Annotated in this window: 50 protein-coding genes and 1 tRNA gene (1 of these 51 running past the window's edge); 25 read left to right on the forward strand and 26 right to left on the reverse strand. The window is 66.9% G+C overall.

The annotated features are described in order from the left end of the window. Positions 1 to 187: 187 nt before the first annotated feature. A complete protein-coding gene (locus tag AB0O89_RS13450) occupies positions 188 to 1036 on the reverse strand; it encodes a LuxR C-terminal-related transcriptional regulator (RefSeq protein ID WP_341579324.1) in 849 nt (282 codons plus the stop codon). Positions 1037 to 1182: 146 nt separating this feature from the next. Beyond that, positions 1183 to 1731: a methylated-DNA--[protein]-cysteine S-methyltransferase gene (locus AB0O89_RS13455; RefSeq protein WP_331792165.1), complete on the reverse strand. Its 549-nt coding sequence runs from the start codon at positions 1729 to 1731 to the stop codon at positions 1183 to 1185. 177 nt (positions 1732 to 1908) lie between these two features. Between AB0O89_RS13455 and AB0O89_RS13460 the strand changes: the two genes are divergently transcribed. Genes AB0O89_RS13460 through AB0O89_RS13470 form a run of 3 tightly spaced genes read left to right on the forward strand, consistent with a single transcriptional unit; the run spans position 1909 to position 5816 of the window. Continuing rightward, complete coding sequence (locus AB0O89_RS13460) at positions 1909 to 2760, forward strand: hypothetical protein (RefSeq protein ID WP_363498525.1); 852 nt, start codon at positions 1909 to 1911, stop codon at positions 2758 to 2760. Next, on the forward strand, positions 2726 to 5635 hold the full coding sequence (locus AB0O89_RS13465; protein WP_363498528.1) for an AAA family ATPase: 2910 nt from the start codon (positions 2726 to 2728) through the stop codon (positions 5633 to 5635). The genes AB0O89_RS13460 and AB0O89_RS13465 overlap by 35 nt, the downstream gene beginning before the upstream one ends. Beyond that, complete coding sequence (locus AB0O89_RS13470) at positions 5622 to 5816, forward strand: hypothetical protein (protein ID WP_300594597.1); 195 nt, start codon at positions 5622 to 5624, stop codon at positions 5814 to 5816. The genes AB0O89_RS13465 and AB0O89_RS13470 overlap by 14 nt, the downstream gene beginning before the upstream one ends. Before the next feature lie 7 nt (positions 5817 to 5823). Here the strand turns inward: AB0O89_RS13470 and mscL are convergent, their stop codons facing one another. From mscL to AB0O89_RS13485, 3 genes are read right to left on the reverse strand one after another with little or no spacing between them, the layout of a single operon-like run. Next, positions 5824 to 6249 (reverse strand): large conductance mechanosensitive channel protein MscL, encoded by a 426-nt coding sequence (gene mscL, locus AB0O89_RS13475; RefSeq protein ID WP_292709039.1) that lies wholly within the window; start codon positions 6247 to 6249, stop codon positions 5824 to 5826. A gap of 25 nt (positions 6250 to 6274) precedes the next feature. After that, the gene (locus AB0O89_RS13480; protein ID WP_292709037.1) at positions 6275 to 6604 is read right to left on the reverse strand and encodes an FmdB family zinc ribbon protein; all 330 of its coding nucleotides are present in this window, start codon (positions 6602 to 6604) and stop codon (positions 6275 to 6277) included. Between the two features lie 27 nt (positions 6605 to 6631). After that, positions 6632 to 7225, reverse strand: a complete 594-nt coding sequence (locus AB0O89_RS13485; protein ID WP_363498533.1) for a 5-formyltetrahydrofolate cyclo-ligase — start codon at positions 7223 to 7225, stop codon at positions 6632 to 6634. A 117-nt stretch (positions 7226 to 7342) separates the two neighbouring features. Here AB0O89_RS13485 and galU point away from each other — a divergent pair, with 117 nt between their 5' ends. From galU to AB0O89_RS13510, 5 genes are all read left to right on the forward strand, one after another. After that, entirely contained in the window at positions 7343 to 8230 is an 888-nt protein-coding gene (gene galU / locus AB0O89_RS13490; RefSeq protein ID WP_292709034.1) for a UTP--glucose-1-phosphate uridylyltransferase GalU, read from the forward strand. A 24-nt stretch (positions 8231 to 8254) separates the two neighbouring features. Further along, on the forward strand, positions 8255 to 8884 hold the full coding sequence (locus AB0O89_RS13495; RefSeq protein ID WP_300590330.1) for a GNAT family protein: 630 nt from the start codon (positions 8255 to 8257) through the stop codon (positions 8882 to 8884). A gap of 84 nt (positions 8885 to 8968) precedes the next feature. Continuing rightward, a complete protein-coding gene (locus AB0O89_RS13500; protein WP_363498537.1) occupies positions 8969 to 9919 on the forward strand; it encodes a large exoprotein in 951 nt (316 codons plus the stop codon). Between the two features lie 54 nt (positions 9920 to 9973). Then, positions 9974 to 10046 (forward strand) — tRNA-Ala (locus tag AB0O89_RS13505). Positions 10047 to 10145: 99 nt separating this feature from the next. Continuing rightward, complete coding sequence (locus AB0O89_RS13510) at positions 10146 to 10622, forward strand: cupin domain-containing protein (RefSeq protein ID WP_363498540.1); 477 nt, start codon at positions 10146 to 10148, stop codon at positions 10620 to 10622. 478 nt (positions 10623 to 11100) lie between these two features. Here the strand turns inward: AB0O89_RS13510 and AB0O89_RS13515 are convergent, their stop codons facing one another. Continuing rightward, positions 11101 to 13176 (reverse strand): MDR family MFS transporter, encoded by a 2076-nt coding sequence (locus AB0O89_RS13515; RefSeq protein WP_363498543.1) that lies wholly within the window; start codon positions 13174 to 13176, stop codon positions 11101 to 11103. Between the two features lie 114 nt (positions 13177 to 13290). Between AB0O89_RS13515 and AB0O89_RS13520 the strand changes: the two genes are divergently transcribed. After that, entirely contained in the window at positions 13291 to 13758 is a 468-nt protein-coding gene (locus AB0O89_RS13520; RefSeq protein ID WP_363498546.1) for a DUF3817 domain-containing protein, read from the forward strand. 14 nt (positions 13759 to 13772) lie between these two features. Here the strand turns inward: AB0O89_RS13520 and AB0O89_RS13525 are convergent, their stop codons facing one another. Together AB0O89_RS13525 and AB0O89_RS13530 are read right to left on the reverse strand one after the other, a co-directional pair. After that, entirely contained in the window at positions 13773 to 14531 is a 759-nt protein-coding gene (locus tag AB0O89_RS13525; protein ID WP_363498549.1) for a ZIP family zinc transporter, read from the reverse strand. A 51-nt stretch (positions 14532 to 14582) separates the two neighbouring features. Continuing rightward, complete coding sequence (locus AB0O89_RS13530; protein WP_292709015.1) at positions 14583 to 14723, reverse strand: hypothetical protein; 141 nt, start codon at positions 14721 to 14723, stop codon at positions 14583 to 14585. Positions 14724 to 14770: 47 nt separating this feature from the next. On the opposite strand from AB0O89_RS13530, the gene AB0O89_RS13535 reads away from it, so the two are divergent. Next, positions 14771 to 15247 carry a YbaK/EbsC family protein gene (locus AB0O89_RS13535; RefSeq protein WP_363498552.1) on the forward strand — a complete coding sequence of 159 codons (477 nt, stop codon included), beginning with the start codon at positions 14771 to 14773 and terminating at the stop codon, positions 15245 to 15247. Between the two features lie 21 nt (positions 15248 to 15268). Here AB0O89_RS13535 and AB0O89_RS13540 read toward each other — a convergent pair whose 3' ends face one another. The 5 genes from AB0O89_RS13540 to AB0O89_RS13560 are packed head-to-tail and all read right to left on the reverse strand — an operon-like array spanning position 15269 to position 20185. Then, positions 15269 to 16540 (reverse strand): DUF445 domain-containing protein, encoded by a 1272-nt coding sequence (locus AB0O89_RS13540; protein WP_363498555.1) that lies wholly within the window; start codon positions 16538 to 16540, stop codon positions 15269 to 15271. Between the two features lie 50 nt (positions 16541 to 16590). Next, positions 16591 to 17769: an acyl-CoA dehydrogenase family protein gene (locus AB0O89_RS13545; RefSeq protein WP_363498558.1), complete on the reverse strand. Its 1179-nt coding sequence runs from the start codon at positions 17767 to 17769 to the stop codon at positions 16591 to 16593. Next, the gene (locus AB0O89_RS13550) at positions 17766 to 18521 is read right to left on the reverse strand and encodes an alpha/beta hydrolase (RefSeq protein WP_300591353.1); all 756 of its coding nucleotides are present in this window, start codon (positions 18519 to 18521) and stop codon (positions 17766 to 17768) included. Before AB0O89_RS13550 ends, AB0O89_RS13545 begins: the two co-directional genes overlap by 4 nt. Before the next feature lie 15 nt (positions 18522 to 18536). Continuing rightward, entirely contained in the window at positions 18537 to 18944 is a 408-nt protein-coding gene (locus tag AB0O89_RS13555; protein ID WP_300591352.1) for a DUF4260 family protein, read from the reverse strand. A 35-nt stretch (positions 18945 to 18979) separates the two neighbouring features. Beyond that, positions 18980 to 20185, reverse strand: coding sequence for an MFS transporter (locus tag AB0O89_RS13560; RefSeq protein ID WP_363498562.1), 1206 nt, complete (start codon positions 20183 to 20185; stop codon positions 18980 to 18982). A 401-nt stretch (positions 20186 to 20586) separates the two neighbouring features. On the opposite strand from AB0O89_RS13560, the gene nrdH reads away from it, so the two are divergent. The 6 genes from nrdH to AB0O89_RS13590 all read left to right on the forward strand — a co-directional run bounded on the left by nrdH (position 20587) and on the right by AB0O89_RS13590 (position 27523). Continuing rightward, positions 20587 to 20820 carry a glutaredoxin-like protein NrdH gene (gene nrdH, locus AB0O89_RS13565; RefSeq protein WP_292709002.1) on the forward strand — a complete coding sequence of 78 codons (234 nt, stop codon included), beginning with the start codon at positions 20587 to 20589 and terminating at the stop codon, positions 20818 to 20820. A gap of 3 nt (positions 20821 to 20823) precedes the next feature. Then, on the forward strand, positions 20824 to 21261 hold the full coding sequence (gene nrdI / locus AB0O89_RS13570) for a class Ib ribonucleoside-diphosphate reductase assembly flavoprotein NrdI (protein ID WP_292709000.1): 438 nt from the start codon (positions 20824 to 20826) through the stop codon (positions 21259 to 21261). Between the two features lie 5 nt (positions 21262 to 21266). Beyond that, the gene (gene nrdE / locus AB0O89_RS13575; RefSeq protein WP_300591351.1) at positions 21267 to 23399 is read left to right on the forward strand and encodes a class 1b ribonucleoside-diphosphate reductase subunit alpha; all 2133 of its coding nucleotides are present in this window, start codon (positions 21267 to 21269) and stop codon (positions 23397 to 23399) included. A 31-nt stretch (positions 23400 to 23430) separates the two neighbouring features. Next, complete coding sequence (gene nrdF / locus AB0O89_RS13580; protein ID WP_363498567.1) at positions 23431 to 24405, forward strand: class 1b ribonucleoside-diphosphate reductase subunit beta; 975 nt, start codon at positions 23431 to 23433, stop codon at positions 24403 to 24405. A 106-nt stretch (positions 24406 to 24511) separates the two neighbouring features. Next, on the forward strand, positions 24512 to 24772 hold the full coding sequence (locus AB0O89_RS13585) for a hypothetical protein (RefSeq protein WP_363498570.1): 261 nt from the start codon (positions 24512 to 24514) through the stop codon (positions 24770 to 24772). Between the two features lie 3 nt (positions 24773 to 24775). After that, the gene (locus tag AB0O89_RS13590) at positions 24776 to 27523 is read left to right on the forward strand and encodes a DNA methyltransferase (protein ID WP_363498573.1); all 2748 of its coding nucleotides are present in this window, start codon (positions 24776 to 24778) and stop codon (positions 27521 to 27523) included. 26 nt (positions 27524 to 27549) lie between these two features. Here the strand turns inward: AB0O89_RS13590 and AB0O89_RS13595 are convergent, their stop codons facing one another. Beyond that, positions 27550 to 28680, reverse strand: a complete 1131-nt coding sequence (locus AB0O89_RS13595; protein WP_363498576.1) for a methyltransferase — start codon at positions 28678 to 28680, stop codon at positions 27550 to 27552. A gap of 32 nt (positions 28681 to 28712) precedes the next feature. After that, the gene (locus AB0O89_RS13600; protein ID WP_363498579.1) at positions 28713 to 28964 is read right to left on the reverse strand and encodes a DUF4287 domain-containing protein; all 252 of its coding nucleotides are present in this window, start codon (positions 28962 to 28964) and stop codon (positions 28713 to 28715) included. A gap of 86 nt (positions 28965 to 29050) precedes the next feature. On the opposite strand from AB0O89_RS13600, the gene AB0O89_RS13605 reads away from it, so the two are divergent. Continuing rightward, positions 29051 to 30367, forward strand: a complete 1317-nt coding sequence (locus AB0O89_RS13605) for an acetyl-CoA hydrolase/transferase C-terminal domain-containing protein (protein WP_363498582.1) — start codon at positions 29051 to 29053, stop codon at positions 30365 to 30367. 22 nt (positions 30368 to 30389) lie between these two features. Here AB0O89_RS13605 and AB0O89_RS13610 read toward each other — a convergent pair whose 3' ends face one another. Beyond that, a complete protein-coding gene (locus AB0O89_RS13610; RefSeq protein WP_363498585.1) occupies positions 30390 to 30629 on the reverse strand; it encodes a hypothetical protein in 240 nt (79 codons plus the stop codon). A 153-nt stretch (positions 30630 to 30782) separates the two neighbouring features. On the opposite strand from AB0O89_RS13610, the gene AB0O89_RS13615 reads away from it, so the two are divergent. The 4 genes from AB0O89_RS13615 to AB0O89_RS13630 all read left to right on the forward strand — a co-directional run bounded on the left by AB0O89_RS13615 (position 30783) and on the right by AB0O89_RS13630 (position 33519). Then, positions 30783 to 31226 carry a MarR family transcriptional regulator gene (locus tag AB0O89_RS13615; RefSeq protein ID WP_363498588.1) on the forward strand — a complete coding sequence of 148 codons (444 nt, stop codon included), beginning with the start codon at positions 30783 to 30785 and terminating at the stop codon, positions 31224 to 31226. Beyond that, positions 31223 to 31609, forward strand: coding sequence for a hypothetical protein (locus AB0O89_RS13620; protein ID WP_228176956.1), 387 nt, complete (start codon positions 31223 to 31225; stop codon positions 31607 to 31609). Before AB0O89_RS13615 ends, AB0O89_RS13620 begins: the two co-directional genes overlap by 4 nt. Before the next feature lie 74 nt (positions 31610 to 31683). Beyond that, positions 31684 to 32064: a hypothetical protein gene (locus tag AB0O89_RS13625; RefSeq protein ID WP_292729937.1), complete on the forward strand. Its 381-nt coding sequence runs from the start codon at positions 31684 to 31686 to the stop codon at positions 32062 to 32064. Positions 32065 to 32130: 66 nt separating this feature from the next. Then, entirely contained in the window at positions 32131 to 33519 is a 1389-nt protein-coding gene (locus AB0O89_RS13630) for a DUF222 domain-containing protein (RefSeq protein ID WP_363498593.1), read from the forward strand. Positions 33520 to 33565: 46 nt separating this feature from the next. On the opposite strand, the gene AB0O89_RS13635 is transcribed toward AB0O89_RS13630, so the two are convergent. Then, positions 33566 to 34546 (reverse strand): Gfo/Idh/MocA family oxidoreductase, encoded by a 981-nt coding sequence (locus tag AB0O89_RS13635; protein WP_363498596.1) that lies wholly within the window; start codon positions 34544 to 34546, stop codon positions 33566 to 33568. Positions 34547 to 34593: 47 nt separating this feature from the next. On the opposite strand from AB0O89_RS13635, the gene AB0O89_RS13640 reads away from it, so the two are divergent. Beyond that, complete coding sequence (locus tag AB0O89_RS13640; protein WP_363498599.1) at positions 34594 to 35922, forward strand: M20/M25/M40 family metallo-hydrolase; 1329 nt, start codon at positions 34594 to 34596, stop codon at positions 35920 to 35922. A gap of 10 nt (positions 35923 to 35932) precedes the next feature. On the opposite strand, the gene AB0O89_RS13645 is transcribed toward AB0O89_RS13640, so the two are convergent. From AB0O89_RS13645 to AB0O89_RS13675, 7 genes are all read right to left on the reverse strand, one after another. Then, positions 35933 to 37249: an aminotransferase class I/II-fold pyridoxal phosphate-dependent enzyme gene (locus AB0O89_RS13645; RefSeq protein WP_363498602.1), complete on the reverse strand. Its 1317-nt coding sequence runs from the start codon at positions 37247 to 37249 to the stop codon at positions 35933 to 35935. Positions 37250 to 37326: 77 nt separating this feature from the next. Further along, positions 37327 to 41205, reverse strand: coding sequence for an ATP-dependent RNA helicase HrpA (gene hrpA / locus AB0O89_RS13650; protein WP_363498605.1), 3879 nt, complete (start codon positions 41203 to 41205; stop codon positions 37327 to 37329). A gap of 18 nt (positions 41206 to 41223) precedes the next feature. Continuing rightward, the gene (locus tag AB0O89_RS13655) at positions 41224 to 43629 is read right to left on the reverse strand and encodes a transglutaminase domain-containing protein (RefSeq protein WP_363498608.1); all 2406 of its coding nucleotides are present in this window, start codon (positions 43627 to 43629) and stop codon (positions 41224 to 41226) included. Continuing rightward, positions 43626 to 44909: a DUF58 domain-containing protein gene (locus AB0O89_RS13660; RefSeq protein WP_363498611.1), complete on the reverse strand. Its 1284-nt coding sequence runs from the start codon at positions 44907 to 44909 to the stop codon at positions 43626 to 43628. The genes AB0O89_RS13655 and AB0O89_RS13660 overlap by 4 nt, the downstream gene beginning before the upstream one ends. A gap of 62 nt (positions 44910 to 44971) precedes the next feature. After that, positions 44972 to 45937: a MoxR family ATPase gene (locus tag AB0O89_RS13665; RefSeq protein WP_228176965.1), complete on the reverse strand. Its 966-nt coding sequence runs from the start codon at positions 45935 to 45937 to the stop codon at positions 44972 to 44974. Then, on the reverse strand, positions 45934 to 51768 hold the full coding sequence (locus AB0O89_RS13670) for an Ig-like domain-containing protein (RefSeq protein ID WP_363498614.1): 5835 nt from the start codon (positions 51766 to 51768) through the stop codon (positions 45934 to 45936). Before AB0O89_RS13670 ends, AB0O89_RS13665 begins: the two co-directional genes overlap by 4 nt. Positions 51769 to 51817: 49 nt before the next feature. Continuing rightward, positions 51818 to 52927 carry a serine/threonine-protein kinase gene (locus AB0O89_RS13675; RefSeq protein ID WP_363498617.1) on the reverse strand — a complete coding sequence of 370 codons (1110 nt, stop codon included), beginning with the start codon at positions 52925 to 52927 and terminating at the stop codon, positions 51818 to 51820. 136 nt (positions 52928 to 53063) lie between these two features. On the opposite strand from AB0O89_RS13675, the gene AB0O89_RS13680 reads away from it, so the two are divergent. Next, the gene (locus AB0O89_RS13680; protein WP_363498620.1) at positions 53064 to 53900 is read left to right on the forward strand and encodes an aldo/keto reductase; all 837 of its coding nucleotides are present in this window, start codon (positions 53064 to 53066) and stop codon (positions 53898 to 53900) included. 10 nt (positions 53901 to 53910) lie between these two features. Here AB0O89_RS13680 and AB0O89_RS13685 read toward each other — a convergent pair whose 3' ends face one another. Both AB0O89_RS13685 and AB0O89_RS13690 read right to left on the reverse strand, forming a co-directional pair. Beyond that, on the reverse strand, positions 53911 to 55482 hold the full coding sequence (locus tag AB0O89_RS13685) for a phospholipid carrier-dependent glycosyltransferase (protein ID WP_363498623.1): 1572 nt from the start codon (positions 55480 to 55482) through the stop codon (positions 53911 to 53913). 9 nt (positions 55483 to 55491) lie between these two features. Next, on the reverse strand, positions 55492 to 56043 hold the full coding sequence (locus AB0O89_RS13690; protein ID WP_363498626.1) for a hypothetical protein: 552 nt from the start codon (positions 56041 to 56043) through the stop codon (positions 55492 to 55494). 206 nt (positions 56044 to 56249) lie between these two features. On the opposite strand from AB0O89_RS13690, the gene AB0O89_RS13695 reads away from it, so the two are divergent. After that, the gene (locus AB0O89_RS13695; protein WP_363498629.1) at positions 56250 to 57272 is read left to right on the forward strand and encodes a LacI family DNA-binding transcriptional regulator; all 1023 of its coding nucleotides are present in this window, start codon (positions 56250 to 56252) and stop codon (positions 57270 to 57272) included. A gap of 163 nt (positions 57273 to 57435) precedes the next feature. After that, positions 57436 to 57671, forward strand: partial view of a class II aldolase/adducin family protein gene (locus AB0O89_RS13700; protein WP_363498632.1) — the beginning only. It continues 532 nt past the right edge of the window; only the first 236 of its 768 coding nucleotides appear in the window; its start codon is at positions 57436 to 57438; its stop codon lies beyond the right edge, outside the window.

Genomic DNA, 57671 nt, shown 5'->3' on the forward strand with positions numbered 1-57671 from the left:
CCCGCGGCTTCCGCAACCGCGACAACTACCGGCTCCGCATGCTCCTCGCCGCCGGCGGACTCACCCCATGACCCCCACCGAATGTCCGAAGAGCCCCATATGTCGAGTGTATTGCGAATGCATCCCTGAGTCGGGAGATAAAGTCCATCGCGGGGTGAATTCCGTTCTTTCGCGACCGGACCCCGAATTACGGCAGAATTCCCGCGCGTCGTGCCTTTGTCACAGCTGCATGGCGGGTGGAGACATCCAGTTTCGACATCGCCGACTGAAGATAGGACTTGACCGTTCCTTCTCGGAGTCCGAGGGATGCCGCCACTTCCGCATTCGTCGCGCCCAGGGCGACGCTCGCAAGGACATCGACCTCTCGAGGAGAAAGGCGCACGTCCAGAGTGGTGGCTGAACCGTCACCGCTCAATGCGGCAAGTCGGCGCTCGATGGCCTGGAGTCGACGTTTCACCGATTCATCCGAAATCGAGGCGGCAATACTCCGTATTTCGGCGTAGCTCTCTCGCAACTCTTCGCGCGCGGCACTGCCGATATCCGTGGATGCAGGTGTCGCAAAGCTCGATAGACGGCGATCGATTTCGCTTCTCACCCGCAGTTCGGTGGCGAGAGAGTCGGCAACAGAGAATGCTGCGCGCGCCACGACCTCGCCCACGGCGGATTCTGCCCACGAGCCGCAATAAAGAACTCCGCGCGCCTGACCATCGACCATCACGGGAACCGCGAACAGCGTAGAGATTCCCTCGCCGAGAACCGCACGATCATAGTCGTGAGTAATACCCCGTGCGGTGCGATAGTCGATCGCGAGCCGCGCGCGCTTTTCGACGAGCGACCGGCCGCCGAGGCCCCGTTCGGGCTGGACGACGAGTCCGGCAAGCGATCGAGTTCGCGTCCCGGCCGTCGCGGTGACCGGCAGGAGTCCGTCGGTTGTTAGCCCGCCGAAGGCGACAGGGAACTTCGTGACGCGGGGAAGACTGTCGACTGCGCGCGCGAGTAACTTCTGCTCCGTCTCGGATGAGAATCGCAGGGCCACATCGACCGCCTCGTGTCGGGACGACCGCGTCGGTCCAGGACGTCACTGTCGCCGAATTCAGTAGCGATGAGGCTACCACCGGTGTTTCGTCGGTGCGCAGTGCGGGATCCCCGGTCGAACCCGGGGATCCCGCCGGTCGCGCCGGCCTACACGGCGCGGCCGGCTTGTTCTCGCTCGAGCACGTGGGATTCGAGGTCGAGGAGGAACCGCTTTGTTTCGGGGTGGCCGCCGTACTCTCCGATCGACCCGTCGGCGCGGATGACGCGGTGAACCGGAACGACGATCGAGAACGGTGTCGTCGCGCATGCCGTGCCGACCGCCCGCGCAGCCCGCGCGTGCCCAGCCATGACAGCGACCTCGCCGTAGCCGGCAGTCTCGCCGAATGGGATTCGCGCCACAGCCTCGAGCGCATCGCGCGTGAAGCCGCGCACGAGTGCCCAGTCGAGTGGCACCTCGAACGCCGTCCGATCGCCAGCGAAGTACTCGTCGAGTTGCGCGGCAAGCTGCAGTGCGGCATCCGTGGTTCCGGGGCTCGGCTCGGCCCGAAGCGCCACCGTCAGGGCCGCGAGCTCATCCCCCGGATTGTCGTAGACGGGGTGGCACGAGATGACTGCGTCGGGCGTGCTGACGATCAGCACGTCTCCGAGGGGAGTGGGGTGCAAGAGGTATCTCGAGGAGACGGCTACGGGAGGCATGTCTCCATCCTGTCCATTGACGCTGGTTCGGATGCCGCCGGGGGTGGCGCGCGGTGGACAGTAGTGCCACATCGGCTCCGGGGGAGGAAGCCCTGACGGATTCGGCGTGTCGCGCAATACCGCAACACTCGTGGTGCGTTACCGGGACGCATCGAGACCGCAACCTAGTCTGACCGTGTGGTGCGAGCAGAAGGTGGCGTCATCCTTGGCGCCGATGGTGCGATGCGTGCGGTGTCTGTGGATCCCGCAGACCTGACCCTCGCTGACACCGACGCGACGATCGTTCACATCGCCGAGGAGGAGCGCGAGAGGTTGCGCGCCCAGGCGGCGGATCTCGGTGGTCGCTCGGCGCTCTTGCATTTCTCCGATACTCCGGATGCCGGAATCGAGATCACCAAGGCGCATCCGGGAAGCCTTCCGCAGTTCATCACGGGACGATCGACGCTGCTGTCGGGCCTGTTCCGTGACGAAGTCGCCCTCGGCACCGCTCGTCGGGCTGCGGAGCGGATCACAACGAAGAACGTCGAGCTGCGGACTGCCCGGGGGATCGATGCCGTGCGCCTGGCTGTCGGGATCGCATCGTGGCGTCTCGGGGGACTTGACTGCATAGCTCCCGTGTTGCTGCGTCCGTTGGCCATCCGCCGGCACCACACCGACTTCGAACTGAAGCTGCACGGCAGCTTCCAGGTCAATCCCGAACTCCTGCGCGCGATGCGGATGCACTTCGGCATCGAACTCGACGGTGACGCCCTGTCGGGTCTTGCCTACGATCAGGGCGTCTTCAAGCCGCAGCCGGTGATCGATCACCTGCGTGCCGCTCATGGCGCAGATTCCGTCGTTCATGGTCAAGCCGCGCCTCGTCGTCTCGACGTTTGTGGACGTCGGGTCCGCGATGGTACGCGACTCGGCTCAGTTGGATCATCCGGTCCTGAATGCCCTCGCAGGTCACCCCGCCGATCGGGAGGCAGTGACGCTGCGGCGTCCGGTTCCGGTGATGCCCGGGCCCGACGAGCGCGTGCCTTCTGCTGACACACTGCTGCTGGATGCCGACGCCGAGCAGGAAGCCGTGCTGGCGCGGGTTGCTGCCGGTCAATCTCTGGTCGTTCACACGTTGCCGGGTACCGGCGGAACCCAGACCGTCATCAACGCGGTGGGAGCGCTTGTGCGGGAGGGGCGGCGGGTGCTCGTCGTCAGTGCGCGACGCTCGACACTCGACGGGGTCCGCCACCGCCTCGCGGGCGTTGGGCTTCCGGGACTTGCCGTCTCACCGAGCGAACTGCAGCGCGATCTCGTCCGCGCGATCGGCCGCAATGAGAAGGCCGTTGCCCCCAAGGTTTCCGAGATCGATGACGCCCTCGTGCGCCTTCGCACGGTGCTGCGCGACTACCGGTCGTCGCTGGCCGACCGCCACGACGCCCTCGGAACGTCCGTGCTCGACATCCTGCGGGAACTGTCGGCACTCGCCCAGCGCGAGCAACCCCCGACGACGACCGCACGCCTGGACATTGAGACGCTTGTGCGGCTCGCGAATGGTCGAGAGGATGCCGCCGCCAAGCTTGCGTCGGCGGCGCGTCTCGGCGAGTTCCGGATCGGCCCATCGGATTCGCCCTGGTACGGCGTGAGCTTTGCCACGACCGAGCAGGCGCGCTCGGCGCATGCTCTGGCGGGCAAGCTGCACCGCATGGACCTTCCGCACCTGCTCGAGCGCGGGTACGTGCTGCTCGGGCAGACGCACATGCGTCCTTTCGAGAGCGTCGGCGAGCTGGGGGAGTACCTGCGGCTTTTGCAGGGCATCCGTGATTCCCTGGATCGCTTCAGCCCGACCGTGTTCGAGCGCCCCATCGGTGACCTGATTCAGGCTCACGCCCCGCGCCGTGACACCTCGACGCTCAGCGGCGCCGATCGCCGCCGGCTTAGGCGCCTCTCCCGCGAGTACGTGCGGCCGGGCGTGCACGTCGGCGACATGTACGAGGCGCTTCTTCGCATCCAGAAGCAGCGGCAGCAGTGGCAGCGCTACGTCGAGGCGAACGTCGTTCCCGACATCCCGCTCGGACTTGCTGATGTCGCAGTTGCCTGGCAGCGCGTGGATGCCGAACTCAGCGAACTGGATGCCGTTCTCGGGCGTTCGGGTTCGCAGGCGCTGGCATCGCTGCCGGTGAAGACCCTCGTGCGCACCCTCGCGGGGCTGGCAGCCGAGTCGGAGGTGTTCGAGAACCTCATGGAACGCGCGAGCCTGCGAAGCGAACTGGCATCCCTGGGCCTTGAGCCGCTGCTCCTCGATCTTTCGGTGCGGCACGTGCCCGAACAGCAGGTCGCGGGTGAGCTCGAATATGCGTGGTGGCAGTCGGCGCTCGAGCATCTGTTGCGCAGCGACCGGGCGCTTCTCGGTGCCAATACGGCAGTCGTCGACCGCCTGGAGCGAGACTTCCGGCTGGTCGACGAAGCGCATGCCGCGGCATCCGGGCAGCTTCTTGCCGCGCAGCTGGCAACGCAGTGGCGGGTCGGAATCGTCGATGAGCCCCACGAGGCGGCAGCGCTGAAGCAGGCGCTGCGCGAGGGACGAACCTCACCGCGAACCGTCGTGTCGACAGCGCCCACACTCATGCGCTCGCTCGCGCCGGTGTGGCTGGCCTCGCCCTACGACGTGCCCGCGATCCCTGACGACCTCGTCTTCGATGTCGTCATCATCTCGGATGCCGCGTCCCTGAGCCTTGCCGAGGCTGCCCCCGCGATCCGTCGCGGCCGACAGATCGTGGCGCTCGGTGATCCCGTGACGCAGAAGCCGACGGCGTTCCGTGTCGCCGCCGGCTCGCCGACCGTCGACGACGAGCCGGAGCAGCCGTTCGACGACGCGAGCGTGTTCGAGCGCCTTGCTGAGATCCTGCCGGTCGAGACGCTCACGCGCAGCTATCGCGCGGGCGGCGAGGACCTCGCGGAGCTCGTCAACGGTGCGTTCTACGGCGGCGAGATCGTCTCCCTGCCCTGGGCCGGTTCCTACCTCGGACGCGGAAGCCTCTCGGTGGATTACGTCGAGGGGGGCATCGGAGTTCCCGACCCCGAGTCCGGCGCTGTCGAGAGCCCGGATGCCGAGGTTCAGCGCGTCGTGACTCTCGTGGTCGAGCACGCCGTCAACCGCGGGTCCGAGTCGCTCATGGTCATCACGGCCAGCGCGAAGCACGCTGCCCGCATCCGTGCTGCCGTTGACCGCGCCTTCGCGGGTCGGTCTGATGTCGCCGACTTCGTCGCCCGTGACTCCGCCGAGCCGTTCTCGGTGCTCACGCTCGAAGAGTCGGTGGCCGAGAGCCGCGACCGCGTCATCTTCTCGCTCGGGTACGGGCTCACCCGACACGGGCGCGTCCTCAGCGACTTCGGTGATCTTTCGACCTCCGACGGTGAGCGGCTGCTGACCGTGGGGATGACGCGCGCTCGCCGCTCGATGGTGATCGTGTCCTGCATCCGTCCCGGTGCCGTTGATGACGGCCGGCTGGCGCACGGGGCGGCATCCCTCATGTCGATCCTCGGCGACGTTGAGCGTCGCGCTCGAGTCTCGCGGCACGAGGATGACGGCGACCCTTTGATGCTCTCGCTCGCGAAGGAGCTGCGCCGCCTGGGGGTTGCAGTCGAGGTGAACTACCGAGGCCTGCTTCCGCTGGTCGCGCACCACCAGGGCAAGGCCGTCGTCGCTGAAAGCGATCCCGAGACCATCGGCGGATCGCTGCGCGAGTCGCTGCGGCTGCGGCCCCAGATTCTGCGGCGCCTCGGCTGGCACTACGTGCGCGTGCACTCGTTCGATCTGTACAGCGACCCCGGCGGCGTCGCACAGCGCATCGCCGGCATCCTCGGCGTAACCGTCGAATCGCCCGTTGCCGAGGGTGACACGCAGCCGATCGATGTCGTCGCCTGACGAGCGTCAGCGCGTCGAGCGCGTTCCCGGATCACGTCGCGCACGTCTGACTCCGGCCCCGGGCACGGATGTCGCCCCCGAAACCCCGGATGCCGACGCCGACGCCGACGCGCCCTCGACCTCGTCTGACACCGGCCCGAACGACGACCGCCTACGAGCCGACGTCCCTCCGCACTACTGACGCTGCGTCAGGGTTTCGGCGGCGCCGCGTCGTTCTGCTTCTGGAGCAGATCGCGGATCTGGATGAGGATCTCGGCTTCGCTCGGCATCGGCTCGGGCTCGGGCGGCAGCTGCTCGCGAGCAGCGGCGCGCTCCTTGAGCTTGTTCATCGGCATGACGAAGACGAAGTAGACGACCACGGCTACCGCGAGGAAGTTGATGACCGCGCCGATGATCGAACCCCAGGCGAAGGTGGTGGTTCCACCCATGAGCGTCGGCACATCCCAGGTGAGTCCGTTGAGGCTTTCCGCCTGAAACACGTAGGCGATCATGGGATTGATCAGACCGGAGACGATCGCGTTGACGATGCCGGTGAAGGCAGCGCCGATGACGACGGCTACCGCGAGGTCGATGACGTTACCGCGGAGGATGAACTCCCGGAATCCCTTGATCATGGTGGTCCCTTCGTTGTGTCGAGCGTCAGCTGGAGGTGGTCGCGGTGCTCGTCGAGGCGCTCGACCCTGACGACGAACCTGAACTCGACGATGAGCTCGAGCTGTCCGACTTCGATCCCGAGTCCTTCGAGCCGGATTCCTTCGATCCCGAGCCGCCGGAGTCCTTGCCGCCACTACCCGCCCGTGAGTCGGTGCGGTAGAAGCCGGATCCGTTGAAGGTCACGCCGATCGATCCGTACTCCTTGCGAAGTGATCCGCCGCACTCCGGGCACTCGGTGAGGGAGGCATCCGTAAAGGACTGCACGGCTTCGAATCGGTGGCCGCATTGGCGGCAGGCGTAGGCATAGGTGGGCATCGGTGGTCTTTCGGTGGGTGCGAGGGTTCAGCGGTGAGGATGCAGGTCGACGATACGGGTCGGCGTGACCACGCCGGTGACCGGTTGGTCGTGGACGTCCCGCGGAACAGCGGGCACGAGTTCGTCGTCGAAAATGACGGCGTAGACGGGCGGGCAGCGCTCCATCGAGCCGATCGTCTTATCGAAATAGCCGCGACCCCAGCCGAGCCGCATGCCGGTGGTGTCCACGGCGGCGGCGGGGATGATCATGAGGTCGACGTCGTTCACAGCGATCGGGCCGAGGAGCTCGCCGGTGGGCTCGGGCATCCCGAACAGCCCCTCGACCTCGCTGCCGTCGCGCTCGGCGACCGTCCAGTCGAGGAGCCCGTCGGCGCGGGTGATAGGGAGCAGGACGCGCAAGCCGCGGTCGATGGCGGCATTCACGAACTCTCGCGTGCCCGGCTCGGTTGTCGTAGACAGGAAGCACGAGAGGGATGTTGCGCCCGAGCGCTCCACGAGGGTATCGAGCTGGGAGCGGATGCCTTCGGCGGCGGCTTCCCGGGCGGTTTCGGAGTGCGTCTGCCGACGCTCTCGAAGGTCCGCGCGCATCGCACGCTTGGCATCGGCGATCGCATCAGACATGCGTAGATTCTAGGCTGCTTGCGTGCGCAGACAGGCTCCGGCCCCCGATGTCAAGGGGTGACGGCGCGTCGCGTATCCGTCACATCGTGTTCATAGCCTCTCGGTAGAGTGAGGGCCATGTCTGATCTCCCCTTCAAGGCAGTGATTCCCGCGGCGGGTCTCGGCACTCGCTTCCTTCCTGCCACTAAAGCCATGCCCAAAGAGATGCTGCCGGTGGTTGACAAGCCGGCGATCCAGTACGTCGTGGAAGAGGCTGCGGCTGCCGGCATCCAGGATGTGCTGATCATCATCGGGCGGAACAAGAACAACATCGCCAACCACTTCGACTCGGTTCCCGAGCTCGAAGAGAAGCTGCGCGAGAAGGGCGACGGCAAGAAGCTGGCGGCCGTCGAGCACTCCTCGGACCTCGCCGAGGTGCACATGGTGCGTCAGGGCGAGCCCAAGGGCCTGGGCCACGCAGTGCTGCGTGCGAAGTCGCACGTCGGTAACCACCCGTTCGCCGTGCTCCTCGGTGATGACCTGATTGACGAGCGCGACCCGCTGCTGACCAAGATGCTCGACGAGCACCGGCGCACGGGTGCCGCGATCGTCGCGCTGATGGAGGTCGACCCCGAGCAGATCCACCTCTACGGATGCGCGGTTGCCGAGCCCACCGATGACCCGGATGTTGTGACCGTCGGTGGCCTTGTCGAGAAGCCCGCGAAGGAAGACGCTCCCTCGAACCTTGCGATCATCGGCCGCTACGTGCTCGCGCCGACCGTGTTCGACGTGCTCGAGCACACCGAGCCCGGTAAGGGCGGCGAGATCCAGCTCACGGACGCGCTTGAGGAGCTCGCGAAGGACCCCAACGGCCCCGGCGTGCGCGGCGTGATCTTCCGAGGACGCCGCTACGACACCGGCGATAAGGTTGACTACATCAAGGCCATCGTTCAGCTCGCCTCGGACCGTGAAGACCTCGGCGCCGAGCTGAAGCCCTGGTTGAAGGATTTCGCGGCGACCCTGTAGCGCCGCCCGGGTGGGAGGGGTCACGTGGATCTGACGTCCCCCTTCCACCACGGTCCGGTATCGATCCGTCTCATCCGACCGCGCGACGCCCGCGTTCTGCAGCAGCAGCTCCTCGACAATCGATCGTGGTTGCGCCGGTGGGAGGCCACCAGCCCCGACGGGCCGGTCTCGTTCGACATGAGGCTCAGCATCCGTCGCCTCTTGCAGCAGCACCGCGAGGGAGCCGGTGTGCCCTACGTCATGGAGTATGAGGGGCAGGTCGCGGGGCAGCTCAACGTCTGGGGGATCGCGCGGGGCTCTCTTGCCTCGGCGACGATCGGGTACTGGATCGCCGAGGAGTTCGCCGGCCGCAATGTGACGCCGATCTCGGTTGCCCTCGCCACCGACATCTGTTTCCGGGAGCTCAACCTGCATCGGGTGGAGATCTGCATCCGTCCCGAGAACCGCGCGAGTCTGCGGGTGGTCGAGAAACTCGGCTTCCGATATGAGGGCTATCGGCGTCGCTACATCCACATCGACGGTGACTGGCGTGACCACTACGCCTTCGCGCTCGTGCGCGAGGACGTTCCCGAAGGTGTGCTGCACCGGTGGGTGGCGGGGCGGGTCCCGCCGGATGCCGCGACCGTGCCTCCCGAAGACCGGATGCCCGTCTGAATCGGTGCCTGTTGGCGCAAACCGAGACAGACACACGTCGCGGGCTCCCGGGATCGTGCGTCCGCGTCGCATACCGTATGGATCATGGATGGGCAGGTACTCGGGGGTGGCGTGATCGTCGCGGTTTCCGTGCTCCTGTGGCTCGTCTATCTCGTGCCCTCCTGGTACGAGCGTCGCCAGTACGACGCGGCCGAACGAAACGCCGTCCGCTTGAACCAGGCGCTGCGCGTTCTCGCCGAGACGAGCGAGACGCCGGACGAGGTTCGCCTCGAGCTCAACACCCGCACCGCACAAGCGCAGCAGCGCGAAGCCAAGCGCGCGCTCGCCGAGCGAGAGCGGCTCGCCAAGCTTGCCGCCGCGGAGCGGGAGCAGGCAGCGGTTGAGGAGGCCCGTTCCGAGCTCGTTGCCGCGCGGTCGCTTCCGGCAGCTCGTCGTGCTCGCGCTCGCCGCCGTGCGCGGCTGTTGACCACGATCGTCGGGCTCGTCGCCATTGCCTTCCTCGGTTGGGGCGCGTGGCAGCTGGCCACGACCGGATCGCAGACTCTGCTGTGGTGGTCGGCCGGCATCCTTGCGGTCTGTGCAGCAATGCTCGTGCAAATGGCCCGTATCTCGTCGCGTGCCGCCGTGCGGTCCCAGGTCACCGTGGAAGCCCCCGTGCGGGCAGCCCCCACGGTGCAGGATGTCGCTCTACCCGTCTCGCGCCAGTGGGCGCCGCGCGAACTGCCCAAGCCCCTCACCGCGGCATCCGGATCCCGCGCAGCCGCAACACTCGACGGTGTTGCCGCGCGCGAGGCTCTTCGCCGAGCGGCGCTGGATGAGGCAATGCGCCAGCGCGCGGAAGCCGCTGCGCCGCCCACGATCGACCGCGCTCGCGCCGAGCGTGAACGTGCCCGGCAGGCGGCATCCGTCGCTGCACCTGCGCGGGAGACTGCCGCTGCGGCGGGAGTGGATTTCGCGCGTATGGGGTACGTCGACGACGCCGAGATCGAAGCCCACGTGCGCGATCTGTTGAGCCGCCGCGCTGCCAGCGCTTAGGGGCTCCAGCGATTCAGCCCGCCGGGGCGTGCGTGATAGTGTTACTGGGTTCACGGGCCTGTGGCGCAGTTGGTAGCGCGCCTCGTTCGCATCGAGGAGGTCAGGGGTTCGAATCCCCTCAGGTCCACCCTGTGTTGAGTCGCGTCATAGGTCTCTCCTGAGTCGCGTCATAGGCGACTAGAAGACCTGACTGCTGTCGCGAGCGGCTATGTGTCACTCTTGCGTCATGCATCTGCGCCGAAGCTTCCCCGCGGTCATCGTTGCAGCCTGCGTGCTCTTGGCCGGCTGTACGTCATCCCCTGATGCCTCACCGACGAGTTCTGCCACGGCATCCGTGAGTCTTGCGCCGGTGACCGCTGAAGACCTTGCTGTCGGCGAGGACCCCGACGGTGTCGAGGTTCAGGTCGAGGGATCCTCACAAGTGGTGTTCCGCCGCATCACTCTGCGTCCCGGTGCGGGAACGGGCGAGCACTGCCATGCCGGTCAACTCATTGCCGTTGTCGAACAGGGAACGCTGACGCATTACGCTCCCATTTACCCGGGAGGCGTGCACGTTTACGAGACCGGAGACGCGATCGTCGAGGGCGCAGGATACATCCACCAAGGCGTCAATGAGGGTACCGAGGATGTCGTGCTGTTGGTGACCTACGTCATCGAGGATGGGCAACCCCTCGCGCAGACCGACCTCGCGAAGTGCGACTGATCGCCCGCTGCCGTTGCACATCCGCTCGGGCCGCGCAATCCGTTCGCCGATCCGGTTCGCACTCCGTACCGTCGGCGTCATGGCTATCGAACTGAACAAGCCTGCCTGGGAGTAGGCGCAAAAGCTGATTCGCGAAGGAGAGGTCGTGCGCGGTGAGCGCGACGAGTGGTCAGAGGCCGCCCCGTCACCGGACGACGAGAACACCTTCATCGAACAGCACGGATGGACCGAGTTCTCGCACTGGCATCTGGGTGTCGATCGGAGTGAGAACCCGAGACTAAAGGCGCCTACAGCTTTCCGTACGGTGACCTCGCCCGCGTACATCGCTCGGGGGTGATCTCGGCTGAGAGCCGGGCCGGCCAGTACGACCATACGGCGATCCGTGATGCGCTCAAGGACCTGCTCGAGCGCATCGACGGTGGCAACGCTTAGCTGCGACGCGTCGTAGGGCAGGGACTACCTGGATGGAGCGAGTCTCCTAGCTGCGGGTTCCTGCGCTCGTCGGTACGGGACCCGTTGCCGTGCCGGGCGTGACCATTGCGCCGAACTCCTCCGCCGCGGCGGTCGCGAGCATCGCCTCGTCGTCGGCGGCTTCCTGCAGTGCGGAGCGATCGCGCAACGGCGGGGTGCGGAAGAAGAGCGAGAGCACGAAGGCGATGAGAACGACGTACATCCCGACCCAGTAGACCAGCACCGTCGACTCGTTGAAGGCGATGAGCAGCGGCTCAGCGAGCGCCGGGTTCGCGCCGGTGAGGAACGAGGTGTCATCCATCGTGCTGCTATCGAGCGAGCTCTCGCCGCCACCGGCGAACTGTTCCTCGATCTGCGGAATGATCTGTGCCACAAAGGCCTCGCGGTCGGCGGCGTCTGAGAAGTCGAGTGTGACCGTGCCGTCGCTCGAGATCTGCGCGACCGGGATCTGCTCCTCGATCTGTGCCGTCGCCGCGGCCTGAGCCTGCGCTACGGCAGCCGCGGTGGCTGCCTCTTGCGCGGATGCCGGGATGGTCCCTGCCGCGACCTGATCGGCGACGGCCTGAGTGGCGGCATCCGTTGCCTGCTGCAGCCCCTGCTCGATCTGCTGCGTGGTTGCATCAGTAACGGCTGAAACGATCGGGGTGTAGATCGTCTGCATGATCGCCGCGTTCTCGGGAGCGTTCGCGATCTCGGGAGTCAGTGCGGCGTTCAGTGCGCCCGACAGGTTCGTCTCGTTCTGGAAAGCGGTCTGCACGTTGGTGGGGAGCACCGTGAACAGCAGCGAGAGGAGCACGGCAGTCCCGGCGGTGCCACCGATCTGACGGAAGAAGGTCGACGCGCTCGTGGCCACACCCATGTCGCGCGCGCCGACGGAGTTCTGGCTCGCGATCGTGAGGGTCTGCATGAGCTGCCCGAGCCCGAGCCCGAGCAGCAGCATCGCGCCGGCGATCATCCAGTAGGACGAGTCGTATCGCATGAACGTCAAGACGAAGTAGCCGAGCGCCATGAACGCGGTGCCGGTCATGGGGAAGATGCGGTACCTGCCGGTGCGCGCGATGATCTGGCCGCTCGCGATCGACGAGATCATGAGGCCGAGGATCATCGGCAGCAGCTGGAGGCCGCTCTCGGTCGGGGTCGAGCCCAGGACGAGCTGCAGGTACAGGGGGATCGTGAGCATCGCGCCGAACATCCCGAAGCCGACGAACACGCCGATGACGGTTGCCATCGAGAACGTGGGGGAGCTGAACAGCTTCAGGGGGATGATCGCGTCATCCTTCATCGCCCGCTCGATGAGCACAAAGGCCAGGATGCCGATGGCGCCGATCACGTAGCAGGAGATGGCGATGGGCGAATCCCAACCCCACTCGCGGCCCTGCTCGGCGACCAGCAGCAGCGGCACGAGGGCGACGATGACGGCGGCAGCCCCCCACCAGTCGATGCGAACCGAGCGGGCGCCGTTATGGCGGGGAATGTGGAGGAAGCGCACGACGACCGCGAGGGCCGCGATACCGATCGGCACGTTGATGAGGAAGACCCAGCGCCATCCGTCGATCCACAGGATCTGGTCGGCGCCGGCGAACAGGCCGCCGATGAGCGGGCCGATCACCGAAGAGATACCGAAGACGGCCAGGAAGTATCCCTGGTAGCGGGCTCGCTCGCGCGGCGCGAGGATGTCGCCCATGATCGCGAGGGGCATCGACATCAGGCCACCGGCACCGAGGCCCTGGATCGCGCGGAACACGGCGAGCTGCACCATCGACTGCGAGAAGCTGGCCAGGATCGAGCCGATGATGAAGATCCCGATCGCGATGATGAACAGCGGACGACGGCCGAAGATGTCAGACAGCTTGCCGTAGATCGGCGTCGAGATCGTCGCCAGGATGAGGTACGCCGTGGTGACCCACGCCTGCAGGCTCAGTCCATTGAGGTCGTCGCCGATCGTGCGGATCGAGGTGCCGACGATGGTCTGATCCAGCGCAGAGAGGAACATACCGGCCATGAGGCCGAAGATGACCACGAGGATCTCTCGGTGTGTCATCACCGGAGCGCCGGCGGCAGGGCGAACTGCAGCAGTTGACATAGTGCCTCACGAGAAAAGAGGGGCAGAGCGCCCGAAAGATGGTTGACCAGACGCAACTATATACCCGGATTGCGGGAGCGAGGGCCTCGCTGTGCCTTCAGGTACACTGAAGGTGTGTTCCGTACTCCGCTCTCTCTCTTTCGCACCCTCGCCATCCTCGAGGCGATTTCTTGGACTCTTCTCATCGCAGCGCTCATCACTCGCGCCGCGAATCCGGAGCTCGCGCTCGCCGTGACGATCGGGGGTGGCATCCACGGCTTCATCTTCTTGTCCTACGGCGCCACCGTGATCCTCGTGGCACTGAACAACAGATGGCGGGCGTGGCCGACGGGTGTCGGTCTCGTCAGCGCCGTCGTGCCGTACGCGACGATCCCGACGGAGATCTGGCTGCACCGGCGTGGATCGCTCGCCGGCACCTGGCGCCTCGAGCAGACCGACGACCCGCGCGATGACGCCTGGCACGACCGTGCGTTGCGCTGGTTCCTGCGCCGCCCGTGGATGCTCGGCATCCTCATCGCCGCGGCTGTCGTCGTGCTCTATGTGAGCCTGCTGATCATCGGCCCGCCCGGCGGCAAGAGCTGAGGTTCGACCGCGCCTCAGCTCAGCTCGTGCATGACGAACGCGAGCAGGAATCCGAGGGTCGCCCACAGGCCCGTCAGGAAGTGAAGGCGCTCGAACGCTTCGGGGATCATCGTGTTCGCGACCATGGCGAGCAGAGCGCCTGCTGCGACGCTCGTGATGGTCGCGATCAGCTCGGGCGGCGCCGCCTGAAGGGCCAGATATCCGACAACCGCTGCAACGACGGATGCCGCCGTAATCCCGCCCCACAGCAACGCCACAGTGCGGCCGCGGCTCCCGTCCTGCTTGAACGCCGCCGTCGACGAGAGCCCCTCGGGGATGTTGCTGATCGCGATCGCGGCGACAATCGGGATGCTGAGGCTGCCCGTCTGAAGCACCGAGAGTCCCAAGACCACAGACTCGGGGATGCCGTCGATGAGCGACCCGATCGCGATCGCTGCTCCTCCGGCAGAAAGCGCGGCCTTACCCTTTCCGCGGCGCTTGGCGATGTTGCGGGAGTCGGTAGCTGCGGGCTTTGGGCGTGAGACAGCCCAGTCGGCGACGATGTAGATCACGGCGCCGCCGAGGAAACCGGCAGCAGTGGGAACGATGCCGCCACCGTCGGCGGCCTCGGCCACCAGTTCGAAGGCCAGGGTCGAGATCAGCACGCCGGCGCCGAACGCCATGATCGCCATAACGACCAGCCGCGGCACCTTCACGAACCACGCGACGCCGGCGCCGACGAACAGAGCACCGCCGCCGATCAGGCCGCTCAGCGCGGCTAGCCAGACTCCCACGCGGCAAGCCTACGGATGCCGGTGGCTGGTGCCGCGGCATCCGTGTGCGTGTCAGCTTCCGCCCGAAAGGATGCCGACCAGGCCCGAAACGACCAGATACACGCCGACACCGGCGACGACGACCCAGATCGTGATGCGCGCGGGGGTGATCTTGTTCTTGTCGTTGCCCGACCCGCCGCCGAAGAAGCTCATGGGCACAGGATATCCGGCGCGCTCGCTGCTCGCTCTAGGCTCAGACCATGTCCGATCACCTTCCTGCTCGCAGCCGCCTCGTCCACGACGCGATCCGGGCCGCGGGGATTCCCGGCGACATCGTCGTTCTCCCGGATGCCGCATCCACCGCGGCGCTGGCAGCCGAAGCCCTCGGAGTCGAGGTGGGGGCTATTGCCAACAGCCTGGTCTTCTGGTCCGACGGAGAGCCGCTGCTCGTCATGACCAGCGGCGCCCACCGTGTCGATACGAAGGCACTGGCGACGCGGCTCGGGCGGACATCGATCATCCGCGCGACCCCCGATCAGGTGCGCGAGGCGACGGGTCAGGCGATCGGGGGAGTTGCTCCGACGGGCCATCCGGCGCCGCTCGTGACGATCGTCGACGAAGACCTTGCCGCCTTCCCCGAGATCTGGGCAGCTGGCGGCACGCCGCACACCGTCTTTCCGCTGACGTTCCCGCAGCTGGTCGATCTGACCGGCGGGACCGTCATCAGCGTCGTGTGACCCCGTCGCACCTCGGCGCGCTCAGCCGAACAGGCCGTGCGCGATCGTGTAGATCGCAAGGCCCGCGAGGGCGCCGACGATCGTGCCGTTGAGGCGGATGTATTGCAGATCGCGGCCCACCATGAGCTCGATCTTCTCGGTCGTCTCGGCAGGGTCCCACCGCTCCACGGTGTCGGTGATGAGCGAGGCGATGTCGTGCCGGTAGCGGTCAACGAGAAAGACTGCGGCATCCGTCACCCACGTGTCGACGCGGCGCTGCAGCTCGGGTTCGCGCGCCAGTCGTTCACCGATGTCGCGAAGGGCGCTGTCGATCTGGGTCCGTAGGCCGCTCTCCGGGTCAGCCAGGGCGTCGAGCAGCCCGGACTTAGCTGTGCTCCAGGCGTGGGTGGCGAGGTCACGAACGCGGGGGCTGTCGAAGATCGCGAGCTTGGCATCCTCGAACCGGCCGATTGTCTGCGGGTCGTGCTGCATGCTCTCGGACAGGCGCGCGAGATACGCGGTGATCGCGGCACGGGCCGGATGCTCGGGGTTGGTTCGCACGGCGCGCACGAACCCGACCGCTTCGGAGTACACGGTCTCGTCGACGAGGCGAGCGGCGATGCTCGGCACCCACGAGGGAAGGCGTCCCGACACGAGCCCAGTGAAGGCATCCCGGTTGTTCGCAAGCCATTCGTCGATGTTCTCGGCGGCGAGATCGACGGCGGTGCGGTGCGCGTCGGCGTCGACGATGCGGCCGAGCCATTCACCGATCGCCGGCGACCACTCTGGCACGATGAGGTGCTCGCGGGCGAGGGCGGTGATGACCTCCTGCGCGTCGTCGTCGCTCAGGGCGCGTAGGATTCCGGGACCCATCGCCGCCGCTTCAGACCCGATCCGCGCCGCGTGCGCGGGATCGCACAGCCACGTACCCAGGCGGGCGGCGATGGATGTCGATTCGAGCTTGGTGCGCACGACTTCCGTCGCGAGGAAGTTCGTCTCGACGAATTCTCCGAGGGACTGCCCGATCTCGTCCTTCCGGCGGGGAATGATCGCGGTATGGGGGATGGGGATCCCCAGCGGATGCCGAAACAGCGCCGTGACCGCGAACCAGTCCGCCAGCGCACCGACCATTCCGCCTTCGGCTGCCGCGCGCAGGTAGGTGAGCCCCGGAATCTGTTGCTGGCCGATGAAGCCGACGAGGAACAGGACTGCCATGAGCAGCAGCGCCCCGAGCGCGACGGACTTCATCGTTCGAAGCCCTCGTCGCCGCGCTTGGTCTGCGGGGCTCAGCGCGGAGGTCGGCGTGCGTGCCATTCCCACATCCTCACACGTCGCTGGTCGCGCCGATCAGGAAGCGCGAGAGCTCAACCCGAGACCGGCCCGAGCCACGCCGTCGCCACGGTGGCGTGAGCGGACTCCGGGTCGGACGGGTGGAACATCCCGGCGAGCACGTCGCGGTAGAGTCGGCTGAGCTCGCTCCCGGCGAAGTAGCTCGACCCGCCAGCCACGAGGATCGCATCATCCACGACGGCCTTGGCCATCGTGACGGCGCGGTGCTTCACGCCCGACAGGAGCGAGAACCACCGCGGCCCGTGATCGACGAGAGTGTCGATGTCGTGGCTGAGCGCCTCCAGCTGCGGAGGCAGCGCGTCGTACGCGAGCGCCATGTCCGCGATCCGCCATCGGATATCGGGATCCTGGCTGTAGGTCAGTCCCGTCTTCTTCGACCGGCGCGTGCCGACGGTTTCGACAGCGACATCCAGTGCCCGCCGCGCGATTCCGGTGTAGACCGACGCCAGCAGGATCTCGAAGACGCTGAAGATGCCGAACACGATCGGGTCCGGGTTCGGTCCGGGCGGGATGCGGCGCACGACCCGGTCTGCCGCGGCCATCGCCCCGCGCAGCTGCGTCGTGCGGGATTGGGTGGCGCGCATGCCGAGCGTGTTCCAGTCGTCCCGGGTGACGATTCGCCCGGCATCCTCCTCGGACCGCGGCACGAAGGCGTAGACCATCTTCGGTCCATCGGGCGAGGTGGTGTCCAGGCCGTGGAGGCCCAGCTGCGTCCAGACCGGGGCGAGGGAGGTGAAGATCTTCGTGCCGGTGAAGGCATATGAGCCGTCGGGCTGCGGCGCGGCATCCGTGTCACTGCCGAAGAGCACGAGGTCGTTGCCGGCCTCGCTGATGCCGAACGCGAAGATCTCGCCCGACACGGCGCCCTCGAGCACGAAGCGCAGATCGTCGATCCCGCGATCGGCGAGCGCCTTCGCTACACCGGTCCACACGAGGTGCATGTTGATCGCGAGCGCCGTCGCCGGTGCTGCGGTGGCCAGGCGCTGCTGCAGGAGCGACACCTCGGCAAGGCCGAGGCCCGCCCCGCCGAGCTCCGTCGGGGCGAACAGCGCGAGGTAACCGGCATCCCTCAGGTCGGCGAGATCGTCGTGCGGGAACGTGTTGTCGCTGTCGTGCTGCGCCGCGCGCTCGCGGAACCGCTCGAGCAGGGCGTCGGGCAGCACGGATGCCGGGTCGACGGTCGCCGCAGTCATGCGAGGGCCTCCCAAAGCTGGCGCATTGTTTGGTCGGGCGCATCGCGGTGCGGCGAGTGCCCGGCTCCCTCGACGACGGACATCGTGATGGACGGCCGGGTCAGCAACTGCTCGACGATGTCGCCGCGGAAAAGCGCATACACGGTGGGGTCGCCGGCTATGACATGGATGGGCACATCCAGGGACAACGCAGGAAGCCGCACATCCCATTCCGGATTCTGCTCGCTCGTCTGCTCGACCGCCCAGCGGCTGACCTGCTGGATGCTCTGCACTTTGAGTTCGATGTCCAGCGGATGCCACGACGGATGCTCGGCGCGCACCGCCTCGGCGCTCGGGTCGTCGAACTGACGTTGTTGGCTCTCGCGCACCTGCTCGCGGTCTGGCTCATCGAGCTGGATAGCCGGATCGATGAGCACGAGCCGGTCAGTCCAATCCGGGACGGACGCTGCAGCAACGACCGCTGCTGCGCCGCCCAGCGAGTGGCCGATGACGAGATCCCACGGCCTCTCATCAGCGGGACTGCAGAGTGCTAGGTCCGCGGCATAAGCGTCGATCGTGTAGTCGAGCGCCCGCGGGGCGCGCCCGTGCCCGCGCAGATCGACGGCCTCGGCAAACCAACCGCGCTCGCTCAGCTCTACGCCGAAACGCCACATCAGGGCGCCCGTGGACCCCAGACCGTGGACGAGCAGTGCTCGGCGGGGGGATGACAGGTCACCCCACCCCTGCCGAGGCAGAACGAGGGGAGTGGTCATGGCTTCGGCATCCTTTCAGCGCGCGCGCGGCCCGTACGTGCCGACGGGAATGATCGTGCCGTCGGGGGCTCGCATCCCGAACCCGAAAGTCCGATCCAGCGCGATGTGAAGCAGCCAGCCCATGCCGCACCAGAACAGCGGCAGTCCGACCTCCCGCATCTCCCACAGATACGCCATGGAGCCGCCGAGGAAGAACAGCAGCGCGGAAATCCACGCCTGATGCAACCAGTTGTAGAACGCGACGCGCTCGGGGCGCAGGATGCCGCGTTGGCCGCCGAACGCTCCGATCAGGGCGATGTCGGGGAGCACCGCGAACACGATGATGATCCCGGCAGTGACCCATCCGTGGCCGATGCTCTCGAAGACCGCGACGATCAGTAGCGCAATGGCGAGAAGCGTCCAGGCGAGCCGGGTGTAGGTCACGGGTTCATCGTAGGCGCGCGTGGTGAACGCGCGGGTCAGGTGATCGTGGGGACGGGCTCGGTATCCGGGATGGGGCTCGGGTCCCGATCGCGCAGGTCGGGGAAGCCGCGGACGAACACGATAGCCACGATCGCGCCGGTCGCTGCGAACAGCGCTGCCGCGAGGTAGGCACCCTGCGGGCCCGCGCCGTCAACGAGGAAGCCCGCGACAGCGGAACCTGCGGCCGCACCGATGAGCTGTCCGGTTCCAATCCAGCCGTAGGCCTCGGCGGTTTCGCTGAACTTCACGCTCGCGGAGGTCATGGCGAAGATCACCGCGAGTGCTGGCGCCACGCCCAGGCCCGCGACGGCCAGTGTCGCGCCCAGCCACCAGGCGTTGAGCGAGATCATCGTCAGGCTGAGTCCTGCAGCAACGATCAGCATCCGCCGGGCCGTCGCCCACGGTCCGATCGGAATGTGACCGAAGGAGAGACCGCCGGCGAGGCTGCCGATGGCAAAGACCGCGAGCACGAGACCCGCCTCGATTCCCTCGTGCCCGAAGGTGGATACCACTCCCACCTCGACGGCGGAGCACGCGCCGATCAGGAGGAAGCCGACGACGGTCGCCAGCAAGACCGCGGGCTTGCCGAGCACCTTTCCAAAGCTGCGACGGCTCCGAGGGATGCGTACCCGTCCGACCTCGGGGGAGAGGATGAACCAGGCGCCGCCGCCCAGCAGAACGACGACGATGAGTGCGAGGGCCTGGACGGTGCCGATCTGCGTCGCGACGAACGTGATGAGAACGGGCGCGACGACCCAGATGATCTCCTGGAGCGAGGCATCCAGCGAGTAGAGCGGCGTCACCTGTCGCGAGTTGACCATCTTGGGGTAGATCGTTCGAACCGCTGCTTGTACCGGCGGGGTGGACAGGCCCGCGATGAGCCCCAGCACCATATATGCGGGCAGGGGGAGGGTGAACGCTGCGATACCCGCGATCGCGGCAGCGCAGATGGCGAGGGTCACGGTCAGGACCCGCCGCATGCCCCACAGACCCATCCACCTGCTGGTGATAGGACCCGCGACTGCCTGCCCGACCGATGTCGCGGCCAGCACGAGTCCTGCGGAGCCGTAGGAGCCCGTGACCTGCTCGATGTGCAGCAGAATCGCCAGGCTCGTCATCCCGTTCGGGAAGCGTGCCGTCAGCTGCGCCGCGATGATGCGCGCGACCCCCGGAGTGCGCAGCAGTTCTCCATAACCCGCCACCTTCCCACGATAGTCGTGCCGAACCGGTCCGGCGATATCGGAGCACCGACGACGCGGTGGGTGGACGGATGCCGCGACACGCCGCGACACGCCGGGAGCGCAATCCACAGGCGAATTCGATGTCGGTGGATCGCCGTAGCGTCGCGCTGTGGAGGGACGACGGATGCAGGCACCCGAAACCGCGTGATTTCAGGCTTCTCCCAGGTTTCGCGGACTCGTCGATCTGTGGATGAAACGGTGGACAAATCGCGTTGTATCTGAGGAGAGCGGTGGAAAACTACACGAATGTAACTACTACCCCTTGTGGTGCTATCTGATGTCGGCACCCATATGTAGTATTGGACTCCCGGTGGGGGAGCTGCCGGTTCGACGAAGGATTTTGAGGGGACAACGGATCTAACATGGCGATCACGGTCTACACCAAGCCCGCCTGCGTGCAGTGCACTGCTACCTACCGCGCGCTGGATTCCAAGGGCATCGATTACGAAGTTCTCGACCTCTCGCAGGACCCCGCGGCCCTCGAGCAGGTCAAGGCGCTGGGCTACCTGCAGGCCCCCGTCGTCATCACCGACGAGGACCACTGGTCGGGCTTCCGCCCCGACAAGATCGACGAGCTCGCTTCGCGCCTCGCCTGAGCCATGAGCACGGCGATCGCGACAGAGACGCCGTTGCTCGTGTACTTCTCGAGCGTTTCGCAGAACACGGCGCGCTTCATCGAGAAGTTGGGTTTGCGCGCTGAGCGCATCCCGCTCTTCGCATCCGAGCCGATGCTCCTCGTCGATGAGCCCTTCGTCCTGGTCACCCCCACCTACGGGGGAGGCCAGGGTCGCGGCGAGGAACGGGGTGCGGTCCCCAAGCAAGTCATCCGGTTCCTCAACGTCGAGCAGAACCGAACACTCATCCGTGGTGTCATCGCCGCGGGAAACACCAACTTCGGCGACGCCTTTTGCGCCGCCGGCGACATCATCAGCCGCAAGTGTCACGTGCCGCACTTGTACCGGCTCGAACTGTTCGGCACGTCAGAAGACGTCACCCGCGTGAGCGAAGGATTGGAACGATGGTGGAAGCTGCAGTGACAGACATGGCATTCAAGACGGAGGCCCGTTTCGAGGGGCTCGACTATCACGCGCTCAACGCGATGCTGAATCTGTACGGCCCGGACGGGAAGATCCAGTTCGATGCCGACAAGCGTGCTGCTCGTGAGTACTTCCTGCAGCACGTCAACCAGAACACCGTCTTCTTCCACTCGCTGAAGGAGAAGCTCGACTACCTGGTCGACAAGCAGTACTACGAGCCCGCCGTGCTCGAGAAGTACTCATTCGAGTTCATCTCGTCGCTGCACGACCACGCGTTCGAGAAGAAGTTCCGCTTCGAGACCTTCCTCGGAGCCTTCAAGTACTACACGAGCTACACGCTCAAAACCTTCGACGGCAAGCGCTACCTCGAGCGCTTCGAAGACCGTGTCGTGATGACGGCCCTCGGTCTTGCCGACGGCGACGAGGCTCTGGCTACCCAACTTGTCGACGAGATCATCTCGGGCCGCTTCCAGCCCGCAACCCCGACGTTCCTGAACACCGGCAAGGCGCAGCGCGGTGAGCTCGTCTCGTGCTTCCTGTTGCGCATCGAAGACAACATGGAGTCGATCGCCCGCGGCATCAACTCCGCCCTGCAGCTGAGCAAGCGCGGTGGCGGTGTCGCACTGCTGCTGTCGAACATTCGCGAGGCGGGTGCCCCGATCAAGCAGATCGAGAACCAGTCAAGCGGCATCATCCCCGTGATGAAGCTGCTCGAAGACAGCTTCAGCTACGCCAACCAGCTCGGTGCCCGTCAGGGCGCGGGCGCCGTCTACCTCAGCGCCCACCACCCCGACATCCTGAAGTTCCTCGACACCAAGCGCGAGAACGCCGATGAGAAGATCCGCATCAAGACCCTCTCGCTCGGGGTCGTCGTTCCAGACATCACGTTCGAGCTGGCCAAGAACGGCGAGGACATGTACCTCTTCTCGCCCTACGACGTCGAGCGCGTCTACGGCGTGCCGTTCGGCGACATCTCGGTCACCGAGAAGTATCGCGAGATGGTCGATGACCCGCGCATCAAGAAGAGCAAGATCAACGCACGCGAGTTCTTCCAGACCCTCGCCGAGATCCAGTTCGAGTCGGGCTACCCGTACATCATGTTCGAAGACACGGTGAACCGGGCCAACCCCATCAAGGGCCGGATCAACATGTCGAACCTGTGCTCGGAGATCCTCCAGGTCAACACGCCGACGACCTACAACGAGGACCTTTCGTACGACCAGATCGGCAAGGACATCTCCTGCAACCTCGGGTCGATGAACATCGCTCTGGCGATGGATGGCGGCGACCTCGGTCTCACGGTGGACACCGCCATCCGCGCCCTCACCGCGGTCAGCGACCAGAGCCACATCTCGTCGGTGCGCTCGATCGAGGACGGCAACGACCGCTCCCACGCGATCGGCCTCGGCCAGATGAACCTGCACGGATACCTTGCTCGCGAGCACGTCCACTACGGCTCTGAAGAGGGTCTGGACTTCACGAACATCTACTTCTACACGGTGCTGTTCCACGCGCTGCGGGCCTCGAACAAGATCGCGATCGAGCGGGGGACGGCGTTCGAGGGCTTCGCCGACTCGACCTACGCGTCGGGTGAGTTCTTCGACAAGTACACCGAGCAGGAGTGGGTGCCCCAGACCGAGCGGGTGCGCGAGCTGTTCGCCGGCCACCACATTCCCACGCAGGATGACTGGCGTGAGCTGAAGGCATCCGTGCAGGCGCACGGCATCTACAACCAGAACCTGCAGGCGGTGCCCCCGACCGGCTCGATCTCGTACATCAACAACTCGACGAGCTCGATCCACCCGATCGCCTCGAAGATCGAGATCCGCAAGGAAGGCAAGCTCGGCCGCGTCTACTACCCGGCGCCGTTCATGACCAACGACAACCTGGAGTACTACCAGGATGCCTACGAGATCGGCTACGAGAAGGTCATCGACACCTACGCGGCTGCCACCCAGCACGTCGACCAGGGCCTGTCTCTGACGCTGTTCTTTAAGGACACCGCGACCACTCGCGACATCAACCGGGCGCAGATCTACGCCTGGAAGAAGGGCATCAAGACCATTTACTACATCCGTCTGCGTCAGATGGCCCTCGAGGGCACGGACATGACGGAGTGCGTCAGCTGCATGCTTTAATGCTCTGACCTGGGATTTTTTCGGAGAACTGATGACAGAGAAGCTCAAGCTGATCGACCACGTTCAGGCGATCAACTGGAACCGTATCCAGGACGAGAAGGATGTCGAGGTCTGGAACCGTCTCGTGAACAACTTCTGGTTGCCCGAGAAGGTGCCCCTCTCCAACGACGTGCAGTCGTGGAACACGCTCACGCCCGAGGAGCAGACCCTCACGATGCGCGTGTTCACGGGGCTCACGCTCCTGGACACGATCCAGGGCACCGTCGGCGCGGTGTCGCTGATCCCCGACGCGATCACGCCGCACGAAGAGGCGGTGTACACGAACATCGCGTTCATGGAGTCGGTGCACGCCAAGAGCTACTCCTCGATCTTCTCGACCTTGTGCTCGACGAAGGAGATCGACGAGGCGTTCCGCTGGTCGGTCGAGAACCCCAACCTGCAGCGCAAGGCGCAGATCGTCATGGAGTACTACCGGGGCGACGAGCCGCTCAAGCGCAAGGTCGCTTCGACCCTGCTGGAGTCGTTCCTGTTCTACTCGGGCTTCTACCTGCCCATGCACTGGTCGAGCCGTGCGAAGCTCACCAACACTGCCGACCTCATCCGCCTCATCATTCGTGACGAGGCAGTGCACGGGTACTACATCGGCTACAAGTTCCAGAAGGGGCTCGAGCGGGTCGACGAAGCCAAGCGTCAGGACATCAAGGACTACACGTTCTCGCTGCTGTACGAGCTCTACGACAACGAGGTGCAGTACACGCAGGACCTCTACGACGGCGTCGGCCTGACCGAAGACGTGAAGAAGTTCCTGCACTACAACGCGAACAAGGCGCTCATGAACCTCGGCTACGAGGCGATGTTCCCCGAGTCGGTCACGAACGTGAACCCCGCGATCCTGTCGGCCCTGTCGCCGAACGCCGACGAGAACCACGACTTCTTCTCGGGGTCGGGCTCCTCGTACGTCATCGGCAAGGCTGTCGCGACCGAGGACGAGGACTGGGACTTCTAGATCCGGTTGTGGAGAAACGGTGATGTCCACAGATCCTGCTTCGGCGTCTGGCGACGTCGCAGGCGGGGCATACCGTGAAGCTCACGCTGCATCGGAAGGGGACGAGATGGCACAGCAGGTGACCGACAGCGTGGCCGCCGAAGAGCGGGCGCGCGAACAGGCCATGGGCGAGGTGTCGGATGTGCTGACGAACCTCGACTACGCACTGGAGCGCGCACGCAAGGCGCTTGAGCGCATCCGCAAGTCGGGCGCTCACCCGAACGCTGAGGCAGCCATGAAGGATCTCGTTGACGCCCTGCAGGCTGAGCGCAAACGGTTCGTGCAGCAGACGTACTTCAGCGTTCCGAACAAGACCCGGATGTTCTGACCGGTGACGGGTGCGGTCCGCAGCGGCGCGGAGCTTCAGCGAGCACTCACCGACTTCGTGCGTCGATGGTCGGGGTATTCCGGCTCGGAGCGGGCAGAGGCTCAGACCTTTCTGAACGAGTTGTTCGCTGCGTACGGCTCGGATCGCCAGTCCGTTGGTGCGCGGTTCGAAGATTTTCGCAGTTCTGCGGGCTTCATGGACCTGCACTGGCCGGGCATCATGATCGTCGAGATGAAGGCTCCCGGCATCGCCCTGGCGAAAGCCGCCGATCAACGCGATCGGTACTGGCGCGAGTCGAGTGATCCCGCCACCGACACGCCGGCTGCCCGGTGGGTCGTGCTCTGCAACTTCCAGGAGTTCGAAATCTGGGAGCCGGGTCGTTTCCCGAACCGACCGCGTTCGCGGTTCACGCTCGCGGAGCTTCCCGAGCACTACGACGCCCTGCTGTTCCTCCAAAACGAGTCGTTGGAGCCGGTCTTCAGCGAGCATCGACGTGAACTGACCGAGGATGCCGCGCGTCACGTCGCAGAGCTCTATCGCTCGATGCTCGACCGATCGGCGGCCCCGGTCGATGAGATCCAGCGCTTCACCATGCAGTTGGTCTGGTGTCTCTTCGCTGAAGATCTCGGGATGCTCGAGGGGTATCCGCTGCAGGCGACCGTCGAGGCGCTGCTCAAGGAAGACGATCCCGACTCCGCGAAGGAGATCGGCTATCTTTTCCAGCTGCTCAATCAAAAAGGCGACCACAACCGGAAGGGTCGCTTCGCGGGTACGCGATACGTCAACGGTGACCTGTTCGCCAGGCCTGCCGCCGTCTACCTTGATCGAGCGGAACTTCTTCACCTGAAGCAGGCCGCCGAGTTCAACTGGCGCGAGGTCAACCCGACAATCTTCGGTTCGCTCCTCGAAGGAGTGCTCGGCGATGACCGCCGCTCCGAGATCGGCGCGCACTACACGCACGAGGCCGACATCATGAAGATCGTTGCGCCGACGATCGTGCGCCCCTGGCGTGAGCGCATCGAGACGACCGGATCGGTCACCGAGGCGGTTGCGCTTCTCGATGAGCTGTGCGCCTTCCGCGTTCTTGACCCCGCCTGCGGGTGCGGCAACTTCTTGTATGTCGCGTATCGAGAGTTGCGCGGGCTCGAGTTCGATCTCAAGCAGCGCATCGATCGCCTCGCCGCCGAAACCGGTTCCCCGCGTCCGACCGGCACGCTTCCCTTCTACCCGCTGTCGAACCTCTTCGGCATCGACATCGAGCGGGTCGCCGTCATGATCGCGAGGGTCACGCTCTGGATGGGGCACCGGCAGATGATCGAACGGTACGGCGAGGCTGAGCCCGTGCTGCCGCTGGTCGACCTCTCCCGCATCGCGCAGGCCGACGCGCTGCAGACCGACTGGCCCGAGGTGGATGCGATCATCGGCAACCCACCGTTTCTGGGGTCTCAGCTCGTGCGCCAGTCGCTCGGAGACGACTACGCCGATTGGCTCTCACGCACGTTCGGTGTCGGTATCCGCGACCTCTGCGTGTATTGGTTCCGTATCGCGCAGGACCGTCTGAAGCCCGGCCGGCGCGCTGGCCTGGTCGGGACCAACTCGATCTCTCAGAACCGCGGGCGGGTGGCGTCCCTCGACTACGTCGTGGCGAACGGCGGCGTGATCACGGATGCGGTGTCGTCGCAGAAGTGGCCCGGGGACGCCAAGGTCCACGTGAGCATCGTGAACTGGGTTAAGGATCCCGAGACCACCCCTATGTTGTTCGAGCTGGACGGCGCCTCAGTGAAAGGCATCTCGGCGTCGCTGCGGGCGGATGACGGAACCGACTGGCAGCCAGCCACGATCGCCGTCAACCGAGGTCGGTGCTTCCAAGGACCGATTCCCGTGGGAGCAGGGTTCGTCATCCCGGCGGATGTCGCATCCTCACTGCTGGCAGACGACACGTGCTCGTATCGAGAAGTCGTCCGGCCCTACCTCACGAGCGACGACATCGCGGAATCCCCGCTCCAAAGCCCGAGTCGCTGGATCATCGACTTCGGATCGCTGCCGCTCGAAGACGCGACACGGTACCCCCGCGCTCTGGACATCGTGCGTCGGGAGGTGAAGCCTGAGCGAGAAAGCAATCGTGACCCGGGATTCAGAGCCAAGTGGTGGCAGTTCGGACGCCCTCGGGGGGAGATGCGCGTCGCTCTGGCTGGACGCGCACGGTACGCCGCCGTCGGACGGCACGGAAAGAGAATGTTCATCGCGTGGGTCGAAGCCTGGGCGCTCGCCTCCGACGCAACGAATGTGTTCGCCTTCGACGATGACTACAGCATGGGCATCCTGCTTTCACGCGCGCACGACGCGTGGGCCTGGGCGCAGTCGTCGACGCTTGAGACGCGACTTCGCTATACGCCCACCACAGTCTTCGACACCTTCCCATGGCCCGATCCCGTGAGACCAGAGCAGCGGGAGGCGATTGCTACCGCATCCTGGGCGCTCTACGCCCGTCGAAGCGAACTCTGTATCGAGCACAGCATGGGCCTTACGAAGCTGTACAACCTCATGGATGAGGGCGGTTTTGCTGATCTCGCCGCGCTGCACCGCCGCCTCGATGAGGCTGTCGCCGCAGCCTACGGGTGGCCGAAGTCGGTGGCGCAGGATCCCGAGCAGATCGTGAGCCGACTCACCGCGCTCAACCGTGAGATCGTCGACGGCGGCCGGGCGTACGATCCGTTCGCGGCGCCGATGCCGACCGAGCGGGAGAGCTGAGGGCTGGAACCTCTTGAGCCGGCCCCTCAGCGGCGCGTCGAGGCCGTGACCGTGAACTTCGGCGTGCGGGCGATCTGACGGGTCGGTCCGACGAGTTTCTCGAGCGACGGGCGGTAGCGCAGGGCCGAGTTCCAGACGGTCCAGAGTTCGCCGCCGGGGCGCAGGACGCGCGCGGCATCCGCGAAGAGGTGCCGGGCGATCGTCTCGTCGATCGCGGCTCCCCGGTGAAACGGCGGGTTCAGGGCGATGAACGACGCACTCGCGTCGGGCAGGGTCGACAGCGCATCATCGCGAGCCACCGTCATCCGGTCGGCGATTCCGTTGGCGGCGGCGGTCGCCCGAGCCGATGCGACGGCGGCGGCCGACTCGTCCGACGCGTAGACACGCAGCCCCGGATGCCGCAGAGCGAGGGTCGCAGCGACGATGCCGTTCCCGCACGCCAGATCAACCGCCGGATCGTCGGCGTGCCCGGGAATCGTGTCTGGCAGGTTATCGATCAACAGGCGCGTTCCGATGTCAAGCGTTGCCCCGGCGAACACGCCGCCGAAGGCGCGGACCTCGACATCCGTGTCACCGATGCGCAGCCTGGCCGCGGACGGCTCGGGATCCCGACCGTCGTGAGGGCCGCGCGCGATAAGCACACGGGACTTCTGCCGGGCGTGCGAGACATCCACCGTGTCGAAGTGCTCACGCAACACGTCGTTCATGCCGAGGCTCATGTGTTTGATCCGGCCGCCCGCGAACACGACGACATCGGGCGCGGCGTGCGCGGCGATCAGCCCCGCGATGTCGCGCAGCGCCTCGAGTGACCGGGGGAGCCGGAGGAGAACGACCCGAGCATCGCGCACCAGCTCCGCACCGAGAGGGAGCGACTCGACGGATGCTTCGAGCCCGGTCGAGCGCGCGTTGGCAACCAGCGCGCGCTCGCCGCCGAGGGAATCCTGGTGCACGCGGACGACACCATCATCGGCATCGCTCGCGCATGCGAGAGCCAGGGCGCCGAACGTGTCGCCGACGACGGCGATTTCGCGCCGCGCAACGCCGCGCCGAGCGTCGGCTGATTCGTCGAGAAGCAGTCGATCTGCCGCATCGTGTGCGCGGCTATCCGGATCGCCAGCGTCGGGATACGGGCGAAGAGCATCGAGGTCGAGAGTCACTGGATCCACGCTATCCCGCGCCGCGACAGCTCTCAGCCCTGCGCGAGCGCCGCCTTCGTGTATGCCACGACAGCGTTCGCATGGCCGTGACCCAGCCCATGCTCTGACTTGAGAACCTCGACAACTGCCATGTGCGCGTCGCCAGCGTCGAGCCGCTCGACGGCGATGTCGATCCAGTCCTGCACCGGACGACCGTAGGTCTTCTCGATACTCGGGAAGTACGCGGGAGGTCCTTTCGGCTTGTCGATACCGGACAGGTCGGGGGCAAGCACGCGCGAGGCCATGGCATGACAGTAGCGCCCGCGCTCGACATCCCGGCAGCCCGTCATGCCAGAGTGGATCCGTCGGCGACAGCGCTGGAGGATCACGGATGCCGGTTCAGGATGAGTACCGTCGCAAGCTCATGTCGGCAGCGGATGCCGCGGCATCCGTCCCCTCGGGTGTGCAGGTGCTGGTGGCGATGGGGCTCGGGGCGCCGCCAGCGGTTCTGGCAGCTCTCGCCGATCGTGTGCGTGCCGACGATCTGCTCGACCTCGACCTCTACTACGGCATGGGCGGTGACGCGATCGGCGACACGATCCTGCAGCCGGGTGTTATCGAGAAGGTGCGTGCCCACACCTTTTTCGTCGCCGGGCGCGATCACCACATCATCGCCGACCCTGCCCGGGCCGATCGCGAAACCCTCGATTTCATTCCGGTCAACTTCTCGAACCTGCCTCGGGTGATCCGCGAACACCTCGATGTCGACACGTTCGTCGTGCAGGTCAGCCCGATGGACGCGAGCGGTCACTTCTCGTTCGGTGTCGTCAACGACTACGCGAGCGTCGCCGCCCGCGCCTGCCGCCGCCTGATCGTCGAGGTGAACCCGAACATGCCCCGGGTGTTCGGCGAGTCCCTGCTCCACATCGATGAAGTGGACGCGATCGTCGAGCATGCCTCGCCCCTCCCCGAGGTCGCGGAGGCGCCTCCGACGGATGCCGACCTCGGTATCGCGGCGCACGTCGCGGCGCACATTCCCGACGGCGCGACGCTGCAGATCGGTGCTGGCCGGGTTCCCGCTGCCGTCGCTGCGGCGCTCGGCGACCACCGGGATCTCGGCATCCATTCCGCGCTCTTCTCCTCCGCGTTCGTGCCCCTGATCGAGTCGGGCGTCATCACAGGGCGGCGCAAGACCCTGCATCCGCGGCGGCACGTCTGGACCTCGGCGGTCGGGGATGCCCACACCTACGCCTTCATGAACGACAACCCGTCGATGGTGAGTTTCCCGGCCGACTACGTCAACGATCCGCAGGTGATTTCACGCAACGACGCCATGATTTCGGTGAACGCAGCGATTCAGGTCGATCTCTACGGGCAGGTCAACGCCGAGATGATCGCGGGCGTGCAGTATTCCGGGTCGGGCGGTCAGTTCGATTTCGTGACCGGAGCAGCCAAGTCACGAGGCGGCAAGTCCTTCGTGGTTCTCCCGGCCACAGCGAAGGGTGGTGCGATCTCGACGATCGTGCCGCGGGTCGACATCGTCACCGACGAGCGTATGGATGTCGAGCACGTCGTGACCGAGCACGGCATGGTGAATCTGCGGGGGCTCTCGACGCAGGAGCGGGCTCTTGCCCTGATCTCGCTTGCCGATGACGCTCACAAGGATGCCTTGGTCGAGGCCGCCAGGCAGCAGCGGCTCATCGCTTGAGACGCTCGCCGGCTCCTGAGCGCTATCGGTGATGCCGATGCCCCGAGCCTGACGCAACCGGGTGCGGACCGGTCGACGTCGGGACGGGAAGCGAAAAGAAGGAATGGATCTCTTCGAGCACATCGGTGAGGCGCTCGACTGCTGACTGCAGATTGTCGATCGCGCGCAGAGTCGGATCATCGGGGTAGCTCTGCTGGGCCTCGTGGAGGTCCGCGAGGGCCCGGCTGAGGTCCTTCCGGATGTCGTACAGCGAGGTGTCCATGTCCCGATCATGACACGGCAGATGGACCCCGGCGTAGGGACCTTTTTCCCGGTCATAGCCGCTTGACTTTTTTATGCACGACGCCCCCGTCCCGTCGGTTCGGGAGGTCGCGGGCTACGATGAAGGATCAGGCGCCCCGCAGAAGGAGATCCCGTGGCAGCTCAGCAACGACGGTTCAGCCCGGTCATCGCGCTGCTGACGATGTCGAGCATCTGGGAGGCGCAACTCGGGGCGGTTCTGAAGGACCTCGGACTGACCACGCGCAAGTACGCCCTCCTCGGACACATCTACGGGATGCCGGGCATCTCATTCAGCGAGCTCGCGCGGCGATCGCAGATCACCGTGCAGACCGCACACACTGCCGTGCGCACCCTCGTCGACGAAGGATTCGTGCACGATTCGACAGCTCACGCCGGTTCGGCGTCCGAGCTGCGCGTCACAGCGAAGGGCGACTGGGCCCTGACCGAAGCCGAAAAGCGGCTGCGTGCTCTCGACCGTGAACTGTCGAAGGGTGCGCCAGAGTTGTCGCAGGCCCTGCGTGGCCTGCACGAGGAACCCGTCGAGGTTCACCCGGCTGCGGGCCGCCGCACGGCATGAGGGTGCTTCGCTGGCTCCTCGCCGCCCTCCTGGTAGCGGCGGGGGTGTCACATCTGACGTGGGGGAGACGCGGCTACCGCATCGTGGTGCCGGACTGGGCGACACGGATGCTGCATACCGACAAGGATGCGGTCGTCGTCGGCTCCGGCGCCGTCGAGATCATGCTCGGCGCGGGCCTGGTTGCGCTGCCGCGCGAGCGCACGCGACTCGGCGCAGCCGTCGCAGTGTTCTTCATCGCGGTGTTCCCGGGCAACGTGCACCAGTGGCAGACGGGTCGGTCTGCGCCGCTGCTCGACACGGATACCCGCCGCTTTGTGCGGCTCTTGCTGCAGCCGCTGCTGGTGGTCTGGGCGCTCGCCGTCGCCCTGTCTCCCCAGCGGTAACGACCCGCGTCGGCCTCGGCTGAGCGTCCGTCGACGACGTTGACTTTGCCGGTTCGGGAGGTTTGGCTGGGCGCATGCGAACAGTACTGAGGTGGATGCTGGCCGGGGCGATGGTGCTCGCGGGGGTGACGCATCTCACGGTGGCCCGCAAGGAGTTTCAGGCGCAGGTGCCTCCCTGGGCTGCCGAGCTCTCACCGCTCGACGAGGATGCGATTGTGGTGGCATCCGGAGTTGTCGAGATCATGCTCGGCACGGCGCTTGTCGCGCTGCCCAAGGAGCGGCGCCGCGTCGGCGCGATCCTGGCGGCATTCTTCATCGCGATCTTCCCCGGCAACATCTCGCAGTACGTCGAGAAGCGCGATGGCTTCGGCCTCGATACCGATAGGAAGCGCCTCGTTCGACTGTTTTTCCAGCCCGTGCTCGTCGCGTGGGCCTGGTGGTCGACGCGCCGCTGACGGCATCCGGCCTGGTACCGGGCACCGCAGAGAAGCGATGTCGGAACCCCCTCGTAGTGTCGGGGTATGGATGATTTCGGCATCACCGACCCGGGCGGGAAAGCCCGTGGGACGGATGCCGCGTCCTGGACCTCACCGCGCACCGCAGACCCCGACGAGGACTTCGTCTACGACGGTGAGTACTGCGAGCACGACGAGGTAGTCGGATGGGTGCCGGCGCAGCCCGACGCTGTGGCACTCGTGCTTGAGGTCGCGACGATGGAGGCAGTGTTCGCGGCGCAGCGGCTGGCTCGCATCGACCAGCTCCGGCTCGAGGCGCTCGATGACGTCACGCGCTACGGCGGAGGAGCGCGGGAGTTGATCGAGCGCTCGGTGCGGCTTGAGCTCGCCGCAGCCCTCCGGATCACCGAGAACCAGGCCGGGATGCTGATGTACCGTGCTGAGGCGCTCGTGCACCGGTATCCGACGGTCTGGAATTCGCTCGCCCACGCGGGCATGACCGAGCGGCACGCGACGATCATCGTGGATGAACTTGCGCCGCTCGAACCTGAGGTTGCAGCGCGGCTTGTCGAGAAGGTGCGAGACCTCGCAGAAACCCTCGCGATCGGTCCGTTCCGCCGGGCACTTCGACGCCTCATCGATAAGGAACTGGCGCCCACGCTGTCGGCGCGTCACGAGCACGCCGTCCGGCGTCGGCGGATCTTCGTCGAGCCGGAGGCCGACGGGATGTCGTGGCTGCACGCGCTGCTGCCCTCGGTCGAAGCTCACGCGATCCACGGACGAATGACGGCGAAGGGCAAGGCATTGCTCGCGGCGCAGGTCGGTGGCGAAGGCGGCTCTCAGCCCGATGACCGTACGCTCGACGAGATCCGCGCCGACATCCTGTGCGATCTCCTGCTCGACGGCATTGTTCCGGCTCACCCGAAGGACGTGCAGGGTATCCGCCCGACGGTTGTCGTGACGGTACCCGCTCTCGCCCTCCTCGGTGCGGATGGCGACGGTCCTCATGAGCCCGCGATCGTGGAAGGCGTTGGTCCCATCCCGATCGAGAGAGCACGAGAGCTTGCGGGAACCGCGACGTCATGGATCCGGGTACTGACACATCCGGAAACGGGGGTCGTCCTGTCGGTCGGTAGAACCCGGTACCGACCACCGCCAGACATGGTGGCGCTGACGAAGTGGCGCGCTGAGAGATGCATGGCGCCGGGGTGTGGGGTTCCCGCCTCCCGATGTCAGATCGACCACTCCCTCGCGTGGGAAGACGGCGGTGAGACCTCAGTTGTGAATACCGCCCCGCTCTGTCAGGGGCACCATACGATCAAGCACCATGGCGGGTGGCGCGTCATCCAGACCGGAGACGGGTCGCTGCTGTGGATCTCGCCGAGCGGTCGCCAGTACACAGTTGCACCGGAGCGCCGACTTCCCGTCTTCCGGGTGGACTCGGTTGCCGCCTGAGCAGACCCTCCTGAGCGGACCCGCCTGAGTCGAGACCTGAGCGGGCTTACTCGCCGGGGTAGCGCACGCCCAGCTGAGCGCGCAGTTCGTCGAGGACGTGCATGATGGCAACCGATTCGTCCAGCGGAAGCAGGTCGCTGTCGGTCTTACCCTCGGCGAGCAGCCGTTCCGCGGCGAGCGCCTGGTACTGCATCCCCCGGCCCTCCACATCGCTCTGGTACTCCTCGAGAACCTCTCCGTCGGGTGCAACGACGCGGAACGATGTGGGCGTGTACCAGACGCGGTCGATGTCGATCCGCGCGTCAGTGCCCAGCACATGAGCGGTATTGGGTCCGACAGCGCGCGAGGTCGAGATCGAGGTTGAGACCGCGCCGCCGGCGTGAGTGAAGATCGTCGCTACCTCGGCATCCGCGCCCGTGTCACCGAGGCGGCCGCGAGCGGTCACCGTCTCCGGCTTCCCGAGCACATCGCAGGCGAACGAGACCGGATAGATTCCGAGGTCAAGAAGCGACCCGCCGCCGAGTTCCAGCGCGTTCAGGCGGTGGCTCGGGTCGGATGAGATCCGCTGGGTGTGGTCGGCGAAAACGGTGCGGATCTCGCCCAGCGTTCCTGCGGCGATGATCTCGCGAATCCTCACCATGTGCGGGAGGTACCGCGTCCACATCGCCTCCATGGCGAGCAGCCCCTGAGCGCGTGCGACCTCGCGCACACGCTCGGCCTCGGGGCCGGTCAACGTGAACGGCTTCTCGATCAGTACGTGCTTGCCCGCTTCGAGCGCGAGCACAGCATTGTCGGCGTGCATCGGATGCGGCGTTGCGATGTAGACGATGTCGACGTCGGGATCGGCGACGAGCTCCTCGTACGATCCGTGCGCGTGCGGAATCGCGAACTGGTCAGCGAACGCCCGCGAGGCATCCGGGCGCCGAGACCCCACCGCCGACACCGTCAGCCCGGCCGTCCGCAGGTCGCTCGTAAAGGCGTGTGCGATGCCGCCGGTCGCCAGGATTCCCCATCGCAGTCTAGTCATGGTTCGAGCGTAGTCCGCCCGCGCAGTGCCGCGAGTAGCCTCGAAGTATGAGCACTCCATTGGATCGCTTCCGAGAACTCCTATCCATCCCTACCGTGTCGTACGCCGACGAGTCGCGGATGGATGCGTCGGTGTTCGACGAGTTCCACAGCGCCCTGGAGCGCCTGTACCCGAAGACCCATGAGCGCCTCGAGCGCGACGTGATCGCCCGCCACTCACTGCTGTACCGGTGGCCGGGCGCCTCATCCGACGATCCGCTCGTGCTCATGGCCCACATGGATGTCGTGCCCGTGGTCGAGGCGGAGTGGCAGCATCCGCCGTTCGGCGCCGAGATCGTGGGTGAGGGCGAGGATGCCGAACTCCACGCCCGCGGCGCGATCGACGACAAAGGATCGCTTGTCGCGATCTTCGAAGCCGTCGAGACCCTCGTCGCCGAAGGCTTCACGCCGGCACGCGACATCTACCTGTCGTTCGGTCACAACGAAGAGACGGCGGGAGACGGGGCGCGGGGAATCGTCGCGCACCTGGAGGAGCGCGGCATCCATCCGGGACTCGTGCTCGATGAGGGCGGCGCCGTCGTCGAGGGCATCATCCCCGGCGTCGACGTGCCCACCGCGATGATCGGTGTCGCAGAACGCGGCGTGATGACGCTCGTTATGACCGTCCGCGAACAGGGCGGCCACGCATCCACGCCGCCCGCGATGCCCGCCACCGCCCGGCTGGCGCGAGCTATCGACCGGCTGCGGCGCAAGCCGTTTCCGACCAGGCTCGCGCCTCCCGTGCGGGCCATGCTCGCCACGCTCTCGCCCCACGCTCCCGAACCGCTTCGGACCCTGTTCCGACGCGGTGAGATTACGGGCCCGCTGCTTGCCGGCGCCTTCACCCTCGGCGGACCCGAGACCAACGCGATGGTGCGCACCACCGCTGTCGTGACCGAGCTCAGCGGCGCACCCGGCGAGAACGTCCTCGCGACGACGGCGAAGGCGTCGGTCAACATCCGCCTGCTCACCGGCGACACCATCGACAGCGCGACGGCGCACGTTCGTCGGGCGGTGGCCGACGAGAAGGTCGAGCTCGAGATCCGTCACGCATCCAACCCGTCACCGGTCTCGCCCTGGCGAGGAGAGCCGTGGCGACGGATCGCCGGCGCGGTCGTCTCGACACTCGGCGGCGACATCGTCCCGACGCCCTACGTGCAGCTGGGAGCCAGCGACAGCCGCTGGTTCACGGCGATCAGCGACCACGTCTACCGGTTCACGCCGTTCCACCTGACCCGCTCCGAGCGTGATGCGTTGCACTCGCACAACGAGCGGATCCGCGTCGAGGTGTGGCTCCGCGGAATCGGCTTCTACCGCGCTCTCATCGAAGCGTCGTAGCCCCGTTCAGCTAGGCCAGCGCTTGCGCCAGGTCTGCGATGAGATCTGCCTCGTCCTCGAGCCCGATCGAGAGGCGGATCGTCCGCGGCGAGATGCCGGCCTCGCGCAGTTGCTCCGCGGTCAGGTGCAGGTGGGTCATGGATGCCGGGTGGTTGACCATGCTGCGGGCATCGCCGATGTTGGCGACTAGGCGGATGACGCGCAGAGCGTCGATGACCTTCTCGACGCGTCGGTCGTCGGCATCCGCATCCCCGGTGCCGACCAGATCAAACGAGAACACCGACGAGGCCCCACGCGGCAGGTAGCGCTGGGCCGTCGCGTTCCACGGGCTCGACGCGAGGCCCGGGTGCCACACCTTCTCGACGGCAGGATGCTGCTCGAGGAACCGTGCAACAGCGAGCGCGCTCGCGGAGTGGCGCTGCATCCTCAGGTCGAGGGTCTCGAGCCCCTGGAGCAGCTGGAACGACGACCACGCGGGCAGGGTAGTTCCGAAATCGTGCACGAACCGGGTCTTGATGTAGACGACAAGGGCAAGGCCCTGCTCGCCGAAACGGTCCCACAGCACGAGGTCGCCGAATCGGGGATAGGGCGTCGTGAACTGCGGCCAGCGCTCGGGATCGGCGCCGAAATCGAACGAGCCGATATCGACCACGACCCCGCCGAGGGCAACGCCGTGCCCGCCGATGTATTTGGTCGCGGAATGGATGACGATGTCGGCTCCGTGCTCACCGGGACGCACGAGGTACGGAGAGGCGACAGTGTTGTCGACGACGAGCGGCACGCCCGCGGCGTGGGCGACATCGGCGATGGCACGGATGTCGAGCACGGTCGCCAGGGGATTGGTGATCGTCTCGGCGAAGAAGGCCCGCGTGCTCGGGCGCACCGCATCGCGCCACGCGTCAGTGTCGTCCTGATCGACGTAGGTGACCTCGATCCCGAGGCTCCCGAGCGAGTCCGAGAGCAGATCGACCGTGCCGCCGTAGAGCTGGCGGGCAGCTACCACGTGGTCGCCGGCTGAGGCCAGCGCGAGGATCGCCGCGGCCGCAGCCGCCTGGCCGGAGGCCACCGCGACTGCTGCTCGCCCACCCTCGAGGGCAGCGATGCGCTGCTCGAACACCGCCTGGGTGGGGTTCGCGTTGCGGCTGTAGACGTTCCCGAGACTGCGAAGCGCAAAGACGTCGCGCGCCTGCGCCAGGGAGGGGAACTCGTACCCGTTGGACTGGTAGATCGGCACGACCGCCGTGTTCTGCGCGGTACCCGGCACATAGCCGGCCTGAACCTGGGCGGTCGCGAAGGACGCGGTGGGGTCAGGCGCAGGAGTGCTCACATTCTCATGGTGGCACGCGTAGCCGCTGGCCCCTTCGCTGTGTGTCGCTGTGTGACGGACCGGCGGGCTGCCAGCGATCAGGAGCCGGAGAGGGCCTTCGTCAACCGCTGCAGCGACACCGGCTCGGCAGTTCCGAGGCTCTGCGCGAACAGGCTTACGCGGTACTCCTCGAGCAGCCAGCGTCCGTGCACGAGGTTCGGTGACGCGTCTGCGGCCAGGGGAATCGTGCCGCCGGAGTCCCGATAGATCGCCGCGGCACGCTCGTACTCGGTCAGGCGCTGGCGATCACGACCGGGGTTGTCGGCGAGCGCGGCGGTGCGGGTGAGCAGGGCCGCGAGATACCTCGGATAGTGTGCGAGGCGCTCCAGTCCTACCGCCGAGACGAACCCGGGATAGACAAGTCCCGACAGCTGTCCGCGAACGTCGGTGAGCGCTGCCAGCAGCGTCATGGCGTTGAGGTTTCGCAGGCCCCGCTCGACGTCGCGCGCCGCGGTTAGGATGCGGGCAGTCAGCGAAACTGCCGAGAACAGCGCGTCAGTCACGTCGGCCGAGAACGCATCCCGCGCTGCCTCGAACTGGGCGCGGGTGCGGATCGGGTCGGGAAAGCGCGCGAGGACCGCGTCTGCCACGGCGACCCGGCAGTCCTCGACAAGGGAGCGCGCCGACGAGTACGGGGATGCCGCGAGCGCGAGCTTCTCTGCGGCGGTGAGGTGGTCGAGCACGTACGCGGCGGGGGAGGGGACCGCCAGCAGCAGCAGGCGACGAAGACCCGCATGGGTGGCTCGCGCGGCGGCCTCCGGAGTGGCGTCGATCCGCAGCGCGACGCTCTCTCCCTCGTCGACGAGGACCGGATAGCCGCGCACCACGCCGCCGGCAACGCGCGTGTCGACGACGGACGGAAGCTCGGAGATCGTCCAGTCGGTGAGCCCCGAGACTTCCGTGAACTGCGCGCTATCGGCATCCGGCCTCGCTCCTGAGGGCCGCGGCGCGCGCTGAGCGGGCGCGGGAGGCCGCTTCGGGGCGGAGAGCGAGGATGCCACGGCGCCGCGCGCGGCACCCGCCAACTCCTGCTGCAGTCCGGATAGATCGCGCCCGGACCCGAGTGTGCGTCCCCGGTGGTCGACCACCCGGAACGAAATGCCGAGGTGGGCGGGGACGCGCTCGAGGTCGAAATCGTCCGCTGTGACGGGTTGGTGGGCCACGCGCTGGATGCGTGCTGCGAGGGCTGCCCGAAGGGTGGTCGGCGGGAGTCCGCCGTGATCCTCCGGGCCTTCGCCGGCAAGATCTGCCGAGAACCGAGCCGCCCAGTCGGCAGCGGGCACGACGTGACGCCGGATGGTCTTGGGCAGTGCCCGGATGAGGGCGGCGATCAGCTCGTCGCGCAGTCCCGGTACCTGCCAGTCGAATCCGGTATCGCGCAGCCCCGCGAGCAGCGCCACCGGTACCACAGCATTGACGCCGTCGTCGGGTGCACCCGGCTCGAAGCGGTAGCTGAGCGAAAGCACCTGATCGCCCTGTGTCCACCGGGAGGGGTACTCGTCGCTGCGCGCCGCAGCCGCGCCCTCGGCGAGGTCGGACTCGCCCATGTCGAGCAGGCGCGGTGTGCGGTTCGAGGTCTCACGCCACCAGGACTCGAACGAGCGGACGTCGAAGACCTCGCGCGGGATCCGCGCGTCGTAGAACGCGAACACCGCCTCATCACCGGCCAGGATGTCGCGGCGACGCTCCCGCTCCTCGAGCTTCTCCAGGCGCCGCCGCATGTCCGCGTTACGCCGGTCGAAGGCAGTGAGGCGCTTGTCGAGGTTCGCGGCATCCCATTCGCCCTGCACGAGCGCGTGGCGGATGAAGAGCTCGCGTGCGAGCGGCCGATCGAAGCGGGCCAACTGCACGCGGCGCTTCGGGATGATCTCTACCCCGAACAGGGTCACCTTCTCGTACGCGGATGCCGCACCCGCCGATCGAGACCAGTGCGGCTCGCCCAGCTGACGGTGGGCGAGCTCGCCGGCGAGCTCCTCGGCCCAGGCTGGGTCGACCGCTGCGACCGTTCGGGCGAACAGGCGCGAGGTTTCGACGAGTTCTGCCGCCATGACGGCATCCGGGCTCTTCTTGCGAAGCCCCGAGCCCGGGAAGATTGCGAAGCGCGCGCCGCGGGCTCCCCGGTATTCGGCGGTGGGGCGCCGTGGCTTCCCGGAAGCTGCGCCCTTGGCTGCGGACGTCGTCGTGCGGTCATCGCGGATGCCGATCTGCGAGAGCAGCCCCGACAAGATCGCGCGATGGACGGCATCGGGGTCGGCGTCGACCCTCGTCTTCGCGCGCCGTGCACCCATGAGGTCCGCGAGTTGTCGGTGCACATCGACCCATTCGCGCACGCGCACGTAGTTGAGGAACTCGGCCCGGCACATCCGCCGAAACGCGCTCGAGCCGAGCTCTACCTGCATCTCTTGCAGGTAGTTCCACAGACCCAGCAGCGAGAGGAAGTCGCTCGTCGGGTCGGTGAACCGCGCATGCAGGCGATCGGCCTGCTCGCGCTGCTCCTCGGGACGCTCGCGGACATCCTGAATAGACAGGCCGGCCACGATCGCCAGGACACTCGGCAGCACATCCCGCTCGCGCGCTTCGACGAGCATCCGCGCCAACCGCGGATCGATCGGGAGCCGGGCAAGCTCCCGGCCGACCTTCGTGAGTCTGCCTCCCGAGACCGCGCGGAGTTCGACGAGGAGGTCCATCGCAGCCTTCACGCCGCGTGAATCCGGGGGAGTGAGGAACGGGAAGGCTGCGACATCCCCCATTCCGAGGGCCATCATCTGCAGCAGCACGGCGGCCAGATTGGTGCGGAGGACCTCGGGTTCGGTGAACTCCGGACGGCCTGCGAAATCCTCCTCGGCGTAGAGCCGGATGGCGATACCCGGCGCCGTGCGCCCCGCACGGCCCGACCGCTGCTGCGCGGACGCCTGCGAGATCGCCTCGATCGGGAGTCGCTGGATCTTCGACCGGGCGGAGTAGCGCGAGATGCGCGCGGTCCCGGTGTCGATCACGTACCGGATGCCGGGAACGGTCAAGCTCGTTTCGGCGACGTTCGTGGCAAGGATGACGCGGCGGCGCACGCCGGCGCGGGTCGACGGTTCGAAGACCCGGTGCTGCTCGGCGGCACTGAGGCGACCGTACAGCGGGAGCACCTCGGTGGGAGCGGCATCGTTCGCGTACATGCCGCGGACGGCATCCATCGCGTCGCGGATCTCGGATTCGCCGGGAAGGAACACGAGAACATCGCCCCGCTCCTCGCGGTCGAGTTCTCGCAGCGCCCCGACCAGACCGTCGATGTCGTCGTCGGCGTTCTCGTCGTGGGGCCGGTAGCGGACCTCCACCGGGTACGTGCGCCCCGACACCTCCACGATCGGGGCAGCCGCCTCAGGATCCTCGGGTCGCGGTGAGAAGTGCCGCGCGAAACTCTCGGGATCGATCGTCGCCGAGGTCACGATGACCTTCAGGTCGGGACGCTTCGGCAGAATCCGGCGGAGGTACCCGAGCAGGAAGTCGATGTTCAGTGACCGCTCGTGAGCCTCGTCGATGATGATCGTGTCATAGCGGCGCAGCAGCCGGTCACGGTGGATCTCGTTGAGCAGGATGCCGTCGGTCATCAGGGTGATGCGCGTGTCCTCGCTCACGGCATCCGTGAACCGTACGCGATAGCCCACCGCGCCGCCGCGGGGCACCTGCAGTTCGCTCGCGATTCGCTCGGCGATCGAACGCGCGGCGATCCGCCGAGGTTGCGTATGGGCGATACGACCGCGACCGAGCTCCAAGCAGATCTTCGGAAGCTGGGTCGTCTTGCCCGAGCCTGTCGCCCCCGCGACGATCACGACTTGATGGTCTTCGATGGCGCGCGCGATCTCATCCCGGGCGGCGCTGACGGGCAGCTCCGGCGGGTAGAGGATGACGGGTTCTGGCGCGGGCATAGCCTTCGATCGTAACCGCTACGGTCGTCGATCACGCCGGCCGCGGCGCAGTGATCGCAGCGAGAGCGTCGCCCGTACCCGATCGCGCCAGGACCCCGCTTCGCCCAGTCGCTCGCGCTCGCGGTCGACCAGCTGCCAGAACGCGGTGGCTTCCTCGTCTTGCGGCGACTCGTCGGCGAAACTGGCGTGGTCGGCGATCATCGCGAGTGCGCGAGCATCATCGGCCCCGCCGACGGCCTCGACGATCTCGGTGCGCGTGCGGGTGGCGGGCAGCGGCCCACCACTGTCGATCGTCGCGTCGACCCACTCATCCCAGCCCCCGAAGATGCGCTCGGCAGGCAGAGCCGCCCGGCGGCGTCGACGGCGGCGCCACGCCTTGACGGCAACGATCACCGCGAGCGGCCCGAGCAGGATGGCCAGAACGAGCAGGATGCTGCCCGCGATCTGCACCCCCAGCACCAAGCTCGACAGGTCGACCTCGCTCTCCGGATCGTCGGAGGTGCGAGGGTCAGCGTCCGCCGGGTCGGCTTCGGGCGGCTTGACGACCTCGGCGCGCTCGCTCTCGACGTCGGTGGCGTTCTCCGGGTCACGCCGTTCGTCGACGACGGCATCCATCGGGATCTCATGCTGGGGAGTGACATCGACCGGAATCCACGTGCCGGAGACGTCTTGGACCTCGAGCCATGCCGTGATGTTGCGCCCTCGGCACGTTCCGTCCTCGCACGGCGGGACACCCGCCGCCGAACCGTCTTCTGCCTGCAGGCGCGCGCCGACCACGATCCGGGAGGGGAAACCGAGCTGGTCGGCGATCATCGCCGCCGCCACGGCGAACTGCTCGTCATCACCGACAGCCGCCACAAGTTCGGCATCCGTCGCATCGGGAAGCTGGGTCTGGCGGTTCACGAGTGCGGTGAAGAGGGCGTCGATGCGGTCGGTGGAGTGTCCGGCGCGACTGGGCGCGAAGGTGTAGTCGCCGAGGTCGGCGACCCATCCGGTGCCGGGAGGCGGTGTCTCGAGGGCGTGACTGAGATATCCGCGCTGTCGCAGCCGATCGACGAGGTCTGCCAGGCCCGCCCCCGCACTCCCCGCCTCCTGCAGGCGGATCCATTGCGTGAGGCTCTCAGGGACGATGGTCTCATCCAGGGTCGGCGCCGAGCGAGGCGGTGTCGCCTCCGACAGCTCCATCGATGCGGGAGCCGCGGCGCGGAGCGTGTAGCTGGTTCCCGCACCGTAGACGGGGCTGATGTCGATGCCCGATCCTGCCGCAGCGTCGTAGAAGAAGCCGTCGGCCAGCGCCGCGCGGTCGGGGCCGTCGAAGGCGATAGCGGCCACCGTTCCCACTGTCGGTACCCAGAGACCGGAATACTCGCCGATGACGACGTCTGCCCGCACTCCGTCGCCGCCGACGAGGCGTGCCGAGGGGAGTCGCGTGTAAGCCGTGGCGGGGTCGTTGATCCCGGCAGCTGGGTCGGTGACCCGAGCCAGCTGCCCGTCGTAGAAGGCCAGGGTGGCAAGTCGCACCCGGTCGACGCCCGCTGTCGTGATCTCGAAGAGGACCTCGTCAGCGGTGTCGGCGGCGAACATCGCGCGATACGTCGACAGGGGGCTAACCTCCTGGGCGAGACGGATGATCGGTTCGCTCGCCGAGCGGGGAACCGTGCGAGGGTGCAGTGCCGTGAGGACCGGGGTGATGCTGACAGCCGCGATGACCGCGATGAGGAGCATGCTTGTGCCGATCGCAGCCCGGCCCATCGCCGCGCGGCGGGCCGGACGCTGACGGATGCCGCCCGCTTCGCGTAGGGCGAGGCGCCGCACCATCACCGCGCGCCACAGCATCCAGAGCAGCACTGTGCTGCACGAGGCGATGCCGATCAGCGCCTCACGGAGGCCGAGGATCGGGACTGCCGCGAGAATGCCGGCCGTCGCGGTCGTTGCGCCGAACACGATCGCGAACGTTGCCGGCGTCAGCGCGATCGGTGCCGCGAGCCCCCACCACCGGGACCTTCTCGCCCCGATGGCCAGCGCCGCACCCGGTGCCAGTAGCAGCACCAGGAAGGCGGGCGCCAGCGTCGCCTGGTACGTGCCCAGCGGCAGCTCGAGAGTGAGCAGGTTGTTCGGCCCCGTGACCGGCGCGCTGAGCACTCCGATCAGAGCAGCGGGAATCTGGCTGGGGTCGGTGAGGACCGCGGGAACCGCCAAGGGCACGCCTGCCACGACGAAGACCGTTGCAAAGGAGATAGCCGTCCGCCACCACACCCACGAGCGCGCAAGCGCGATCGAGCCGACGCCGATCGAGAGTGCTATCGCTGCGGCTGCCATCACAAGGAACCAGGGGTCCTCGTAGATCGGCCACATGCCGATCGCGCCGCCGGCGGCCGCGACGACCATGAAGGCTGCGGTCCCGACGACCATTGCCGGTCTCACGACTGTGCTCCGCGCAGCAGGATCTGGCGCAAGTCATCCAGAACGCCGACGGAGATGACCGTCGCTTCGCCCAGTCGCCGCAGCCGTGGCTCGCCCTCGAGGTCGCAGACCACCGCCGCAACCCCGACATGGGACGGGAACGCCAGAGCGGACCGCTGCAGGCCGGCTGCCGTCATGGTCGAGCCGCACACCAGGAAGGCGAGCGAGACGTCGCTGTGCGCCTCGACGGCCAGCGCCGCGACCTCGGACAGCGGGTTGACTGCATCGTGGCTTGTCACGCCGGCGAGGGCGTCCATAACGATGCGTTCGGTCATCGTCGGAAGCTCCCGGATCGCGCGCACTCGACTGCGCGCGAACTCGGGAAGTTCTTCGCCGACGACGACCTGCACATCCCGCCCGTCGCGCACGCCGCGGACCCCGAGCGAGGCTGCAACGCTGACGGCGAGTTCGAACTCCTCCTCGTCCCGGTAGCTGTCTCGATCCGTGTCGATGGCGATGACCATCCGAGACCGGCGGGTCTGCTCATACTGGCGCACCATCAGGGTGCCGGTCTTGGCCGTCGACTTCCAGTGGACATGGCGCTGCGCGTCGCCGGGAACGTACTCGCGAATCGCGTGGAAGGAGATGTCCGAATCGACCAGGACGGGGGATGGTCGACCGTCGAGGTCACGGATGAAGCCCGCAGACGTCGGCGGAATGGCGGTGGTCCGCGGGTGGATGTAGAGCGTGCGCGTCTGCGACCACGTCGCCTCCCTGCGCAGCAGACCCAGGGGGTCGCCGCGCACCGAGCTGATCGGTCCGATCGAGACGACGCCACGGCGCGGCGCGGGGATCTCGACAGCCTCGACGTGGGAGGTGCCGGCACGCAAGAGGGGGACCGCGATGTCGATGATTCCCGTCCCGACCGGAATATCGATGGTTCCTGGCAGAACGACCGGTGACGTTTCGTTTCGTACCGTGATCTGCGCGTGAGCGCTGGAGCCTGCGACGACGCGGTCGTGAGCGAGAGTGAAATCGACGGTGTACGGCCGCGCGCGCAGGAGGAACGGGAGCGCGAGCAGCAGCAGAACCCCCGCGAGGGTGCCGGCAGCGATCAGTTCGGCGATCCCGAAGCTCACGCCGACACCGAGTCCCACAGTCGCGACGATCAGTGCGAGCCAGCCTCCCGGTCGCACGACGCCCCGGAGCCACCGCCACGCACTGACAACGTGCGCGGTGAGGCGGTGCCACACTCCGACTCCGCGCATGGCGATGACGGTGGTCCCGTGGGTCTGCGTCATCCGCGTTCGGCTGCTCGCCTGTGTCGCGGTCACCTCCCTGGTGAGAGGTGAGGGAGTGGGCGTCATGGCGCCTCGCGCTGCGTCGGCGGAGCGACATCCAGCAGGACCTGGCCGATCACCGCGCGGGCGGTGACGCCGTCGAACTCTGCCTCCGGGTCCAGCACGAGTCGGTGTGCGAGCACCGCCTCGGCGAGAGCCTTCACGTCGTCGGGTGTCACGAACCCGCGGCCGTGTGCGATTGCCCAGGTCTTCGCCGCACGCGTGAGGGCGATGGCGCCGCGGACGCTCACGCCAAGGCGCACCTCGACAGCCGCGCGCGTGGCGTCGACGACCCGCGCGATGTAGTCGAGCACGACCGGGCTGACATAAACGTCGCGGGCCAGCGCCGACATCCCGCGGATGCCATCCAGAGACACGACCGGGGAGAGTTCGACACGCTCGGTCGCGGTGCCCTCCAGGATGCGCAGCGTCGCGGCGTGGTCGGGGTACCCCAGGGTCGCCTTGATGAGGAACCGGTCGAGCTGGGCCTCCGGGAGCCGGTAGGTTCCGGCCTGTTCGATGGGGTTCTGGGTCGCGACCACGAGGAAGGGCTGGCCGACCGGCCTGGTCACACCGTCGATCGTGACATGGCCCTCTTCCATCACCTCGAGCAGTGCAGACTGGGTCTTCGGGCTTGCCCGGTTGATCTCGTCGGCCAGCACGATGTTCGCGAAGACCGGCCCGCGGTGGAACTCGAACTCGCCGCGCTTCTGGTCGTAGACGGTGATGCCTGTCACGTCGCCCGGGAGCAGATCCGGGGTGAACTGGATGCGGGAACTGACCCCGTCGACACTCTGCCCCATGGCTCGGGCGAGAGAGGTCTTTCCGGTGCCCGGATAGTCCTCGAGAAGCAAATGCCCTTGCGAGATCATCGCCGTGAAGGCGAGCTCGATGACGTGGCGCTTGCCGAGAACCACACGCTCGACGTTCTCGACCAGGACGCGGAACGTGTCGTGGAACCTGGTCACCTGGTCGGCTGTGACGGTCATGGAGTCCTCTCGGGGGTAGGGCACACCAGGCCCGTGTGGGTGTAAGCGTCGAGGCCACTCAGGCGACCAGAGAACGAGACAGTGATCTCCCACGCCGTCTCGGTGCCGTCTGCCGACGGCGTTCCGCTGGTTGTGATGCTGTAGTCGGCTGGTGCGGCATCCACCATCGTCGCCGACGGCTGGCCGCCTGTGTCGCAGGTGGCGGGAAAGACGACCTGTGTCGTGTACGCGGCACCGGTCGGCGTGATCGTCGTCGCCTCGTCGGAGCACGCATCGCCGACGCACCACCAGGCTTGGACCGTTCCGGGGTCGGTGCCGGTGCGGAAGAGGCTCGCGAAGTCCGTCGTTCGGGGCGGGCCGTAGCGCGCCTCGTAGCGGGGATGATCGAGCGAGGGTCCACTCACTCGCGTCCAGGTGGCGGTCTGTCCCGACACCGTGGGCGCGGGGTCGACAGTGTAGGTCGTGGTTCCCGACGGGGCGGGGATCGGTTCGGTCGGTTGCGCGGTGACCGGCCCCGCCGCGGCACGGCCGAACGATGTCGTTCCGATGCGGTACTCGGCGCATGCGCGGGCCGTGGTGTCCTCCCAGACGGTGCCGGAGATGACCTCGTTGACCTCGCCGCTGGTCACGTTTCCGACGAATTCCACGGTGCAGGTGCTTCCGGTGGTGATCCCGACCCACAGCTCGGTGTCGACCCCGTTCGCTGCGACTGTCGCCACCGCGCGCACCTCTCCGCTGCCGTCGTCACTTGGCTCGAGGCGAAGCTGCAGCCGGGGGGCGCCGATCCCGTACGCAACGACAGATGTGGTGGTCCCTTCGGTCGTGCCCGACGCGATCGGGGGGTAGTCGAAGCGAGAAAGCGGCGTCACGCTCAGTGTCGTCTGCCGGTTGGCTCCCACGGCAAACTCCGGGAAGACGACCTCGCCCCCGTCCGAGGGAACCGGGAGAGTCTCTGAGTCTCCCGTAACGGGGCTCGTGACCCGAACCGATCCGGTGGTCGGGTCGAACCCGCCTATCGTCACGGCGGCGACGGCGCCGCTGCCGTCGGCGGTCGGGACGGGGTGGGCGGACGCCGACCGTGGTGCGCTGGGCGCGAGATACGGCCAGGCGGTCACGGGGCTGGTGGCGGCCCGGGACTCACCCACGCTGTTGACCGCCCAGGCCTGGTAACGGATCTTCTTCCCGGCCTCGGCAGTGATCGCTGGGCAGAGTCCGTTGGCGCCGCACGTGATGTCTTGACCGCCCCCGCTCACCCGGAAGGACTCCACAGCGGGGTAGGAGCCGAGAGCGCCTGTTACGCGCAGGGTGACGGATGTCGCATCGAACGCTGTCCACTCGATCGTCGTGGGACCGGCGGGAAGACCACGAAGATCGAGCACCACTGTACCGGTGCGCTCGCCGTTGGATAAGCGCCCCTGGGCATCGGCGAGAACGAACGCGCCCGTGCAATCCGACGCGCCAGCCGCGTCGGCGGTCCATGTGGCCCGCACCGTAGATGCCGAAGCTACCGCGAAGGTGACGTCTGAGCAGTTTGTGGGAGATGTGACCGACGCGAGCCGCAGCGGTGTTCCGGGAAGGGGGTTCACTTCACCCGCCACGCCCACGACCGGAATCTCGCATGAGGTGGTTCCCCCCGCCTGCGAGCATTGCTGCGTCACCGTGCCAGCCTTGGGTAGCGTTGACGGCGCTGGGCCGACCACGAGTGTCAGGGCTGCAGGTTCGGTGTCCGGGTGGCTCACCAGTCGCACGAGAACGACTTCCGTGCGACCCGGATTCGCGTTGTCGACTCCCGTGACTTCCAGGCGCGAACCGGTGAGCGAGACCTTGAACTGGTCGCCCGGCGCCTCAACCGCGAACTGGAGCGAGCTCCAGTTGGGAGCGCCGGTCCATGTTGTCATCTGCTGCAGGTCGTACGTCTCCGTCTGTCCGGGACTGAGCGTCCGTGAGGCGGCGGAGAGAATTGGCTGCGGCGCCTCGGCCTCGATCAGGAACCGAATCGTCAGGACCGTCCAGTCCTGCGCGCCCACCCGGCGCGCCTGGATCGCGCAGGTGTCGTTCCACGGAGCTCCGGGCCCTGCCGTGTAGCGGAGCGTCGTCGCTCCCACCAGTTCGCAGGAAGCTCCGCCCCGCGCGCCACCTGTTGTGGCGAGCGGGTAAACCTCGAGCTCGGCGCCACGGGGTACGGTGATGATCCCGGCGAGGCCGACCTCGACTGAATCGTTCTCTCCGACAGTGAACGCGCCGGTTCCGGTACGCAGAGTCGGGCGAAGCTCCGACTCGCCCGGTACGCGCAGGAAGCCGTAGGAGGTAACAGTGGATCCGTCTGCCGCCGACCCAGTGACGCTGAAGGGAATAACCATCGCCTCAGGCTGAGCGGTCCCTGCGATGCGACGACCGGAAACGGTCACGGTTGAACGCTCCCGCCAGAGCGCGAGCTTCACAGAGTCAGGATCGCCACCTGCCCACGTGACCTTGTCTGTGAGTACGTCTATGCCCTTGTCGAACCCGTCGATGGTTTCGGCGGTCAAGACCGTGTCGCGTACCTCCGGGTAGTCGGGAACCGGATTTCGGACGACCTTGAGGACGATAAGCCCCATCGCGGTATCGCCGGCGGCGTTGGTCACTGTGTACACGAAAGAGAAAGTGCCCAGCGCATCGCCCGCGCGCACGGCGACGGACCCGCCCTCGAGGTCGACATCCGCGAGCATCGCGTCCAGGTCGTCGTACTCGGAAGTCCCCGGCTGGGCATTCGGTCTGACCCCCACGAGCGTGAGCTTGGCCCCGGAGGGGTCGACATCGTTATCCAGCGGGGTGATCGTCGTCTCGCGTGCGGGGGACTGGCCGCCCTCGAGCTGGACGTAGTCAGAGAATGTCACCGGCCGAGGATCGGATTGGGCGTCGCGCACGCCTACGAGGGCAAGCGCGGTGGCTGTGGCTCCGCGCCCATCGCGCACCCGGTAGGTGAAGGAGGTCTGCCCACTCCATGCTGGGGGGGCGGTGTATATAAGGCTGGTTCCGTCCGGTGAGATGGTGGCCGTACCAGCAGGTGAGCCGCTACTGTCGACCGGCTGATCCACGACAGCGTCCAACGCGACGCTGTCACCGTCTGGGTCGATCCCGAACGGATCAAAGTCGATTGTGGTCGACGTGCCGCTGAGCGCCCGGCCCTCGAGAGTCACGGGCGAGGGTGGCGTGTTTGCCTCATCACCGAGCACCGTGATAGTGACTCGTGCGCTGTCGGTGAGCTCTGGGTATCCCGCCCCGTAAGCGGTGTACGTCACGCTGTATACGCCGGGACTGTCGGGTGCCAGGTAGCGAAGGGTTCGACTCGTTGCGAACGCGAGCCCGGCATCCGTCTCGTTGACGACCAGTGATGGATCGATTGCCAGTTGCCCACCCGCAGGCGCTGAATCGTTCGCGAGCACCGGGATGTCGATCTGTCCGCCCACGCGCACCGTCGCGGAGTCGGCCACGGCAATCGGGGGATCGGCGGTCGCCGCCGGCAACAGGATTACGGTGAGTTGTCCCGTGATCGCGGCCGACGGGTCTTCGGTGCCATCCGAGATCGTGTAGCGGACGACGCCGATCTCACCGGGTGTGCCGTCGGCTGTCGTTCCGCTGACTCGGATCGTGGATTGCGCGACCGGATCAACGCTCACGGATGCGCCTTCCGCGGCCTGAGGACGAACATCGCTGACCAGCAGCACCAGATGTGCGGGGTTGGAAACGGCGCTCAGAACATCGACGGTGGAGTCCTCGTTCGGTCTGACGAACGCGACGAGAGGTGGTGCTGACAGCTCGGCCTCGTTGTAGGCGACCGCGGTCACCCGAACGGTGGCGGTTTGTTCGCTCTCACCGTCCCGGATGGTGTAGGTCAGCACCGTTGACCCGGGTGCCTGCGCCGTGTACGAGAACGAGAGGGCGCTGGCATTGACGGAGATACCGGAGTCGTCGTTGTCTGCGGTCACCGCCGACAACGTCTGCGACCCGGATCCTCCGCGCACTCTGTCGCGTAGCTCGACCGTCACAGACCGGCCGACAATCGACGTAACGGCGAACGAGTCCGCCTCCAGCCGTGGAGTTGGTGCGACACTGATGGTGAGGGCACGGCTGGTCGCAGCGCCCCTGCTGTCGGCGACGGTGACAGTCACTGTTGCGGCGGTCGCGACCTCCGCGTTCGCATCCGGATGCTGATACGTCAGGATCCCCGCGGGATCGACGGTGACAGTGCCAGGTCCCGCGTCGACGGTCGCCGCTGACACATACAGCGCGTCACCCTCGGGATCAACGAAAGCATCAAGAATCGGGAACCGGACAGTGCCGCCGGGAGCCGTCACCGGTTCCGGCCAGTTCGCCAGGCACCGTTCGGTCCCGCACCACAGCGGGGCGGCGTTCTCATCTGCGGGAACCACCGTGAGAGTCACGGTGGCAAGGTCGGAGGTCAGGCCCTCCACTGCAGTGCCATCGGTCACGCGGTACTCGAAGGTCGCGGTGCCCGATGCATCGGCCGGCACGTCGATGGTGAGAATCTGGTCGGCATCGGTCGTCACCGGTGTTCCGAACGCTGACGCTGAAACTGATTCGGGAACGACGCTCAACACGTCCTCGTTCGGATCATGGTCGTTCAGGAGAACGGGCAGGGTTATGGCCCGGCCGGCTCGGACACCGAAGGCATCGTTCTCGGCGACGGGAGGCTTCGGCTCGACGACCTCGGGAGCAACGGCATCGTCCGACTCCGCAGCGCTCACCTGGTCATCGATCTGCCATGACTGCGATGAGGGCACGAGATCGCCGGCGGGTACGGTCCACACCCACCCCGACTGTGTCTCGTTCAGAATGAGCCGCCGGTCGGTGCCCAAGAATTCGGGAAGCGGGTCGGTTCCGAGTTCTGCGCCGGCGTAGTCGAGGGCGGAATCGCCGGTTGACTGCGACCACAGCGTGCCGCCGGTCGGTCCGAGCCAGGCGGCGAAGACCTCACCACCGAGCGTGCGGGGCGCGGCTGGCACGCCGCGCACCTCGAGTCCGCCGGTGACCTGCCGCTGCGCACCGTCGCCGAGGGCGACCGCGACGAGCTCCTGCGAATCGGCGAGGAAGACCTCGTCGCCGCCGTCACTGGATGCTGCAAGTCGCGCATCGGGCAGCATCGCCGTCTCCACCGGGGCTGACAGGCCCTGGATCCAGAGCCGGCCGGTCTCGGCATCCAGCATCACCCACCGCTGCCCGACGAGGGTCAGTGAAGCGCCCTCGCCCGGGGCGTCGGGAACCTCATCAACGCCGAGGATGCTGCCGCTCGCGAGATCGGCCCGAACGACCTCACCGGAGTCGGCCGAGTACGCGGCGAGGATCCCGGCAGGACCGACCGTGAGGGCGTCGGCGGCGAACGGATCCTCTTCGTTGCCGATGTCCAGGCGCGCGGCTCCCGGGCGCGCCAGGTCGCCCATGAAGATCTCGCCGGCCTCGGTGAGGTAGGCAACCGAAGTTCCGCTGGTGGACACGGAGCGGGTACCCGCGGGCGTCGCGGCGAAGGCGTCGGAACTTCCGGCGTCCAGGTCGGGGGGAGTGGCGGGGTTGATGCCGGCGACGCGGGTGGCGGATGCCGCGAATGCCCACACCGCATCCGCGGTCTGGGCGAGCGCGGTCGGCTGACTGATCTGTTTGACGGTGTCGAGTTCGAGGAGTTCGGCGTTGACGCGCGCGTAGTGCCCGCCTGCGGAGCGTTGGAGGGCCCAGATCGTGCCGTCATCGAGCGGTGTCTGCTGGGCGTCGTATCCGGGCCAGGCCGCGGCAAGCCCCACCACGAGGGTAGCCGCCACCCCGAGTGCGCTGCCCACCACCCACCGTGACGAAGGCCCACGCCGCGTCGCTCGTGCGCGGGCCACGTCAGATCACGCTCACGATCACGGCGGCTGCCGAGCCGATGACGATGATCGCGCCGCCGACGATGACCGACCAGATCAGCACCGTCCGGCGCGGCGCGTGAGATTCGGGAAGGTCGTCGCTCGGGGCCCGCTCGGCGGCGCGCCGATCTCGGGGAGGCTTCCGGCGGTGTGACTCGTGTTCCACCCGCGGGCGCACAAACGCAGGAATCGCGTCATGCTCGCGTTCGGGCAGGGGAACAGCGTCAGCCAGCTCTAGCGGCGTGACCGGCATCCCGGTGTCGTACTGCACGAGTTGCAGGGCGTGAGCGAAGTCAGCGGCTGACGAGAAGCGATCTGCCGGGTTCTTCGCGAGCGCCCGACGAAGCACGTCCTCCAGGCCCGGCGGCACGTCGGAGCGGTCGATGGGTGTGTAGGCCGCGCGGCGGATGCGGGACTTCAGCTGGTCCCGCGTGTTGTCGCTGTGTGACGGCCGCTCGAACGGGCTCCGCCCCGCCAGGAGGGAGTAGACGGTGGCGCCCAGGCTCCACACTTCTGCGGGAACGGAACCGCTCGTGCGCTCATCGATGATTTCGGGAGCGCTCCAGGGAACGCTCATGGCGAAGACTTCGACGCCTTCCCGCGCCGATACCGACGCCGCGATCCCGAAGTCCGACAGTACGGGCATCCCGTAGGCGGTCAGCAGGATGTTGGACGGTTTGATATCGCGGTGGAGGATCCCCGCCCGGTGAGCGGATTCGAGAGCGGATGCGACCTTCACCCCCGTGCGCAGCACTTCGTCGACGGGGATTGTCTCTCGCCGGTAGCGCGACGCGAAGGAGGCGGGGCAGTACTCCATGACGATGTACGGGCGCCCGTCCGGCGAGACGCTCGCCTGGTAGATCGTGAGGATCGAGGGGTGCGCCGACAGGTGCGCCATCGCGTCGGCCTCCGCCGCGAACATCCGCAGGAGGGACTCATCGACGATGTCTTCCAGCAGAACCTTGACCGCCACTGCGCGACGGGGCATGTCCTGTTCGTAGAGGAAGACGTCGGCGAATCCTCCGGCTCCCAGGGGCCGCACGTAGCTGAAACCGGCAAGCGTGGGCGCCGCTGCCGGAAGCCGGCTAGGCACCTGGCCCCCGCCTGCCGATGCGCTTCGCGCGGGCACAGCGAGTCGGTCGATCCGCGCGCCGTGCCCCCCGATTCATGCGATAAGCCTAAATCGACCCCCTGAGCCGGTGCTGTAGGCATCCACCTAGGCTGGGATCATGACGATTCCCTCGGTGCAGCTTCTCGATGGCAACCGCATTCCCCAAGTGGGCTACGGCGTGTTCAAGGTCCCGGCCGACGACACGCGTCGTGCCGTGCTCGAGGCGTTCGAACTCGGCTATCGGCATATCGACACGGCTGCGATCTACGGCAACGAAGAGGGAGTCGGCGCCGCGATCGCCGAGAGCGGCATCCCGCGTGAGGACCTGTTCATCACGACCAAGCTCTGGAACGACCGGCACGACGGCGACGAACCGCGCGCGGCGCTCGGCGAGAGCCTCGACAAGCTCGGGCTCGATGCCGTCGACCTGTACCTCGTGCACTGGCCGACCCCCGCACGCGATAACTACGTTCACGCGTGGGAGCGTCTGATCGACCTGCGCGATGCGGGACTTACCCGCAGCATCGGGGTCTCGAACTTCCTCGTGCCCCATCTCGAGCGCATCGTCGCCGAAACTGGCGTCAGCCCCGTGGTCGATCAGATCGAGCTTCACCCCGCCTACCAGCAGCGCGAGGTCGTCGAGTGGGCACTCGCTCGCGGCATCCGGATCGAAGCCTGGGGTCCGCTCGGACAGGGCAAGTACGACCTGTTCTCGATCCCCGCTGTCGCGGACGCGGCGGCTGCCCATAGCAAGACCCCGGCGCAGATCGTGCTGCGCTGGCACCTCGACAAGGGCAACATCGTGTTCCCGAAGTCGGTGCGACGTGAGCGGCTGGCCGAGAACATCGACATCGTCGATTTCGCGTTGACGGATGCCGAGATCGCCGCAATCGACGCGATCGACCCGGGCGATGGTTCGGGGCGTGTCTCGGCGCATCCCGACGAGGTCAACTGAGCGCTGCGCGTCAGATCCAGGTGGGCGACCAGTTATGGAGTCGCCAGAAGTCGTAGGGCACGCTCGTCGCGGTGAGGATCGGATACCAGAACGCCGAAAGCACCAGAGCGACGATGAAGAAGACGGCGACCACCCGCTGGCCCGTTACGCGTCTTTCGGGACTGGCGCCGGCCGGATGGGCGAGATCACGCAGCGCAATCCCCAGGGCCAAGAGGAGGAACGGCAGCATCACGACCGTGTAGAACTGGAACACCGTTCGCTCGGGATACAGCAGCCACGGCACCCAGGTGACGGCGACGCCGGTCAGGACGAAGCCCGAGGCGAGGTCGCGGCGTCGGATGAACCGGATGACGAGGTAGACGGTGGCTGCGATGGCGGCGTACCACACGAGCGGGTTCGGCATCGAGTAGATGTTCTGCACGCACCCCGAAGCCGCCGTGCAGCCAGCCTCGCCAAGAGCATCGCTGTGATAGAACATCGAGGTCGGTCTGGCCAGGAGCGGCCACTGCCATGCGGGGCTCGCGTAGCTGTGGCTTGCTGACAGCCCCACGTGGAAGCCGTACATCGACTGGTGGTAGGCCCACAGATTCTGGAGCGACAGCGGCACCCACGACCAGAAGCCGGTAGCCGGCGAGCCGTCGACGGTGTGCCTGTCGTACCCGGCGTCGGTGACCAGCCACCCCGTCCACGTCGCGAGATAGAGGAGGAGTGCTGGCGGCACGAGCAACACGAAGGTCACCGGACCCTGGCGCACCGCGGCATCGGCGGGCCAATACTCCACGCCGCGCTGGCGCCGCTCCAGGGCGTCGACGATGACAAGGTAGATCCCGATACCGGCGAGAACGTACAGGCCCGACCATTTCACGGCGGTTGCGGCTCCCGCAGCGAGCCCCGCTGCGACAACCCACGGCCGTGCCCAGAACACCGGACCCCAGCGAGACTCCGAGCTCCAGCGCCCCGTTGCCAATCGGCGCGGCCACTCTCGCTCGCGAAGCCATCGTCGATCCAGCAGCACGAACCAGAACGCCAGCAGGGTGAAGAACATGACGAAGGTGTCGAGCAACGCCACACGGCTCAGCACGATCGCGAGGCCATCGATTGCCATCAGCCCCGCTGCTGCCGTCGCCACGCCGATCGACCGGGTGAGCGTGAGTGCGACGACATAGAGAAGGAGTACGGCGAGAGTGCCGAACAGTGCCGTGGCAAAGCGCCACCCGACTGACGAATCGGCGCCGAACAACGCCATCCCGGCGCCGATGAGGAACTTCCCCAGCGGCGGGTGGACGACGTAGCTTCCGTCGTCGAGGAAGATGTCGGTCTCGCCCGCAGCGAAGCGCGCGTCGGCTTCATCGGGCCACTTCGCGGCGAACCCGAGGTTCCACTGCGACCAGGCATCCTTCACGTAATAGGTCTCGTCGAAGACCAGTTCGTGTGGGTGCCCGAGGTTCCAGAAGCGCAGGATGCCGGCAACGGCGGTCACGACCGCCGGCACCGCGATCTGCAGTCGGGGGGAAACGGCGATTCGGGCGCTGACACGGTCGTACACCGTCGGACGCGCGGGGCTGTCGACGATGGTGGTCACGATGACAGCCTATTCGGGTGAGGCTGCGAGTCCCGGTGGCCCCGGCGCTGCAGCCGGTGGCCGTGGGGGATCGTCAGTGACGCCGAGCAGGAAGCCGGCGATCTGCTGTGCGGTGCCTTCGAGCACGGGTCCACTACCGAACGCCCAGTCGGCATCCGTCGCCCGAATCGTGTGTCCGGCCACGACTGCTCGACGCTCGAAGGGTCCGGCGCCCTGAGCGTACAAGGCGACGGCGCCGGCGGTCATCGGGTCCACGACCAGATCGAGGCCGAGGTCGGCGCTGACCCGCAGAGCTGCAGCGAGCGCTCGAGACAGCACGCGGATGCCGCGGCGTTGTTGGAGAACGGCAGCCCGGAAGCCGGCCACTGTTCCCTCCGACTCGCGCCAGAGACCAGCGAGCCCCGCGTCCGTCGCGAACGCCGCCCACGTCGGCTGCGCGTCGGTCAGCGCCTCCAGGCTCGACAGCAGAGCGTCGAGCTCCTGGCGCCGATCGCTGGAGACGAGGCCCTCGTCGTGACGTGATCGGCCACTGAGCGGAAGAAATCGCAGGAAGTCTGCCACGGGGCCAGCGTATCGGCCCGTCTGGTGGGGAGGGGGTGGGCATACATGCACCGCGGGCAATGTGACGGATGTGACAGCCGCCGACGCCAGGACAAGCAATCCTCTCGCGGGGATGTGACAGTCACATCCGGTCTGCCGCTATCATGAGCGTGCGGGCGCGGAATCCCGGCACACAGCGATGTGACCGTGCTCACGGGAGGTGTTCGATGACCGAGGGCACCGGCGGACGACCGCCGAGCATCCGAGACGTTGCACGGTTGGCCGGCGTCTCTCATCAGACGGTCTCGCGCGTTCTCAACGATCATCCGAGCATCCGGCCCGAAACGCGGGCGCGCGTGGTGCAGGTCATGAACGAGTTGCGTTATACGCCCAACCGGGCAGCGCGCATGCTCGTGACCAGTCGCTCGCAGACGATCGGCATCCTCGCGGCCTCCTCGACGCAATACGGGCCTGCGTCGAGCATCGCGGCGATCGAGGAGGCTGCGCGCGAGCGCGGGTACTGGGTCTCGACCGCCAACATCGATGCCGCCGATCCGGACTCGATCACGGACGGAATCGCGCACCTGAGCGCGCAGTCGATCGAGGGGCTCGTGGTCATCGCCCCGCAAATGCGGGTCTTTCGCGCCCTGGCCTCACAGCGGATCGATGTCCCCTACGTGACGCTGCAATCTGCGGTCCTCGGTCCCGAGCACACCCTCTCAGTCGACCAGATCGCGGGTGCCAGGATGGCGACCCGCCACCTCATCGAGCTCGGCCATCGGCAGATCTACCACATCGCGGGCCCCCAGGACTGGATCGAAGCCGAGGCCCGCATGCGCGGATTCCTCGACGAAATGGATGCTCATGACCTGCCGATGACCGCGCCGATCCTGGGCGACTGGACTGCCGAGTTCGGCTATCACGCGGGGCGCGAGCTGCTGCGGGTGCGCGACTTCACGGCGGTCTTCGCCTCGAACGACCAGATGGCGCTCGGACTTCTTCATGCCGTGCGTGACGAAGGGCTGTCGGTGCCACGCGACATCAGCATCGTGGGCTTTGACGACATCCCCGAAGCAGCGCATTTCTGGCCGCCGCTGACCACCGTGCGGCAGGATTTCGCCGAGCTTGGGCGCCGATGCGTCGCGCTGTTGCTGGATGACGCGGGAGGCACATCCGTGAGTGAAGCGATCGGCACGATCGCGCCGACCTTCGTTCCTCGCGCATCCTCGGGGCCGCTCGGGCGGATCTGACGATCCTCGAACCGCGCAGATGCGCTCCGTTCGGGGCCGTTACCAATCCGAGACTTTTCGCCGCTTGACACTCGGGACGGCGGCCGGTCTATAGTTTCGCAATGTGACCGGTCACATTGACTGTCACACCGATCGCCACTGATCGGAACGAAGGAGTTCAGCCATGCCGCCCAAGGATGTTGCGGGCACGACCGAGGGATACGCCGCCGGTGTCAAAGCCGAAGTGGCTATCGCGCGCACCCGCGCCGATGTCGCTCATCGGCAGGCTGAGCTCGAGCAGCGCGGACTGGTAGCCTGCCCCCGCGGCAACGTGTCGGCACGCATCACCGCGGCCGACCTGTTTGTGATCGCTCCGGCAGGGGCGTTTCTCGACAAGATCTCGCCCGAGCGCATGGTTCT

The sequence above is a fragment of the Microbacterium sp. NPDC076895 genome (assembly GCF_040687115.1).
Classification (GTDB): Bacteria; Actinomycetota; Actinomycetes; order Actinomycetales; family Microbacteriaceae; genus Microbacterium.

What these genes read in the sequence shown, in the direction of transcription:
- AB0O89_RS13455 (WP_331792165.1), bottom strand. Translation starts at nt 1,731, where the DNA reads ATGCCTCCCGTAGCCGTCTCCTCGAGATACCTCTTGCACCCCACTCCC.
- AB0O89_RS13465 (WP_363498528.1), top strand. Translation starts at nt 2,726, where the DNA reads ATGCCCGGGCCCGACGAGCGCGTGCCTTCTGCTGACACACTGCTGCTG.
- AB0O89_RS13470 (WP_300594597.1), top strand. Translation starts at nt 5,622, where the DNA reads ATGTCGTCGCCTGACGAGCGTCAGCGCGTCGAGCGCGTTCCCGGATCA.
- mscL (WP_292709039.1), bottom strand. Translation starts at nt 6,249, where the DNA reads ATGATCAAGGGATTCCGGGAGTTCATCCTCCGCGGTAACGTCATCGAC.
- AB0O89_RS13480 (WP_292709037.1), bottom strand. Translation starts at nt 6,604, where the DNA reads ATGCCCACCTATGCCTACGCCTGCCGCCAATGCGGCCACCGATTCGAA.
- AB0O89_RS13485 (WP_363498533.1), bottom strand. Translation starts at nt 7,225, where the DNA reads ATGTCTGATGCGATCGCCGATGCCAAGCGTGCGATGCGCGCGGACCTT.
- galU (WP_292709034.1), top strand. Translation starts at nt 7,343, where the DNA reads ATGTCTGATCTCCCCTTCAAGGCAGTGATTCCCGCGGCGGGTCTCGGC.
- AB0O89_RS13500 (WP_363498537.1), top strand. Translation starts at nt 8,969, where the DNA reads ATGGATGGGCAGGTACTCGGGGGTGGCGTGATCGTCGCGGTTTCCGTG.
- AB0O89_RS13510 (WP_363498540.1), top strand. Translation starts at nt 10,146, where the DNA reads ATGCATCTGCGCCGAAGCTTCCCCGCGGTCATCGTTGCAGCCTGCGTG.
- AB0O89_RS13515 (WP_363498543.1), bottom strand. Translation starts at nt 13,176, where the DNA reads ATGTCAACTGCTGCAGTTCGCCCTGCCGCCGGCGCTCCGGTGATGACA.
- AB0O89_RS13530 (WP_292709015.1), bottom strand. Translation starts at nt 14,723, where the DNA reads ATGAGCTTCTTCGGCGGCGGGTCGGGCAACGACAAGAACAAGATCACC.
- AB0O89_RS13535 (WP_363498552.1), top strand. Translation starts at nt 14,771, where the DNA reads ATGTCCGATCACCTTCCTGCTCGCAGCCGCCTCGTCCACGACGCGATC.
- AB0O89_RS13540 (WP_363498555.1), bottom strand. Translation starts at nt 16,540, where the DNA reads ATGGCACGCACGCCGACCTCCGCGCTGAGCCCCGCAGACCAAGCGCGG.
- AB0O89_RS13545 (WP_363498558.1), bottom strand. Translation starts at nt 17,769, where the DNA reads ATGACTGCGGCGACCGTCGACCCGGCATCCGTGCTGCCCGACGCCCTG.
- AB0O89_RS13550 (WP_300591353.1), bottom strand. Translation starts at nt 18,521, where the DNA reads ATGACCACTCCCCTCGTTCTGCCTCGGCAGGGGTGGGGTGACCTGTCA.
- nrdH (WP_292709002.1), top strand. Translation starts at nt 20,587, where the DNA reads ATGGCGATCACGGTCTACACCAAGCCCGCCTGCGTGCAGTGCACTGCT.
- nrdI (WP_292709000.1), top strand. Translation starts at nt 20,824, where the DNA reads ATGAGCACGGCGATCGCGACAGAGACGCCGTTGCTCGTGTACTTCTCG.
- nrdE (WP_300591351.1), top strand. Translation starts at nt 21,267, where the DNA reads ATGGCATTCAAGACGGAGGCCCGTTTCGAGGGGCTCGACTATCACGCG.
- nrdF (WP_363498567.1), top strand. Translation starts at nt 23,431, where the DNA reads ATGACAGAGAAGCTCAAGCTGATCGACCACGTTCAGGCGATCAACTGG.
- AB0O89_RS13585 (WP_363498570.1), top strand. Translation starts at nt 24,512, where the DNA reads ATGGCACAGCAGGTGACCGACAGCGTGGCCGCCGAAGAGCGGGCGCGC.
- AB0O89_RS13600 (WP_363498579.1), bottom strand. Translation starts at nt 28,964, where the DNA reads ATGGCCTCGCGCGTGCTTGCCCCCGACCTGTCCGGTATCGACAAGCCG.
- AB0O89_RS13605 (WP_363498582.1), top strand. Translation starts at nt 29,051, where the DNA reads ATGCCGGTTCAGGATGAGTACCGTCGCAAGCTCATGTCGGCAGCGGAT.
- AB0O89_RS13610 (WP_363498585.1), bottom strand. Translation starts at nt 30,629, where the DNA reads ATGGACACCTCGCTGTACGACATCCGGAAGGACCTCAGCCGGGCCCTC.
- AB0O89_RS13620 (WP_228176956.1), top strand. Translation starts at nt 31,223, where the DNA reads ATGAGGGTGCTTCGCTGGCTCCTCGCCGCCCTCCTGGTAGCGGCGGGG.
- AB0O89_RS13625 (WP_292729937.1), top strand. Translation starts at nt 31,684, where the DNA reads ATGCGAACAGTACTGAGGTGGATGCTGGCCGGGGCGATGGTGCTCGCG.
- AB0O89_RS13630 (WP_363498593.1), top strand. Translation starts at nt 32,131, where the DNA reads ATGGATGATTTCGGCATCACCGACCCGGGCGGGAAAGCCCGTGGGACG.
- AB0O89_RS13635 (WP_363498596.1), bottom strand. Translation starts at nt 34,546, where the DNA reads ATGACTAGACTGCGATGGGGAATCCTGGCGACCGGCGGCATCGCACAC.
- AB0O89_RS13640 (WP_363498599.1), top strand. Translation starts at nt 34,594, where the DNA reads ATGAGCACTCCATTGGATCGCTTCCGAGAACTCCTATCCATCCCTACC.
- hrpA (WP_363498605.1), bottom strand. Translation starts at nt 41,205, where the DNA reads ATGCCCGCGCCAGAACCCGTCATCCTCTACCCGCCGGAGCTGCCCGTC.
- AB0O89_RS13660 (WP_363498611.1), bottom strand. Translation starts at nt 44,909, where the DNA reads ATGACGCAGACCCACGGGACCACCGTCATCGCCATGCGCGGAGTCGGA.
- AB0O89_RS13665 (WP_228176965.1), bottom strand. Translation starts at nt 45,937, where the DNA reads ATGACCGTCACAGCCGACCAGGTGACCAGGTTCCACGACACGTTCCGC.
- AB0O89_RS13680 (WP_363498620.1), top strand. Translation starts at nt 53,064, where the DNA reads ATGACGATTCCCTCGGTGCAGCTTCTCGATGGCAACCGCATTCCCCAA.
- AB0O89_RS13695 (WP_363498629.1), top strand. Translation starts at nt 56,250, where the DNA reads ATGACCGAGGGCACCGGCGGACGACCGCCGAGCATCCGAGACGTTGCA.